This is a genomic window from Paenibacillus sp. ATY16 (assembly GCF_003399985.2).
Taxonomy (GTDB): domain Bacteria; phylum Bacillota; class Bacilli; order Paenibacillales; family Paenibacillaceae; genus Pristimantibacillus; species Pristimantibacillus glycanilyticus.
On sequence record NZ_NMOK02000041.1, the window covers coordinates 1 to 41,818 of the forward strand.

Here is a 41,818-nt window from a genome sequence, read left to right on the forward strand (position 1 = left end):
GCTCGTTGTTCAGTTTTCAAAGAACAATTTTTTCAACAACGCTGCATATCTTATCACGTTATCGAACTTAGTGTCAAGCTTTATTTTTCATCGAATTTCTCAATGATGTTTAGCTTTTCGTCCGAACCGCTTGTCTCTCTCGGCCGGAATTAGAATATACCATAGATCAAAAGCACTTGGCAAGCATTATTTCAAAAAAACTTTAAAACCTCTCGAATAACAAAACAGGGCTGCCCATAAGCCATATCATTATGACTTCGAGACAACCCCTGTGCGAATAGTTCTGATTACTTCGCTGCCGCGGCTGAAGTTCTCACTTGCTCGTTTGCCTTCAAAGCATCGAGAATGCTGATTTTTCCGAAACCACTGCCTTTAGTTGTTCCCTTTAGAGATTGGCCAACCGGTATCATCGTTACTCACCTCCTTTACTTAGTATCATCTGACCTCAAATAGCTCCGAAGCTCGTCGAATGCGGTTTCGAATACAAGCTCCGCTCTCCCCCGGCTCTCCGTTTCTCCAATCTCTCGAGCGAATTTAGAATACAAATTAATCAAGTAGGCATGATCGGCGCGTACATGGAATTTAACCCTCTGAATCTCGTCATGTTCCTCCATGACGTGATTCATCCATTTAGCGAAGCCCTTATAGAATTGCATGCCGCTTCGATAGGCGGGAGATAGACTCGCCGACTCTATAAATAACGTCTCGCCTTCTGCCTCCAACCGATATTGAATATAACCCTGCAGCTTGCCATGCTCGTCATCAAATAACAACAGCCGGCTCCCATTCAAGGAAAGCGTCAAATGCGCAATAGCATCATAAAACAATAAACGTTCATCAAATTCATAGCTATGCGCGAGAAAATATCGGGCAAATCTCGCAAAATCTCGACCCTGATGGCAAGCTGCCGGAAATAGACGGCCCACTACGATTTCCTCCTTCAGGCCCGCACTCCGAGTACCTTTACTTTACGCTAATGCTCTCGCTTGAATTTTGCTAAGTATTTATTTAATTGGCGCAAAGTGACCCGGTAACCAATGACCAACTCTCCGTCTCTAGTCCGTTCGGCGAACTTATTGAACAGCCTTATTGCGTATTTATCCATCCCCGTCCAAAAAACCAGCTCGTTCACTGCCCCGTTAAGCTCGTTTAAATGGCTGGCAAGCATCTGTAATCCTTCAAGAAAAACCCTTGTACACCTATAAGACTCGGACAGAAGAGCAACTTGCAGCTGCACGACATGCCGATCTTCGTAATTGCCTTCTCCCGTGCCATGAATATAGCCGAATGCGCCAATGACTTCCCCCTCACCGTTCAGGCAGAGAAAACATTCCTGCCCCATCAGAATAGGGCTGGCGATAAAATTGAAAGCCACGAGGAAAGGATACGGCAGTCGTAGATCCTCATAATTCGCTAAAAGAAAATCCATGTACTTTCGTTGACAAGCCTCGGTCGCGCATACGGAAAACGTTGTAAACATGCCAAAATACCCCTATTTCTTTTGCTTTATTATAGAAGAACTTAACAAATCGAAATACCAACTTTAGTTGATAATTTCTATTCGCACAGCAAGTTTTTCACCAGAAATTGGGTATCCCCATAACCTCCATTGGCTTGTTTCCTGCTTAAAAAGAATATCGGTTACGCCCATTCCCTTATCTCCGCTCCTACATACAATGTTTTAGCCCATCATATAAGGAGTGACAAGATCATGTCATTTTTCCCACCTTTTGGACCTCCCGGATTCCCTGGACAGCCAGGCCCACCGGGACCGCCTCCTGGACCTCCGGGACAACAGGGCCAGCCGATGGCACCTAGTTCACCTCCGCCGGGATTCATCCCTCAACAACCCACGGTTCAGCCGTTTGCGGTTGATCCTGGCGCGATTTCACGTTGCATGTTCAGGAATACGTACATTTGGCTAAGAAACGGGAATCAATTCTGGTTCTTCCCGGTTTTCTTAGGGCGTACTTCAGTCGCCGGGTTTCAATGGAACGGTAGATTCTGGATGTACACCGGCCTGAGCCTGCAATCCATTCAATCCTTTACTTGTGTCTAAATAAACACAAAAAAGCTCCGATCTACTAAGAACGGAGCTTTTTTCGTATCTAAAAAAAGCAAAAACCACATCCTCATGCGGATGTGGTTCATGATGGTGGAGGCGAGGGGATTTGAACCCCTGTCCGAAGACAACGCCACACAGGCTTCTACGGGTGTAGTCACAGTATTGATGTCACCCGAGCGTCGTCCCGTAACCGACTACGCGTTGGGTCAGCCTGATTATCTTCTTCCGTCGACCCCAGGCGGAGACCGAAGCGGCGTATCCCACTACTTGTTAGCCCCTAGTCTAGTCACATGGGCGATGCTAGGTAGGAGCACGCTCACAGGTTATTAAGCTGCGAAAGCGTAAGTTTGTTGTTGTTTGCCATTTAATAGGCTTTAGCGTTGATGAAGCAGACGACTCCCTGCTACCCGCAACCCGTGCTCGTACTATCCCCGTCGAATCCATAAACGCCCCCAATATCGCATAAACGGTGTATTTCGACCGATTAGCTGTAAGAACGCCCGGAATGAGGTGCAGCGCTTCTGCGCTACTCATTACAAGCAAGTATTCCTTCAATCATTTGTTGCAGCAGCGCGTCGTATCCCTTAGCGCTACTTTAGTATAACACGAACTTCATCGCTAATGCTTAGATTCTTAATGCCAATGATGGCGGAAAGCTGGAACCTGAACCAGCGAGTGAAGCAAATGCCAATTACCTTACGACTTTCTGCTTCTCGCGCAGCGCACGCTGGATATCCCGTTGCGCATCGCGCTTCGCGGCCGTATCGCGCTTATCGTATTGCTTCTTACCTTTACCAAGCCCGATCAAAAGCTTCGCGTAGCCGTTACGCACATAAATCTTTAGCGGCACGATCGAATAGCCCTCTTGCTTGGATTGGCCGAGCAGTTTGTGAATTTGCTGCTTGTGGAGCAGCAGCTTCCGAGCGCGGGTCGGATCAGTCGGATTATGGCGGTTGCCCTGTTCAAAAGGACTGATATGCATGTTATGAATAAACATCTCGCCATTCCTGATCGTTGCAAATGCATCGCTAATATTCGCTTTCCCCATGCGGAGAGCCTTGATCTCCGTGCCCATCAGCACGATTCCCGCTTCATACGTATCCTCAATGAAGTAATCATGGGAAGCTTTTTTGTTTTGAGCGAGCTGTTTGCCGTCATTTTTTTTAGCACCCACAGCGGTTCACCTCATTTTCGTTTACGCATTCCGATAGAGAAGCGTTATTAGAAATTCATTGTAACAACTTTATAAATCTAAAGCAAGACTCGAAAATACATCGCTTACATAAACAAAAAAACCGCCCCGTTAAGGGCGGTCTTCGTTCGTTAAATTAAGCTATTACAGCTTAACAACGTTCTCAGCTTGTGGTCCGCGGTTGCCTTGAACAACGTTGAACTCAACGCGTTGGCCTTCTTCAAGAGTTTTGAAGCCTTCGCCAACGATTGCGGAGAAGTGTACGAATACGTCATTGCCGCCTTCAACTTCGATGAAGCCGAAACCTTTCTCAGCGTTGAACCATTTAACTGTACCTTGTTGCATGTGTATTACCTCCAAAAATGTATTAATATGCGCCTATTTCGTATCGAAACAAAAAATTCACACATTGAAAAAGGTCCATGACTTAAATGACACCCTTTTCAATATGTGAATTCAGGTTCATATCATCAATTGCTTTGAGTGTACTATACCCAAAATCAAAAATCAAGCGACAAGCTTAAATATATTTTCCCATCTTATCCAAGGAAAACGGCGCTGCTTCTCCGCAGCCTGCGCCCCGTCTTGCAGCGCCGTTATTTAGAGTTATAGTACGTTTGTCATGTTAAATATTTATTTACGTTTCTTGCGAACGAACGCTGCGGTGGAATTGCCTCCGCCATTTCGTTTCTTGTTTTTATTTTTCCCTTCTTCGCCGGAATTATTCGCTCCGCGTGAAGAATTCGAGCCTTGTGATGATTTTGCGTCTCCGCGCTGGCCCCCGCCGCCTCCGCTGCGGTTGCCTCGGCCGCCGCGCCTGCCGCGGCCGCCATCAAAGACAGAGCCTTGATCCGGATCTTCGCCCGTATCGGCGTCTCTGCCGCGGCTGCCGCTAATCGGCAGCCCCCACATATCCGTGCGCGGCCTTGCCCCGCGCACTTGACGCCCTTGCTCGAGCGGCTTCGCCTGCTCTTGCCAAGGCGAGCGCTCCGCCGCGCCTTCGGCCGGGCGGCTCGCGCCCCCTGCCGCTCCGCGGTCAGCGCCTCCGCGCTTCCGCTTCGCGTTTCCTTGCGCGCCGCCATGCTCGGCGCGCTGAACATCTCCGCGGCCGCCCTTGCCAGGGCCGCGATTACCACGCTCGCCGCGCGCTTCGCCGCCGCGGCCGCCTTCCTTCCCGCGGCCGCCTTTTCCGCCGCCGCGTCCAACTATCGCGCCCGTGTCCCCGCCGCGGCTGAAACCTCCGCGCTTGCGGCCGCCTCCGTTGCGCGCGCCAAATCCTGCATCCGCTACGCCACGGAAATCGCTGCGCGGCTTCATGTCCACCATCTCGAAATCGATGGTGTAATCGTCCATGTTCACCTGCGCCACGCGGATTTTCACTTCATCGCCGATGCGGTATACCTTCGAGGTACGCTCGCCGATCAGCACCATATGAAGCTCGTGGAAGTGGTAATAATCATCCGTCAAACCGCTCAGTCGGATAAGGCCTTCCACCGTATTATCCAATTCGACAAACATGCCGAAGCTTGTCACGCTGCTGATAATGCCGTCGAATTCCTCTCCGACTTTGTCCAGCATAAATTCGCACTTTTTAAGCTTATCCGTATCCCGTTCCGCATCAACCGCCACGCGTTCGCGTTCGGAGGAATGCTGCGCGATGTCCGGCATGCGGGCCGCCAGCGCCTCGTTGCGTTTTTCCGGCAATGCCCCGCCGTTCTCGAGGACCTCGCGGATAACCCGGTGAATCACTAGATCCGGATAACGCCGGATCGGCGATGTGAAGTGGGAGTAGAACTCCGCCGCAAGCCCAAAGTGGCCGAGGCTTTCCGCATCGTATTTCGCCTGCTTCATGGAGCGCAGCATCACGGTCGAAATAACCGTCTCTTCCTTTGTGCCGTGGATCTCTTCTAGAAGCGTCTGCAAAGCGCGCGGATGAACCGAATTGCCCTTGCCTTTTACCACGTAACCGAAGTTCGAAGCGAATTGCATGAAGTGAAGCAGCTTCTCCTGATCGGGATCCTCGTGAATCCGGTACAGGAACGGCACGCGGAGCCAGTGGAAATGCTCGGCTACCGTTTCGTTCGCCGCAAGCATGAACTCTTCGATAATCATTTCCGCAATAGAACGCTCTCGCTTGATAATATCAACCGCTTTGCCTTCCTCGTCGACGATCACTTTTGATTCCTGGAAATCAAAGTCGATTGCGCCCCGCTTCATCCGTTTCTTCCGAAGCTTCATCGCAAGCTCTTCCATCAGCGTGAACATGTCCAGCAGATCGGCGTAACGTTCCTTCAGCTCCGTCTCCGGCTCTTCTTCGGTCGCCGTCAAGATCTTGCGCACATTCGTATAAGTCATGCGCTCTTTCGTCTTAATAACGCTCGTGAAAATATCGTGGCGAACGCGCTTCAGCTTGGAGTCAAACTCCATCTCGCAGGAGAGCGTCAGGCGGTCAACCTGAGGGTTCAGCGAGCAGATCCCGTTCGACAAGCGATGCGGCAGCATCGGAATAACCCGGTCTACCAGGTAAACGCTGCATCCCCGGCGGAAAGCTTCCTGGTCAAGCTCCGAACGTTCCTTCACGTAGTAGCCGACATCGGCGATATGAACGCCAAGCAGATAGTTGCCGTTCTCCAGCCGCTTCACATGAACCGCGTCATCAAGGTCCTTCGCGTCTTCGCCGTCAATCGTTACAATCACTTCTCCGCGAAGATCGCGACGGCCTTGTTCGACAATCTCTTCCTCGGTAATGGAGTCCGGAGCCGCCTCGGCTTCGGCCATCACTTCGTCCGAGAAGCCCTCGGGCAGCTGATGCTTGCGGATAATGGATAAAATGTCGATGCCCGGATCGTTCTTATGTCCGAGAATTTCGATAATTTCGCCTTGCGCCGCAGACCGTCCTTCCGGATAGGAAGTAATCTTTACGACCACCTTCTGACCGGTTACCGCCCCTTGAAATTCACCCTTCGGAATAAAAATATCCCGGTTAATCCGTTTATCATCCGGAACAACAAAGCCAAATGCCTCATGGCTTTCGAACGTGCCCACTACCTGCGTAACGGCACGCTGCACAATGCGGACGACCTCGCCTTCCATCCGGCCTCCGCCTTCGCTTTGCGAAGTAATGCGCACCAGCGCGATATCGCCGTTCATCGCGCTCTTCTGATCGTTTGCATGTATGTAAACATCAGGATGATCCTTCTCGTCAGGCAGCAAAAACGCGAAGCCCTTCGCGTGCGCCTGGATTTTCCCTCTTAGCAGGTTCATACGCTCCGGAACGCCATAGCGTTCATTGCGCGTCCGAATGACTTTGCCCTCTTCCTCGAGCTGATTAAGCAGCTTCAGAAATTCTTTAAACTCCGCCGCATCGTTAATGCCGAAATGTTGTTCCAGCTCCTGATAAGTCATCGGCTTGTAGGCCGTTTCCCGCATAAAATCAAGCAGTTCCTGCTCTTGCATCATAGTTTTCCTTGTCACCTCATACACCGGAGGCTTTCCCTACCGCCATCCAGCTACCGGTTGATAGATTATCATATACCGTTTAGTATACACGAAATCATTCCTTAGCATCCGTAAAAGACCGGAAAAAACAAAAAAACGGAGGTCTCCCTCCGTTTCTGAGTACGAATCGCAATGATTTACACTTTAACTACGTATGCTACAACCAGCGCCAGGATAAAGAACCCGCTCGCCAGCCCTACTGTCAAACGCTGAAGGAACAAGTCCAAACCGCGCGCCTTCTGCTTACCGAACAAGTGCTCAGCACCGCCAGTAATCGCCCCGGACAAACCAGCGCTTTTCCCTTTTTGCAGCAATACAACTGAGATCAAGCCGATTGCAAAAATAACGAGCAAAATCTTCCAAAAGATTTCCATTTGATCCACCTCCAGCATAGGAGCTCCGTTAAACACATAAATTGATTTTATCATAGGAGGACAAGTAATTCAATAGTTTCAAATTTCGGCGTGAATTCCATTAAACAGCAAAAAAGGCATCCCCTCACCGGGATGCCTTTTTACTATTGCCAAAAAACTTATTTGAAGTTTTTCAGGTTGTAGAATGCCGATTTGCCTGCATATTGAGCAACCGAACCGAGTTGGTCTTCAATGCGGAGCAATTGGTTATATTTCGCTACGCGGTCCGTACGGGACGGAGCGCCTGTTTTGATCTGGCCAGCGTTTGTAGCAACCGCGATGTCAGCGATTGTGCTGTCTTCGCTTTCGCCGGAACGGTGGGAGATAACCGCTGTGTAACCAGCGCGTTTCGCCATTTCGATCGCGTCGAATGTTTCAGTAAGCGAACCGATTTGGTTAACTTTAACGAGGATGGAGTTACCCACGCCTTTTTCGATACCGTCGGACAGACGCTCCGTGTTTGTAACGAACAGGTCGTCACCAACGAGTTGTACTTTGCCGCCGAGTTTGTCAGTGAGCAATTTCCAACCTTCCCAGTCGTCTTCCGAGCAGCCGTCTTCGATTGTGATGATTGGGTACTTCTCAACCCACGAAGCAAGCAGGTCAACGAATTCCGCGGAAGTGAAGGATTTGCCTTCGCCTTCGAGGTGGTATTTGCCGTCTTTGTAGAACTCAGTGGAAGCTACGTCCATACCGAGGAATACGTCAACGCCCGGTTTGTAACCAGCACGCTCGATAGCGGAAATGATTGTTGTGATCGCTTCTTCGTTGGAACCAAGGTTAGGAGCGAAGCCGCCTTCGTCGCCTACCGCAGTGTTCAGGCCTTTGTCTTTCAGAACCGATTTCAGGTTGTGGAAGATTTCAGCGCCGATGCGAAGAGCTTCTTTGAAGGTTGGAGCGCCAACCGGCAGAACCATGAACTCTTGAACGTCAACGTTGTTGTCCGCATGCTCGCCGCCGTTGATGATGTTCATCATTGGAACTGGCAGCGTTTTTGCGTTGAAGCCGCCGAGGTAAGTGTACAAGGACACGTTCAGCGCGTCAGCCGCGGCGCGTGCAACAGCCATCGATACAGCCAGGATTGCGTTAGCGCCAAGCTTAGCTTTGTTAGGCGTACCGTCAAGCTCGATCATTTTGCGGTCGATCGCTACTTGATCAAGAGCGTCCAGACCGATGATTTCAGGTGCGATAATCGCGTTTACGTTCTCAACCGCTTTTTCTACGCCTTTGCCCAGGTAACGGCCTTTGTCGCCGTCGCGGAGCTCAACAGCTTCGTAAGCGCCAGTGGATGCGCCGGATGGTACGATTGCGCGGCCTTTGCCGCCGGATTCCAGGGATACTTCTACTTCTACAGTTGGATTCCCGCGGGAATCCAGCACTTCGCGTGCGTAAACGTCAACGATGATAGACATTTGAGTAACACTCCTTCAGTTAAGTTATTTATAGGGTTGAAGCATGGAAAACAAGCTGTATTGATTCTACCTTGAAACTTACTTCTGAATCAATGTTGTACCTGTCATTTCGGCTGGTTTAGCCAGCTCGAGCAAATCAAGAACCGTTGGAGCCAGGTCAGCCAGAATGCCGCCTTCGCGAAGCTCTCCGCCAGCTACTGTAACGATACAAGGAACCGGGTTCGTCGTATGCGCGGTGAACGGACGTCCGTTCTCGTCGAATACCATATCCGCGTTGCCGTGGTCAGCCGTAATGATCGCCACGCCGCCTTTTGCAAGGACAGCTTCCACCACTTGACCCAGACATTCATCGGTTGCTTCAACCGCTTTGATTGTAGGCTCCAGCATGCCGGAGTGACCTACCATGTCAGGGTTGGCAAAGTTAAGTATGATCGCGTCATGCTTATCGGCTTCGATCTCTCTCACCGCTGCCGCCGCAACCTCGTACGCGCTCATTTCCGGCTGCAGGTCGTAAGTTGCAACCTTCGGCGAATTGATCAGTACGCGAGTCTCGCCCGGAAGCTCAACATCGCGGCCGCCGCTGAAGAAGAACGTTACATGCGGGTACTTCTCGGTTTCCGCAATACGAAGCTGTTTCTTGTTGTTTTGAACAAGTACTTCGCCAAGCGTGTTATCCAGGTTCTTAGGAGAGTATGCCACATACCCATCAATGGACTCACTGAACAGTGTCAGACAGACAAAGTACAGGTTTTTAGGGCATTTTTCGCCACGGTCGAAACCACGGAAATCAGCATTTGTGAATACTTGCCCAAGCTGAATCGCACGGTCGGGACGGAAGTTGAAGAAGACGATCGAATCCTCCGATTCAACCAGACCTACCGGCTCTTCGTTCTCGCCTACGATAACCGTTGGCATAACGAATTCATCATAAACGGATTTTTCGTAGGATTCAACTACAGCCTTGATTGGATCCGTGTATTTAGGACCTTCGCCGTAAACCATGGCGCGGTACGACTTCTCCGTACGCTCCCAACGCTTGTCGCGGTCCATTGCGTAGTAACGGCCTTGAACGGTAGCGATCTGGCCTACGCCCACTTCTTCAATTTTCGCTTGCAGCTGTTCCAGGTAACCCTTCGCGCTGTCCGGAGCAACGTCGCGGCCGTCGAGGAAGGCATGAATGAATACTTCGTTCAGCTCCTCTTTCTTAGCCAGTTCCAGCAGAGCAAACAGGTGAGCAATGTGGCTGTGTACGCCGCCGTCGGACAGCAGGCCGTACAGGTGAAGCTTCTTGCCGTTCGCTTTCGCGTGGCGAACCGCACCAAGAAGCGTCTCGTTATCGAAAAATTCGCCGTCGCGGATCGACTTCGAGATGCGAGTCAGATCCTGATATACGATACGGCCAGCGCCGATGTTCAAGTGACCAACCTCGGAGTTGCCCATTTGGCCATCCGGCAAACCTACTGCTTCGCCGGAAGCAGTAAGGGTTGTATGAGGATATGTCGACCAGTAGCGGTCGTAGTTTGGTTTTTTCGCTTGCGCTACGGCATTGCCGGTTACGTCGTCGCGAAGGCCAAAGCCGTCGAGAATAATCAGTGCAACTGGTTTCGGAGCCATCTTACTTGGCCCCCTCAACGAGTGCGATATAGGAAGCAGGTTCAAGCGATGCGCCGCCGACAAGAGCGCCGTCGATATCCGCTTGTCCCATGTATTCCGCAACGTTGTTAGGTTTTACGCTGCCGCCGTATTGGATACGAACCGCATCAGCCGTAGCCGCATCATACAGATCAGCAACTACGCTGCGGATGTAGCCGATAACGTCCTGCGCGTCTTCGGAAGTCGAAGATTTGCCTGTGCCGATCGCCCAGATTGGCTCATAAGCGATAACCACTTCAGCTGCTTGCGCAGCCGACAGGCCTTGGAATGCCGCTTCGGTCTGCACTTTGCAAACATCCTTCGTTTGGTTAGCTTCGCGCTCTTCGAGCTTTTCGCCCACGCAAACGATTGGCGTAATGCCGTGTTTGAATGCCGCATGCATTTTTTTGTTAACGATCTCGTCGGTTTCAGCGAAGTAAGCACGACGCTCGGAGTGACCGATAATGACATACTTCACGCCAAGATCCTTCAGCATAACGCCGCTGATTTCGCCCGTGAACGCACCGTTGTCTTCGAAGTGCAGGTTTTGCGCGCCGATTGCGATCGACGTGCCTTTTGCCGCTTCAACAAGCGCCGGAAGAGTAGTGTAAGGAGCGCAAATGACGCTCTCTACGCCAGCAACCTCAGCCTTGCCTTTCACTTCGGAGAAGAACGACACAGCTTCGGAAACGGTTTTGAACATTTTCCAGTTACCTGCAATGATAGGTGTTCTGCTCATCGTATATTCCCTCGTTTCTAAAATTATATATTTCTATCTTATTTATCGTTAAGAGCTACAACGCCCGGGAGTGCTTTGCCTTCCATGAATTCCAGGGAAGCGCCGCCGCCAGTGGAGATGTGGTCCATTTTGTCTGCCACGCCGAATTTCTCTGCAGCCGCAGCGGAGTCGCCGCCGCCGATCACCGTGTAACCAGCTGTTTCCGCGCATGCGTTAGCAACCGCACGAGTACCGTGGGAGAATGGTTCGATTTCGAATACGCCCATTGGCCCGTTCCAAACAACCAGCTTGGAGTTTTTGATAACGTCAGCGTAAATTTCGCGAGTTTTAGGACCGATGTCGATGCCTTCCCAGTCAGAAGGGATGCCGTCAACGTCAACGATCTTCGTGTTTGCGTCTTTGCTGAACTCGTCAGTAATAACGATATCAACAGGGATCAGGAAGTTTTTGCCCAGCGATTTTGCTTTCTCGATGAACTCAAGAGCCAGATCCAGCTTGGAGTTGTCAACGAGCGATTGGCCGATTTCATGGCCTTGCGCTTTGAAGAAGGTGTAAGACAAGCCGCCGCCGATGATGATGTTATCAGCGATCTCGATCATTTTGTTGATAACGTCGATTTTGTCTTTTACTTTCGAACCGCCAACGATTGCCGTGAAAGGACGCTCAGGGTTGTTCAGCGCTTTGCCGAGAACATCAAGCTCGCGCTCCATCAAGAGACCCGATACTGCAGGCAGGTAGTGCGCAATGCCTTCTGTCGAAGCGTGGGCACGGTGAGCGGCGCCAAACGCATCGTTTACGAACAGATCAGCCAGCTCGGCGAATTGCTTAGCCAGTTCCGGATCGTTCTTCTCTTCGCCCGCATGGAAACGAACGTTCTCAAGCAGGAGTACGTCGCCATTGTTCAGCGCGTTAACTTGTGCTTTCACTTCTTCACCAACGGAGTCGTTAGCTTTTACAACCGGTTTTCCAAGAAGCTCGGACAAACGTACGGCAGAAGCTGTGTGACGCAGTTCTTCAACCACTTCACCGTTTGGACGGCCAAGGTGGCTCGCGAGGATTACTTTAGCGCCTTTTTCGATCAGATAGTTGATCGTAGGAAGCGTTTCGCGGATACGCTTGTCGTCGGTAATTTTGCCATCTTCGAGTGGTACGTTGAAATCGACGCGTACAAATACGCGTTTGCCTGCTACTTCTACGTCACGAACACTTTTCTTATTCAATGGTGTTGCCTCCCTGATTATGAAGTTGAAAGCATATATGAGATAAAGCCTATAACAGCAGCAAAAAAGGCGTTCCTTCTCGCAAGAAGGAACGCCTTCGCCTAATATCCACTTAAGTGGAGCCGCAGACTAAGCGTATCCCGGAGCGTCAAGCTCCGGGACGAAAGCGTTCCATGCAATTGTGGAATAGCGTGTGTATCTTACAGACCTTTGCTTGCCACGAATGCAGCGAGGTCAACTACACGGTTCGAGTAGCCCCACTCGTTGTCGTACCAGGAGATAACTTTAACCATGTTGCCTTCTACTACCATAGTCGACAGAGCGTCGATTGTGGAGGAAGCTGGGTCGCTGTTGTAGTCGCTGGATACCAGTGGCAGTTCGTTGTAGTTCAGAATGCCTTTAAGAGCGCCTTCGGAAGCTTCTTTCAGAGCTGCGTTAACTTCTTCAACCGTAACGTTAACTTTCAGTTCAGCAACCAGGTCAGTTACGGAAACGTTAGGCGTAGGAACGCGCATAGCCATGCCGTTCAGTTTGCCTTTCAGTTCAGGCAGAACCAGGGATACTGCTTTTGCAGCGCCTGTCGACGAAGGAATGATGTTCTCAGCAGCTGCGCGAGCACGACGCAGGTCTTTGTGAGGAACGTCCAGTACGGCTTGGTCGTTTGTGTACGAGTGAATAGTAGTCATCATACCTTTAACGATACCGAATTTGTCGTTCAATACTTTTGCGAATGGTGCAAGACAGTTCGTTGTGCAAGAAGCGTTGGAGATTACAGTGTGCGATGCAGAATCGTACTTGTCTTCGTTAACGCCCATAACGATTGTGATGTCTTCGTTAGTTGCTGGAGCGGAGATGATAACTTTTTTAGCGCCGCCTTTAAGGTGAAGTTCGGCTTTTTCTTTCGCTGTGAAGATACCAGTGGACTCAACAACGATTTCAGCGCCTACGGAGCCCCATGCCAGGTTCTCAGGGTTACGTTCAGCAAATACTTTGATTTCTTTGCCGTTAACGAGAATTGCGCCTTCTTTTGCTTCAACCGTAGCATCAAGAGTGCCATGAGTTGTGTCATATTTCAGCAGGTGTGCAAGTGTTTTAGTGTCAGTCAGGTCATTTACCGCTACTACCTCAACATTAGGGTTGTTCAGCGATGCGCGGAACACGTTACGACCGATACGACCAAATCCGTTAATACCAATTTTAACCATTTTAAATTCCTCCTAAGCTTTTAAATGACTATGGTATATATTTCAAAACGTTCTGCAGCAGAGCCTGCCGCAAATCGTTAAGATAACGATTGCTGCTGTTCATCGATGATCGCGGACATCTCGAGAGCCGCCGCTTCATCGGTAACAAGTACATCATTGTGCCCAAATTTCATAATGGCTGCTATGGCTTCGCCTTTGCTATGGCCGCCAGCCACTCCTATAACAACTTCAGTCTTCACAATATCTTCGAGTCGTAATCCTACGGTCTGCATTTTGTGAACAACCTCGCCGTTACGGTCGAAATAAAAACCGAAAGCTTCAGCCAATGCGCCATCCGCGGCCATCGCCTTCACCAGTTCAGGATTCAGCTTTCTGCGCCGGGCCATCACCATAGCGTCCCCGATCCCGTGTACGACGATTCGGGCACTCCGGACAACCTCGACTATATCGCGGATATTCGGTTCCTGCATCATGGATGCGTAGGCTTCGTCACCAAGATGATCCGGCACATGGAGCATCCGGTAATTGGCGCCAGTACGCTTTGCCATTGTGGATGCAATGGTATTGGCTTGATAATCGAGACTTTCGCCAAGTCCGCCTCTCGCCGGTACAAACCAGTTGTTCTTGAGTGGTGTCGTAGAAGTTAATTGGTTAGCTACCTGAGCGATCGTCGTTCCGCCTGTTACGGCCACGACATCGTTTGGCTCCATCACTTTGCGAAGCACCTGGCAGGCTGCTCTTCCAAGTTCCCGCTTCGACTGCTCCGACTCCTCGGAATCGCCTGCTACAACAATGACCTGCGATAATCCGAAGTGACTCCTGATCTTCTCTTCCAGATCGGACAAGCCGAATAACGTCTTGTAGAAGGGCTCCAATTGCTCAAGCAATTGCTTGCCCGCTTCACTGATCCGCATTCCCGCCGTATGAATCTCCAGCAGTCCCTGCGATTTCAGGAAATCTGTTTCCGCCCTTAGCACCCGTTCCGTCATCCCTAAGGAATTGGCGAGCGTCCTCCGGCCGATCAGATCGGACAACATCACTTGGCGCAATATCGAGTATCGCTTCTTCATCACGTCAAGCAAATCTGGGAGAAGCTGCTGCTGCAGCTCAATAATGTGACGCATCCTCTACTTTTCACTCCACCCGTCAATAGGCGTAATGGGCTTTCAGGGGATGGACGTTAAACGTCCCGCATACTCACTTTAAGTCCCACCTCTATTTTAGCTAAAAACAATTCACATGGCAAGTAAGCAATCGCCGATGAAAGCGTTTGTATTCACGATTTGCTCAAATTTATTTTTCTCATCTATCTTGCTTTCTACAAATGAATCGCGTATACTAAGTTTTGCTGTTGCTTTCTTATGTAAATATGCGCCCGTGGTCCAATGGATATGACGTAGGCCTCCGGAGCCTGAGATCTAGGTTCGATTCCTAGCGGGCGCGCCATTCAACTTTACCTTAACGCTATACATAAACAGGAACCGTCCTCATCGAGGACGGTTTTTTTGTTTTTCTCAAAAATTGAGTTTGACTATCTTTGACTTTTGTTTGATCATCCGCTAGAATGGGAATCAGTAATACCATCTTTGCTATTTTGAGGAGGGGACTTGGTTGGATATGAATTTCGTTCCTATGGTTATTGAACAGAGCAATCGCGGAGAACGCGCTTACGACATTTACTCCCGCCTTCTGAAGGATCGCATCATCTTCCTCGGGTCGGGCGTAAACGATGTGGTAGCCAACTCCATTATTGCTCAGATGCTGTTCCTTGCAGCAGAAGATCCTGAGAAAGATATTTCTCTCTACATTAACAGCCCTGGCGGATCCATTACGGCAGGCATGGCTATCTATGATACGATGCAATACATTAAACCCGATGTTTCGACAATTTGCGTCGGCATGGCGGCATCGATGGGCGCTTTCCTGCTCACGGCCGGTGCCATTGGCAAGCGTTATGCGCTCCCGAACAGCGAAGTGATGATTCATCAACCGCTTGGCGGCGCTGAAGGTCAAGCAAGCGATATCGAAATCCGCGCCCGCCGCATTATCAAAATGCGCGATAAGCTGAACGGTATCCTAGCTGAGCGTTCCGGACAACCTCTCGATCGCATCGAGAAGGATACCGACCGCGATTACTTCATGAGCGCGGAAGAAGCTCGTCAATACGGTCTGGTCGATAAAGTCATCGAGCGTATTTAACGCATAAATACAAAAAGCGGCTGAACATGGATTTCCATGAGCAGCCGCTTTTTTTGTCGTTTTCTTAAAATATCAAAGAAAAAAGGACTATCCCATTGTCATTCAAAATGATGACTCGGGACACCCCTCTTTGTCGGTTCTTATTGGTTCTCCAGCTCTTCTTTGCTGACGAGCGCGACTAAAGCGTTTACAGCCTGTTCTGCATCCGAACCCTCTGCGCTGATATGAATCTCTGTGCCCGAGCTGATCGCAAGGCTCATGATACCCATAATGGATTTTGCGTTTACTTTCTTGTCGTCTTTCTCAACAAATACTTCGGAGGAAAATTTGTTCGCTTCTTGAACGAATAATGCGGCAGGTCTAGCGTGCAAACCTGTTTTAAGACGAACGACAACCGGTAGCCTTGTCATGGTAACCATACCCCCTATACTATAATAAGTCTGGCAATTTCGCTTCAGTGCTCAGCCTGACATGACTAATACCTTTAAAATGCAATGTTACACGCTTGCATAAGACTTTTTGTTCATATTATATCATTATACCATCTGATGCACTAGGTTAAAAGTTTAGCCGTTTCGGATTTTTTCCGCAAGTTCATCAATTTTCCGCAGCCGGTGGTTAACGCCGGACTTGCTTACGGTACCCTTCAGCATTTCGCCAACTTCCTTCAGGTTCATATCCGGATGCTGGAGCCTGATTTCGGCAACCTCTCTAAGCTTATCGGGAAGATTGTTTAATCCGATTTCCTTTTGCAGCAGCTTGATATTATCGATCTGTCTGACGGCCGCGCCAATCGTTTTGTTCAGGTTAGCCGTTTCGCAATTTACAATCCGGTTAACCGAGTTCCGCATGTCGCGCATAATGCGGACGTCCTCGAATTTGAACAATGCCTGATGGGCGCCAATAATGTTCAGCAGCTCGATAATTTTCTCGCCCTCTTTGATGTAGAACACAAAGCCTTTCTTCCGCTCGATACATCTTGCGTTTAGTCCAAATTTGTTGGCCAGCTCAACCAGCGCCTCGCAGTGCTCTTCGTACATCGACGAAATTTCAAGATGGTAGGAAGAGCCTTCCGGGTTGTTGACCGAGCCGCCGGCCAGGAACGCTCCGCGCAGATAAGATCGTTTGCAGCACGGCTTTTTGATGATTTCTTTATCAATACCCAAGTTAAACACAAAGCCTTCGGATACAATTCGCAGCTCACTTAGTATTTCCTGTACCTTCGTCGGAATTCTGACGATGTATACATTATTTTTTTTGAGGCGCATTTTCTTACGGACGAGCAGCTCCGTATGCACTTCAAAATGCTTTTTCACCAAGGAATAGATCCGGCGGGCAATTGCTGCGTTTTCGGTTGAGATGTCGAGGACGACTTTGCGGCTGGAGACGCTGACCGAGCCATTCATTCGAATGAGTGCGGACAATTCGGCACGTTCACAGCAGGTATCCGCCTCAACCATCGTCAGCTCTTTCTTCGTTTGGGCCGCAAATGACATCGCTTGTTCACCTCTTTCTTAACATCCAGTTTTCCACTAATTTATAAATATGATGACTTAGCCGCTCTGCGTCATGACGCAAAAACGTCCGGTACAGTACGAGACGATCGGATATAATCTCGTATCCCAACCGGTTTATTTCGTCTATATCCAGCTCTACCTGGGTAGAGCCCATTTCCGCATACTTTTCTGCCACCTCCGGAGAAATCTCCCCATCGTTGACCAGCACGTAATCGAAAAGCTTATGCCCGATATGCTCCTGCACCGCCTTGAGATGATCGCTGACCGAGTATCCATCCGTCTCGCCCGGCTGCGTCATCACGTTGCAGACAAACAGCTTTACAGCCGTTGATTCCACAATGGCCTTCGCTAGCTTAGGTACGAGCAGATTCGGAATAATACTCGTATACAAGCTGCCTGGACCAATCAGAATAGCATCGGCTTGTTCGATCGCTTCAATAGCCTCCGGAAGAGGCTCTACATTGTCGGGCTCTACGAATACCCGTTTAATCTTCTTTCCGGCTTTCGGAATCATGGATTCCCCGACCACAACGGTACCGTCGGCCATCTCGGCCTTCAGCACGATAGCCCGGCCCGCGGCAGGAAGCACTCGTCCCCGCACGGCCAATACCTTGCTAAGCTCCCGTACGCCCGTAACGAAATCGCCTGCAATATCCGTCATCGCAGCAAGCATCAGATTACCCAGGCTATGCCCGGCTAATCCGGTGCCGCTGGAGAAACGGTATTGAAGCACTTCCGTCAATAAAGGCTCCGCATCCGCAAGCGCCATAATAACGTTGCGGATATCGCCCGGAGGCGGGATCTGCAGTTCGTTGCGCAGTACTCCCGAGCTTCCCCCGTCATCGGCGACCGTCACGATTGCCGTAATATCGAGAGGCTTCTCCTTAAGCCCCCGCAGCATCACCGACAAGCCGGTTCCGCCGCCTACCACAACAATTTTCGGCCGCCTTATAATTTTATGCCTACTCTGCATCCAATCACCCCGTCAATGCTTATCACGGTCAGCATCGCGGTGGCTGACGCGTACCCGTTCCGTATCGCTGCTGCCGAGCATGCGACCCAAATATTCTGCAATCGCAACCGAGCGGTGTTTGCCGCCCGTACACCCGATGCCGATAACGACCTGGCTCTTGCCTTCTTTGTGGTAAAGAGGGAGAAGAAACTGGAGCATATCGAGCAGCTTGGTCAGGAAGGCTTGCGTCTCCGGCCATTTCATCACGTAATCGTATACTTCCGGGTTTTGCCCGGTATTCGGGCGCAAATGATCCACGTAATGCGGATTAGGCAAAAAGCGCACGTCATAAATCAAATCGGCGTCGATCGGAATGCCGTATTTGAACCCGAAGGAGGTCACGTTCACCGAAAGGCTGTTGTTCTCCAGGTTCGTAAACCGCGAAATAATACGCTCCTTGAGCTGTGCCGGCTTGATATTGCTTGTATCAATAACCTGCGAAGCCGAGCCCTTCAAATCCTCCAGCATTCTTCTCTCGTTGCGGATGCCTTCAAGCGGCATGCCCTCCGGAGCAAGCGGATGACGACGGCGGCTTTCCTTATAGCGCTGGACGAGCACCTCGTCCGTTGCGTCCAGGAACAAAATTTCGCAGCTGATCGTGAAATGCTCTTTGATAAAGCTTAAAGATTCCGATAAGGCGGTAAAAAATTCACGGCCCCTAAGGTCAATCACAAGGGCTACTTTGCCGATTTTGCCATTCGACTGCTCAATCAGCTCTGCGAATTTAGGGATGAGCACCGGCGGTAAATTATCAACGCAGAAAAAGCCCAAATCTTCAAGGCTCTGTACGGCAATCGTCTTGCCCGCGCCAGACATCCCTGTAATGATAACAAGCTTTGACATCGCTCCCGTTTCCATAGCTGTCCCCTCTCTCCCCATCGTAACGCTGTCCATACTCATTAGGAACGCAAGATAAGACCCGCCGCGCCTACAACGCCCGCGTTATTGCCAAGCGTAGCCGCAACGATCTTCACGCCTTCTTGTGCTTCCTTCTGGGTATATTTCTGGAATACCTCGCGAATTTGGTCGAACAGGAAGTCGCCTGCTTTCGACACGCCGCCGCCGATAATAAAGCACTCCGGATTCAATACGACAGCCATCAATGCCATCGATTTGCCAAGGTAGTACGCTGCGCGGCTAACGATACGCGAAGCAACCTCGTCGCCTGCTTTCGCGGCGTCGATAACGTCTTTCGCCATAATGTCTTCTACTGTCGACAAGACGGTGCGGTCTCCGCGCTCAACAGCGTCCTTCGCCATGCGGATAATACCTGTAGCGGAGGATACCGACTCGAGGCAGCCCATTTTGCCGCAGCCGCATTGAATCGCTTCCAGATCGGGAACAATCGCGATGTGGCCCAGCTCGCCTGCCATGCCCGCAAAGCCCTCTACGATTTTGCCGCCGATAATAATACCGCCGCCTACGCCGGTACCCAGTGTATAGCAGACGCAGTTATCGATGCCTTTGCCCGCTCCAGCCCATGCTTCGCCAAGCGCGGCAACGTTTGCGTCGTTATTAACGAGGACTTTAACTTGAAGCTCCTTCTCGAGATATTCCTTCAAATGAACATTCTCAATCTTCAAGTTGCCCGAAAATTTTACAATACCGTTCGGAATATCAAGGAAGCCGGCGATCCCTACGCCAACGCCTGCAACTTGCTCCCATTCAAACGGCGATTCGGTCACGATGTTCCGCGCATACTGCGCAATATTATGAAGGATGGTGTCCGTACCTTTACTCGTTTCCGTCGGCCCTTCGTAAGTGTGGAGCAATTCTCCCTCCACGTTACAAATCCCAACTTTAATAGCGGTGCCGCCGACATCGACTCCAACGTAAATCTTCTCAGACATTACTAGTCCACCTCATTAATATGTTATCTACTCTTTAACCAACTATAAGCCAATGCCCTATTCCGGTCAAGATAATCGCCGCCCCAGTGTTTCCCTTGAGCTATAAGAAGCTGGCAGGAAAAAGCCCTCTCCGGGAGAGGAAAGGGCCGACTTCATCTCGTTTATTAATGTGAGCCGATGTTCTCGAGGAACCGTTCGCAATCAAGCGCCGCCATGCAGCCGCTGCCTGCCGCCGTAATCGCTTGGCGGTATTTGTTGTCCTGTACGTCTCCGCAGGCGAATACGCCCGGCACGTTCGTCTCCGAGCTGCCTGGCTTCACTTTAATGTAGCCATGCTCGTCGGTGTCGATCTGGCCGTTCAGGAACTTCGTGTTAGGCGTATGGCCAATCGCGATAAAGACGCCGTCCGTCTGGATCGTTTCGTCTTCGCCCGTTGCATTGTTGCGGACTTTAAGGCCGGTAACGCCCATGCCGTTCGCTTCTACCTCCAGTGGCGTACGGTTCAGGCTCCAGCTGATTTTCTCGTTCTCGCGTGCGCGGTCCTGCATGATTTTTGAGGCGCGGAGCTCATCACGACGGTTTACGAGTTCAACATTCGTCGCAAAGCGGGTAAGGAAGTTCGCTTCCTCCATGGCCGAATCGCCGCCGCCGATCACCACGATCTTTTTATTGCGGAAAAAGAAGCCGTCACAGGTTGCGCATGTGCTTACGCCGCGGCCGATATTATCTTTCTCGCCCGGGATACCCAGCCATCTAGCCGAGGCTCCGGTAGAAATAATAATCGTATCGCCGACAAATTCGCCTTTGCCTTCTACCTGAAGCTTGAACGGACGCTCCGACATATCGACGCTGTTCACCCAACCGGTCATGAACTCGGCGCCGAAACGTTCCGCCTGCTTGCGCATATTCGCCATTAGGTCGGGCCCCATAATTCCTTCCGGAAAGCCCGGGAAATTCTCGACCTCCGTCGTCGTGGTCAACTGGCCGCCCGGCTCCGGTCCTTCGATGACAAGAGGCTTCATGTTTGCGCGCGCCAAATAAATCGCTGCCGTGAGGCCGGCTGGGCCGGTGCCTATAATAATGGATTTGTACATGGTTGTCCTCCTAAAAGTGGCGATGGTTGCTGGATTACTTCGGTACCGGCCGCCGATGTCGCTGCGCGAAAATAACGTCCTTCCGATCGCTGTTGTCCCTTAGTTTCTTGATTTGATCAACCCTCTAAAGGTTGAAACTAATGGACAAAGGCGAACACTCCGTTTCTCCAGTACGTTATTTTCGCTCCGCTTACGCTTGCTCAGACAACCAAACTAATACCAGCAACATCGCAGGTTTTTAAGTCGTCCAACCACAGGTGGTTGGAGAGGGGAAAGATAAGAACGCTGCAATATAACCTTATTATATATAAGTTTGCCCGGTAAAAACAAAACGCACTTAGGGAACCATATCCTAAGTGCGTTTATAATGGGCGGAATGCCCTATTCGAGATGGTCCAAGGAGAAGACCGAGCTGATCGATTTCATCTTTTCCTTGATCCCGCATACCTCGTCGATTTTTTTGGCGTTCTTGCTTACGGTTGCGATGGAGACGCCGTAACGCTCCGAGATTTCGGGATACGACGTTGTCCGACGGTGCATTTTTGCCGTTAAATACTCAAGCGCCGCCGCCCAGCCTTCCGGCTTGGTCAGCTTTGGCACTTCCGGATACAGTCTTGACAGGAACTCTACCCACAGCGTCATCAGATCGTACTGCTGCACAAGGTCGAAGCGTTTGTTCACGCGAGACATCGCCGCTTCCACGACCTCCTGCCACTTGTCTTCCCATACGGGCAGACGGGATGGAACCCGGTTCGGCTCAATGACCGTTGCTTTGCCTTCCAGTACGGCTTGAAGCGGTTCCTGTACGCCGATTGTGCGAAGCACAAACACGGCAATCCGCTTCAAATAATCATCTTCGTCCGCTTCGAGCAGGAACGCGCGAAGGACGTCCTTGACTTCATTGTCGGCAATCATGCCAAGCGCCTGAATGACCTGCAGCTTCGTATTCTGGTCTCCGTGACGGAGTGCCCAGAAGAATGAGGAGCGCACGAGCGGGTCGCGCTTTAAATGCTCGGGAAGTCCGTCCGAGGAATTTTCCCACAGCTTAAACTGCTCCTCGAACGGCAAATGATAGTGATAGCTTACCGATGCGTTCTGGTCGCCGGCTTTGATGAGAGCCAGCTGCTCCATGTAATAACGCGGAATATCCGATTCCGGATCCAGCTTCGCCGCCTGCTTCCACAGGCGCTCCGCCTCCGCGTAACGGCCGATATGGCATGCGGCTACAGCGGCGTAGTGATACAGGCAAGGGTCAAGGTTAAGCTCCGCATCCTTCAGTAGACGGGTAAAATGGCGGTACGCCGCTTCATGCTCTCCCAGAATGCCCATCGTAGTAGCCAGCTTGAAGACATGCTCCTGATGGAACGGCGCCGTTTTGCGCAGCAAATCAAGCAGAGGAGTAAGACTATCTTTATCTCCCGCATGCTGATAGAAGATCCCCAGATTGCAAAGGGCATGCAAATTCCCGGGCTCGAGCTCCAGCGCCTCCCGGATCGTAGCCATCGCTTTGTCGAACATGCCCATATAGTAATAGGCCAGCGCCAAATTATTGCGGGCTGCCAGAAACTCCGGCTGCTCCTCAATAATTTTCTCCAAGATACGGACCGCTTCCGTAAACTTGCCTTCTTCCAGAAGCTTGCGGGCCTGGTCGTGCTCGACCATTCCTTCGCGCGCTTTTATATTCGTCAACGGTGCAGGGCGCTCCAGCTCATAATGGAGAAGCTCCATCATTTCCTCGGCTTCGTCGAGGTATTGTCCGTCCGCGTCTTCCTCCAAATAATGAATAAGCGCGCCCTCCGCTGCTTCGTACATCTCCATGTTGGCATAGTTGTTGGCCATGTAGAAATGGCATTCCGTCATGGTCGGATCCAGCTCATCGACAATCCATTTCAGAATCCGGTTGGATTCCTCATAATTGCCCATCTCCGACATGATGCCTGCCATGTTGCAATGATTAACCGGATTTTCCGGTTCATACTCCACGGCACGCCGGAAATATTTGAGTGCCTTGTCATAGTGGTAACGATCCAACGAGCGCACGGCCCGCTCGAAAAAGAACGTGGCGTCCCATTGTATCGGTATGATCTTGGCTGTCTGTTCTATGGCTTCACGTTTCTTCTCTTTCACCTGGCAAGGCACCTCCCGGAACATGATTTTCTACGATTATACCATAGCAATGCCTATCCTAACACGAAAGAATATGTGGGAAAATCGCGAACGTAAGGAAAAACGCCCGCGATTTTCTTGTCATTGCCATATTCGATTAAACGCCGCCGTTTGTCTTGAAGAGGGTGCTGATCGAACCGCCTTCAATGATAATGCGGGTTGCTTCCGCAAGCAGCGGAGCGACCGACAATACCGTGAACTTATCCGGACGATTCTCTGGCAGAGAGATCGAATCCGTTACGATAATTTCTTTGATATGAGGATGATTCAAACGCTCAATGGCATTGCCCGAGAACAGCGGGTGAGTTGCGCATACATAGACTTCTTTGGCTCCGCGCTCCTTCAAGCTCTCTACAACGTTGACAATCGTGCTGCCCGTATCGATCAAGTCTTCGATAATGATAGCGGTTTGACCCTCTACGTCGCCGATTACGTGGGTAATCGAGGACTCATTATGCGCAGGGCGCTTCTTGATCATAATGGCAAACGATGTGTCCAGGTTATTCGCAAGCTTTTCAGCCGTGGATGCACGGCCAGCGTCCGGAGACACGACTACCGGATTTTCGATGTTCTTCGACTTCAGGTAATCGCTGAGCAGATCAAGAGCTGTCATGTGGTCTACCGGGATGTTGAAGAAGCCTTGGATAGCCGGCGCATGCAGGTCAATCGTGATGACACGGTTTGCACCAACCGTAGTAAGAACGTCTGCCACCATTTTCGCGGAGATCGGCTCCCGCGGTGCTGCTTTGCGCTCTTGGCGCGCATAGCCGTAGTACGGCATGATGATGTTGATCGTCTTCGCGGATGCCCGCTTCGCTGCGTCAATCATGACGAGCAGTTCGACAAAATGCTCGTTGATCGGATGCGAGAACGATTGAACGAGGAATACGTCGCAGTTACGAATCGTCTCTTCGTAGTGGACGTAGATCTCCCCGCTCTTGAAACGGGACATTTTGATGGCGCCGAGTGTCAATCCCAGATCACCGGCGATCTTTTGAGCCAACGCGGGATTGGACGAACCCGAAAAAATACGCAACTTGTCGCTAAACATGATACCCTCCTGAGCGTTTTAAACCAAATAATTTGACATGAAGTCCTAAACTTCGCCATAAGGCAAAGCCTTCGTCAATTGCAGGACGCTTTCATACCGCGCCATGCTTGTTCCATATCATTATACATCTAATTTACCATAATTCAAAAATTGACTAATACCAATTTTCGCCGTTCAAAGGTCGCCAGCTGAGAAAAACCGACATCTTTCAACACCGCACGCGCTTGATCTAAATATTGTCCCAGTCTTTCTGGCTGATGCGCATCCGACCCAATCGTGATTGGAATGCTCAATTGTTTGGCGTATTCGAGCATTCTGCGGCTCGGAAACATCTCTTCTACCGGCATCCGGAGACCCGATGCGTTAAGCTCGATTGCCATGCCGTGACGCTTCACCGCTTCAAGCGCGGCATTCTCCAGATGCGTAACGTCTTCCTCGGGCTTAAAGCCGAAGCGTTTGATGACATCGATATGTCCGATGTAGTCGTAAAAGCCCGTCGCTGCCGCTTTCGCCACCGCATCGTAATACTGCTCGTACACCTTCATCCGGTTCTTGCCTTCCCAGCCATGGGTCTGACGGAAATCGGTGATGTCCCATTCTCCCAAGAAATGCACCGACCCAATCACATAATCAAACGGATAAGCATGGATGATCGTTTCAATTTTTTCTTCCTGGCCTTCGATATAGTCGCCTTCAAGGCCGACGCGGACGTCAATCTGGCCCTTATACTTCTCCTTCAGGGCTAGACACTCTTCCACGTACCGAGGCAGCTCCTCCATCGGCATCGCCATTTCCGGGTAATACGTCGCCGGGTCCACATGGAGCAGCGGCATATGGTCAGAAAGACCGATCTGCGCAAGACCGATCTCTATCCCCTTCCGTACGTATTCCTCCAGCGAGCCGACAGCATGGCCGCAGCGGGCGTGATGGGTATGATAATCGATAAACATGGCATACCGGCCTTTCTCTTCAAAAATTATTTACCCGCTTGTTCTCTTCTCATCGCATTATTAGACGCAGGCTTGCCGTGGCGGCTTTGCAGCTCCGCCATAACGTCGTCAAGCGGCAGGCCGCGTTCCCGCAGCAGCACGAGCAGATGGAACAACAGGTCGCTTGCTTCGGAGCGAAGCTCGTCGTTATCGCCGTTTTTGGCAGCAATAATCGCTTCGGTTGCTTCTTCCCCGACTTTTTTCAAAATTTTATCGAGACCCTTCTCGAACAAATACGTCGTGTAAGCACCTTCCGGACGCTCCGCGTAACGCTGCGCGATGACGCCCTCAAGCTCGCCAAGAATGCCGAAGCGGTCATTGGAGGACGCCTTCGCAGCGTCGGCAGCCTTCTCGGCCCCGGCTACTTCAATCTCGTTGAAGAAGCAGGAGTATGAGCCGGTGTGGCAAGCTGGGCCCTTCTGATCGACGCGTACAAGCAGCGTATCCGCATCGCAGTCATACGACATCGAACGGATCTGCTGAGTGTGGCCGCTGGTTGCGCCCTTGTTCCACAGCTCATTGCGGGAACGGCTCCAGAACCAGGTTACTCCCGATTCCGCCGACAGCTTCAGGGACTCCTTGTTCATATAGGCCAGCATCAGGACTTCCTTGCTCTGCGCGTCCTGCACGATAGCCGGAACAAGCCCGTCCTCGCTCCACTTGATAAGCTCTGCCAATTGATCCGTCATCGCACTTCCACGCCTTTCTGCCTGAGATCATCCTTCACTTCGCGGATCGTCATTTCTTTGTAGTGGAAAATCGTCGCGGCAAGGCCCGCATCCGCGTGGCCTTCCTCGAACACATCGGAGAAATGCTCGATCCGTCCCGCTCCGCCGGATGCAATGACCGGAATACCGACCGAATCCGAAACCGCACGGGTCAGCTTCAGATCGAATCCGTCCTTCGTGCCGTCCGCATCCATGCTGGTCAGCAGAATCTCTCCGGCTCCTAGGCGTTCGATTTCACTCGCCCACTCCAGCACTTTAATGCCCGTTTCCTTGCGGCCGCCATGCGTGAATACTTCCCACTCGCCCCAAGCTTCGTTGTACTTCGCGTCAATGGCTACGACAATGCATTGCGAGCCGAATTTGCGGGCACCGTCGCTGACCAGGGAAGGATTCAGAACCGCCGCCGTGTTGATCGCGATTTTGTCCGCGCCTGCGCGCAGGATCCGCTTCATATCGTCAACATGGGAGATCCCTCCGCCAACGGTAAACGGAATCGTAATTTCTCCAGCCGTCCGCTTTACGACCTCAATCATTGTGGCACGGCCTTCGACCGAAGCCGAAATATCGAGGAAAACCAGCTCGTCGGCGCCCTCCCGATCGTAAGTGGACGCAAGCTCAACCGGATCCCCCGCATCGCGCAGGTTCACGAAGTTGACTCCTTTGACAACCCTTCCGTCCTTCACGTCCAGACATGGAATAATACGTTTCGCCAGCATCTCGTGCACGCTCCCCTCTCGTTCTTGCTTTAAAAAACCGATCTATTTTATCGCTGCGTTACCGGGCTTCCCGTTAAAGCAAGGAAGTTGCCTAGCAGCTTGATGCCAAGGTCACTGCTTTTCTCCGGATGGAATTGCATGCCGTGCACGTTGTCGCGGCCGACAATAGCCGTTACCTGCTGATAGTAATCCGTTGTTGCGAGAAGGTCGCTGGCGACCTCCGGTTTCGCGTGGAAGGAGTGTACGAAGTACACATGGCCCTCCTCGAGCCCTTTGAACAGCGGGCTGTCCGACTGAAGGAAGCTCAGCTTGTTCCAGCCCATATGAGGCACCTTGTAATCGCCTTGGAAGCGAATGACCTTGCCCGGGAGCAGGTTCAAGCCCTCGTTTACGCCATGCTCCTCGCTCTGGCTGAACAAGAGCTGCATGCCGAGGCAGATGCCAAGCAGCGGCTTGCCGGAAGCGGCATAAGCCTTGGTCACTTCGTCCAGCTTCGTCTCGCGAAGATTTTCCATCGCGTCTCCAAACGCGCCAACGCCCGGGAGGATCGCTCCGTCCGCAGCGGCGATAACGGCTGGATCAGCCGTTACAACCGCTTCGTACCCAAGGCGCTCCACAGCTTTGCTTACGCTGTGCAGATTGCCCATGCCGTAATCAATGATCGCGATCATGCTACAGCACTCCTTTCGTTGAAGGCACTCCTTGTACACGAGGATCGATGGTAGTTGCTTCGTCGATCGCGCGTCCCAGGGCTTTGAACACCGCTTCGATCATATGATGCGTGTTCTTGCCGTAGTGAACGATGACGTGCAGCGTGATACGCGCTTCCAGCGCAAGCTTCCACAGGAACTCGTGAACCAGCTCGGTCTCGAAGCTGCCCACTTGCGCCGAAGGATATTCCGCCCGGTATTCAAAGTGCGGACGGTTGCTGACGTCGATAATGACTTGTGCCAGCGCCTCATCCATCGGTACAAATACGCTCGCGTAACGCTTGATGCCGCGTTTGTCGCCCAGCGCTTCGCGCAGGGTTTGGCCGAGACAGATGCCAATATCCTCTACCGTGTGGTGATCGTCGATATCGATGTCGCCGCGCGCTTCCACGGTAAGGTCGAATTGGCCGTGCTTTGTAAACAGGTCAAGCATATGGTCCAGGAACGGAACGTCCGTCTCGAGCTGAGCTTCGCCGCTGCCGTCAACCGCAAAGCTCAGCTTAATGTCCGTTTCATTGGTTTTGCGTGCAACTTCCGCTTTCCGTACTGTATCCGCCACTTGCAATTCCTTCTTTCTATTATGAATGGTTATGACTGCTTCTATTGATTGCTTTCCTGCTCCAAACGGATTTGAATGGCGCGGGCATGCGCCTCCAGTCCTTCATGACGCGCTAGCGTCATAATGCTGTTGCCGTTCTTCAGCAGCGCTTCCTTGCTGTAGTAGATAAGGCTCGACTTCTTCAGGAAATCGTCCACGTTCACCGGCGAGGAGAACCGCGCGGTTCCGTTCGTCGGGATGATATGGTTAGGCCCGGCAAAATAATCGCCAACCGGTTCCGAGCTGTAAGGTCCGAGGAAAATCGCGCCGGCATTCTCGATCAAGCCTAGGAGGCTCATCGGATCGGCCGTCAGCACTTCCAAGTGCTCCGGCGCCAGCTTGTTTACGACGTCGATGCCTGCTTGGATCGATTCCACGAGCAGAACAGCGCCATAGCTGTCGATAGATGCCCGTGCGATCGCTTCGCGCGGCAGGGTGGCAAGCTGACGTTCCACCTCGGCGGCTACCGCTTCCGCGAGCGTCTCCGAAGGCGTTACGAGGATCGCCGACGCCATCTCGTCATGCTCCGCCTGCGACAGCAGGTCGGCCGCGATATACGAGGCGTTGGCGCCTTCGTCGGCCAGCACGACAATCTCGCTTGGGCCTGCAATGCTGTCGATGTCAACGGCGCCGAATACCGTCCGCTTCGCCAGCGCGACATAGATATTGCCCGGTCCGCAAATCTTATCGACCGGAGCAATCGTTGCCGTGCCGTAAGCAAGTGCGGCAATCGCTTGCGCGCCGCCGACCCGGTACATTTCCTTCACGCCCGCTTCCGCGGCGGCTACGAGAATATACGGGTCGATTCCTTCCTTGCCGCCTGTTGCAGGCGGCGTCACCATTACAATTTCCGGCACGCCGGCTACTTGCGCCGGAATCACGTTCATCAGCACGGACGACGGGTACGCCGCCTTGCCGCCGGGCACGTATACGCCGACCCGCTTCAGCGGCCGGAGAATTTGCCCGAGCATCGTACCGTCCGGCTGCAGGTCCATCCACGAGTTACGCATCTGCTTCTCGTGGAATACGCGAATGTTCACGGCTGCCTCGCGGATCGCCGTGAGGAACGCGGCGTCCACTTTCCCGTACGCCGCGTTGATCTCTTCCTGCGTCACGCGAAGCGACGACGCGTCAATCCGGACGCGGTCCAGCTGCTCCGTATAACGCAGCAGCGCCGCGTCCCCCTCCGCCTTGATCGCTTCGACGATCTGACGGACCGTTTCATTTTGCTCCGGCGTTCCGTACTCCACCTCCCGCTGCAGCCCAAACTGCTCCGCCTTCATTATCCGCATAAGCTATCGTCCCCTTTCTCACCTTTATCCCTTATGTCCAGCGTGTCAGACCTTAGCCGCAATCGTATCCTGCAGGCGGTCGCACAAGCTTTGAATCGCTTCGTTCTTCATCCGGTAGCTGACGCGGTTCGCGATCAGACGGCTTGTAATCGGGAAGATCGGCTCCATCTCGACCAGTCCGTTCTCGCGCAGCGTCTGGCCCGTTTCCACCATATCGACGATACGGTCAGCCAGACCGATAAGCGGCGCCAGCTCGATCGAGCCGTTCAGCTTAATGACCTCCACTTGTTGACCCAGCTCGCGGAAATATTGCGACGCTACGTTTGGATACTTCGTTGCAACCCGCGGGTTAATAACCGGCTTCCAATCCGCTAATCCGATAACGGACATGCGGCATTTCGCGATTCCCAGATCCAGAAGCTCGTAGACATCCTTATTTTCTTCCATAAGTACGTCCTTGCCTACAATCCCGATATCGGCCACGCCGTACTCCACGTAAGTCGGTACGTCAACCGGCTTTGCCATAATAAATTCCATGCCCACTTCGGGAAGCTCGATAATCAGCTTGCGCGTATCGTCGAAGTCGCTTGGGATCGGCAGACCCGCTTCGCGGAACAGCTTCGAAGCCTGCTTATAGATGCGGCCCTTCGGCATCGCAACCTTTAAAATGTCTTTTTTCGCCTCGCTCATCGCTTGCTGCCTCCTGTCGCCTTTTCCACGCCGCCGATGAACGGCAGTCCCTTCGTATAGGCTACGCCTTTATAAGTAAACGAGCCTTCGCCAAGCTCTTTCCAATCGTCTTCCGTCATTCGCTCCGTAATAACGGCTGTACCTTGCTCGCGAAGCTGCTGTGCCGATGCCAGAGCAGCCGCACGGCCTTCGCCGTCATAACCGATCAGGACGCGCGTAGTGCCCGCTGTGTCCTCTTCCGCGCCTACCAGCTCCAGAATACGCGTAGTCTTCAGCGCGAAGCCCGTAGCCGGTGCCGGACGTCCGAATTGGCTGAGAAGATTGTCGTAGCGTCCGCCGCTTGCTACCGGGAAGCCAAGATCCGCCGCATAACCCTCAAACGTCATGCCGGTATAATAGGAGAAATCGCCAATCATCGTCAGGTCGATCAGTACATGCTCGCATACGCCGTATGCCTTGAGCACATCCCAAATCTCGCACAGATGGCGGATTGACTCCTGGGCAGTCGCATCAGCGCTTAGCTGCAGCGCTTGCTCGCAGATCTCCTGGCCGCCGCGCAGACGAAGAATTCCTTCCAGCTCGCGTTGAACCGGCTCTTCCAGCTTAAGACCGCGAAGGCTTTCTCTGTAACCGACATAATCGCGGTTCAAGAGACAAGATTTCAGCTGCTCTTGCGCTTCCACTCGTCCCGCCAGCGTCTCCTCGAACAAGCCGTTCAGGAAGCCGACATGACCAATCGCGATTTTGAACCGGTCAACACCTGCCGCCTTAAGCGAAGCGATCGCCAGTGCCACCACTTCCGCATCGGCTTCCGCGGACGCATCGCCAACGAGCTCTACCCCCGTCTGGAAGAACTCCGCCTCGCGCCCCGACTCCTCCTCAATCGAGCGGAATACGTTGCCGTGATAGGACAAACGAAGGGGGAACTGCGATTCCTTCAACAGCGAGGATACAACGCGCGCAATCGGAGCTGTCATATCCGAACGCAGCACGAGCGTCGTACCCCGGTTATTGAGCAGCTTGAACAGCTTCTGGTCCGATGTCGAGCTCGCGACGCCTACTGTGTCGTAGTATTCCATTGTTGGAGTAATAATTTGTTCGTAGCCCCAGCCTTTCATGCAGGCCAGCACATCGCGTTCAATATGGCGGAGCTTCGCTACCGCGCCGGGGAGATAATCTTTTACGCCAATCGGCTTCTCGAAAACTTTAGGTTTGGACATCTCTACTCACCTTCAAATACTTTAGTATATTAAAGCGCTACCATGTTACCATGCTACCAAAATAAAATGTTAATCGTAATATTAGCATGAACATTGCCTTCCGTCAAGGTGAAACGGCTCCGCCACCCTAAGGCGGAAGAGCGCGTTTCAATCCGGAGAATTCTAAGCCGTGTTTATATGAAAACTTATAAACGCTTCGGTGAACCGGATACGTCCTCCAAACGAAATATCCAGCAAGAAAGCCCCGCTATCCGCTCTCTCAAGAGATGCGAATAGTGAGGCTTTTCCCCTGTAGCCGCTGCCGGCCGCTATGATCTCAGCAAGACCCGCTTATCTTCATCCTTGCGCTCTCCGGCGTCCGTCCGACTGATCTCCCGTATCGGATTGCCGCCTACAAACGTATTCGCGGGCACATCCTTATGAACGACCGAACCGGCCGCAACAACGGCATTATCCCCAATCGTCACACCGGGCAAGATGGTGGAGTTGGCGCCAATCATCACATTCGAGCCAATCTTCACGGCGCCGAGCCGGTATTCCTTGATTAAATATTCGTGGGTCAAAATCGTTGTATTGTAGCCGATTATCGTATTATCCCCAACTTCGATCCGTTCCGGAAAGAAAACATCCACCATCACCATCAGGGCAAAAGCCGTCTGCTTCCCGACCTTCATGCCGAGGATATTGCGGTAGATCCAATTCTTCACCGTCAGTTCCGGGCAGTACCGAGCCGCCTGGATAGCGATAAAATTACGAACCGCCTTAAACCGGCTAACCGTCCGGTACATCTGCCATAGGGCATTAGGACCCTCTACCGGATAACGCTCCACGTTCCGCACAAGGCTATCGCTCCATTCCCGCGAATGCGTACAACTCGCGCATATCATCGATGATATACTGCGCTCCGTTCTCCTTCAGCAGCTCCCCGCCCTTAAGGGACCAGGCTACGCCAACGGGAATTACGCCCGCTTCCTTGGCGGAGATCATGTCGACGGCACTGTCGCCGATCATGATCGTTGTGGCCGGGTCCGCGCTCAACATCTCCAGTGCCATAAGAACGGGCTCCGGATGCGGCTTGGGATTAACGACATCATCCACCGTAACAAACGCGTCTACATAATCGTAGAGCCCGCAAAACTTCATTCCCCGCTCCGTCGACATCCGGATCTTGGTTGTAACAACGCCAATCTGAATGCCCTGCTCATGCAAATCCTTCATGACTTCGTTCGTATAAGGGAATGGCCGCAGCAGCTCGTCATGAAGCTTTGTATTTACGGTACGGTAAGCCTTTATTAGATGCCCGACATCCGTAAGACCCGTAAAATTTTGAAATTGCGTCTCAAGCGTAAGACCCATGCTCGGAATAATATGCTCTCTCCCGAAGTCTTCGGGTACCAAGCCTTTCAGCGACTCCATAAAGGAACGGATAATCAGCTCATTCGTATCCATAATCGTGCCATCCAGATCGAATAGCATCGTTTTGATATTGCTCGTCATGCTTGCTTCACTCCTACTGCTGTTAAGACTTACAGGTTGTCCGTTTTTGCGTCGGATACAGGCGCCGATGTTTCCTTCGTGGATACGATCGGATCGTTGTAACGCACAGTTGCCCATCCGTTTACGCGGCGGACAACGATAAAGATAACTGCCGCAATAACGAGCAGTACCGCAAGCAATTGCGAGATCCGTACATCGCCATAAGCCGGATCGAGGAAGCCTTGTTCGAAACCGAACCAAGTCATTGGCGTCCACAGAGCATCCATGAGGGAACCTAATGCTCCCGGACCTTGGAAGGCCAAGCTGTCCGTACGGATGCCTTCAATGAAGAACCGTCCAATCGAATACCAGATGAAGTAGATCGCTACAAGCTCACCGGCACGAAGGAATTTCTGACGGCGGATGACAAGCAGAATTATAATGCCTACCAAGCTCCACAGCGATTCGTACAAAAAGGCCGGGTGGTGATAGACGCCTTCACTGGCGACATACATTTGCTTCACGATAAAATCTGGCAAATGCAGCGTATTCCGCAGGAAGCTCTCGTCTACCGGACCGCCGTAAGCCTCCTGGTTCATGAAATTGCCCCAACGGCCAATCATTTGGCCGGCCAGCAGTCCGGGCGCGCATATATCCACCATCCGCCAGAACGAATATCCTTTATAACGGAAGTAGAAATATCCGCATAGAAAAGCTCCGATCAAGGCGCCGTAGATGGCTATCCCGCCGTTCCAGATTTTAAATACGTCCACGAAATTGTTCTTGTACTCGTCCCAAGTGAACGCCACATAATAAATTCTCGCGCAGATGACGGCCGACGGCACGCCAAGCAGCAGCAGGTCCATGAAAAATTCCGGCTTGATGCCGAATCTTTTCCCTTCCTGTACGGCAAGAAGCAAGCCAACCAGAGCCGCCGTACCGAGAATGATCCCGTACCAACGCACATGAATGTCCCCGATGGAAAATGCCGTTGGATCAATTAACAGATTCATTGTTCCGTGCTCCTTCTATAAGAGGTCTATTCTGCTTTGCCTTCCCTATAACGATCAATCGAAGTCATCCGTATCTTCGGCAATCGTCTCGGTCAGCTTATTCGTAAATTGCAGAGCGGCGTTATAGCCCATTCGCTTCAGACGGAAGTTCATGGCCGCAACCTCGATAATGACAGCCAGATTTCGGCCAGGGCGAACCGGTACCGTTACAAGCGGTACATCCGTATCAATGATTCTTGTTTTCTCTTCATCCAGGCCAAGACGGTCATACTGTTTGTCCTGCTGCCAGTTCTCGAGCTTGATAACAAGCGTAATCCGCTTACTTGTCCGTACCGCTCCGGCACCGAACAGCGTCATCACGTTGATGATACCTAAGCCCCGAATCTCGAGCAGATGGCGAATCAGCTCCGGCGCGCTGCCGAACAGCTGCCCGTCGGATGTCTGGCGAATCTCTACCGCATCGTCGGCAACAAGACGATGGCCGCGTTTAACCAGCTCAAGCGCCGTTTCGCTTTTACCGATGCCGCTGCCGCCCGTAATAAGCATTCCGACACCGTATACGTCTACCAGAACCCCATGGATTGTTGCGGTTGGGGCAAGCTTTTTCTCCAGGAAGTCCGTAATCCGGCTCTGCAGGATCGTTGTTGCCACATTACTGCGGAGCACTGCGATTTGCGTCATGTTGGAGTACTCGACCAGCTCATCCGGCGCCTCGAATCCCCGGGTTAAAATAATACATGGCGTATTCTCGTGACACAGCTGTTCAAAGCGGCTTCTGCGCTCTTCGCTTGTCAGCGTGCTGAGGAACGTAAGCTCCGTCTTGCCGAGCAGCTGCACCCGCTCATGCGGATGATAATCGAAATACCCTGCCATCTCCAGACCCGGGCGATACAGATCATCAACCAGAATAGAACGCTTCAAGCCGTCTTCGCCGGATACGATCTCCATCGAGAAATGTTGTACTAGCTCCGATACTTTTACTTTCTTAGCCATCGAACGGCCTCCTCACTTGCGTTCCCAATTAAGTTATATGAAGGGTGTAATCCATTACCAATAGCTTCATCGTAAAGGAAAAAAGCGCCGAACGCAACGTTTCTCCGTCGCTCAGCGCTTTTCGTCATTTTATAGCCACGTTCACGGGTTGTTCGACATATCCCGGGTATTGATACAGTTCAAAAGTTAACGGCTGTTTATACGGTCTGTCGGGAATGGTGTAGTAGGCTTCGTACGTTCCTCCGGAACCGTCTGCATTTCCTCTCGAGCTGCTTTGCACGCCATCCCCTTCCTTTAACCTAAATTCCGCACCCGTTGCGTCATGAAATGTCGCTTTGTAATCAAGCAGCCAATAACCATACTCTTGCTCCGGTTCACTTAGACGCTTTGCTTCAATTGATAATTTGATCCCTGAAGTGGTTGCCTTTACGCTCGTTAATTGGATTCGGTCATCCGGCGTCTCCAATGTTTCTCCGGTTTCCGTATTAATGACAAACTTACGTCCTTTTGGTGATAGAAGCAGACCGTCCGCCACCAAGCTTAAATGCTTCGGTCTTTCAAAATAATTGCTCTGGAATGTGAGCGTTGTTGTACCATCGTCCAGCATCCCGAAGCCGCCTTTTGTCTCCCAACGGCGCCCCTTCTCATCAACGAGAGCTAATTGAACAAAATGATTGGCGCGCATCCGTGGATCCGGTACTTTCCGGATCGTTACAGATGCTTGTAATGGCGTAACAAGTGCTTTCTCAATGATGAATTTTTGCCCGCCTATATCAATGGTCTTATTTAAAGCGATATCTTCCCTTAATTCCTCAAAACGGCTACGATCCACCGCAATATCTACCTCATGCCATTCACCGCCGAGCTTCAGGCTAAACTGGATTTCGCTCGGGACAGGAACGCCGTCACCCAACATAATATCCACCATGTCATGGATACGATTTGCAGTATCCTGTTCCGTCTCCGTCTTTCCGATACTATAATAATTGCTTCCTATCATGGCTTCTAATGAATCCCCATTACCATCCGCAATTTTGTATTCCGTTTTAGATGCATCTTTACTAATCTCCGGCCCCTCGGCTGTATAAAAAATGACAATCCTCTGCTGATCGGCCATAATCCCATCCACCTTCAGCGTATAACCATTCTTACTGACCGACTTGTTGACCGGCTGGATAAACTCATGGTTTATCGCGCTTGTCAGCGTGGAATCCCCTTGGATTAACTCAACTACCCCATTCAAACCCGGTATCTCGCTCATCAGCTCCGCAAAAGCAGGGGATACCCGGATGCAAGCAGTAAGTAGAACTAGTATGCAGGCTGCCGCTGCCGCCATCTGCAAAGTCAGTCTGCTTCTTTTCCTTCTCTTGAGCTGCTGTCTTCCCTTCTGCACGCCTATTCGAACCGCTGCAGCAAAGGATTCGTCCGAAGCTTGGTTTAATATCCGTTCTACCGCCGCCTTATCCTCCTGTAAAAGCTGATCCAATCCCTGTTCAAGCTCCGGCTTATTCCCACTCAACCTTCATCCCCTCCTTTCCGTATGCGCTATTCGCCCTTAATCGCTTTAGGGCTTGATGAAGCCATGTCCGAATCGTTCCGTCCGGCTTCTCTAGCAGTTCGGCAATCTCCGTAATTGTCATATCCCGGTAGTACTTAAGCACAATGACCATTCGGTATTTGGAAGGCAGCTTTTTCAACTGAACCGCCATATCCAAGCGGTCAATGCCATGCTCATCAGCCGTTTGAGCATCTCGTTCCAAAAATTCGTTGCGTAGTGGACGTTCACGGAGCCGTTTTTTACGCTCATCAAGACACACGCGGATAAGAATCCTCGTAACCCAAGTCGTAAAAACCTTCGGGTCCCGTAGGGAACGGCGTTTACTCCATACCCGGAAGGTTGTTTCCTGGACGGCTTCAAGCGCATCGGTCTCATTACGCATATAAGAATAAGCAATGCCGTAGAGGCGGCTCTGATCCATTTGAATACGCGCAATAAGCGCATCGTCGTCCCCTTTTATTGCTGCCGCCGCATATTCATCTCTGTCCATAGTCCCTCCCTTTCCAATCCTCCTGTTTCGTTATGTATTAGACGCCTGAATGGCAATTTCGGTTTTTTTATTTTTGAACCATGCAAAAAACCTCTATTGGACTGTCCAATAATGAACAACCCCAATAGAGGTAAAAAAGGCCGCCCCCCCAAAGGGAGACGACCTTGTTGTAAGAGTAAGAATTAGTTCTCGAAAATGTTCAGCTCGGACTCTTTGTCGAACATATGAACTTTGTTCATGTCCAGAGCAAGCTTAACAGTGGAACCGTCACGCAAAGTCGAACGACCGTCAACGCGTGCGATTACTGTGTCGGAGCCGATACCGTTCAAGTACAGGTACATTTCGTGACCCAGGTTTTCAGCTACCTCAACGTTAGCATTAACGATTGTGTTAGCGGAAGCTTCCAGGAACACTGGCTCTTCGTGAAGATCTTCCGGACGAATGCCCAGGATTACTTCTTTGCCGATATAACCTTTGGAACGAAGAGTAGCTGCTTTGCCTTCAGGCACAACAACGTCAACGCCAGTTGTTTTGAATTTCAGTGTACCGCCTTGATCAGCAAGCGTACCTGTGATGAAGTTCATCGAAGGAGCGCCGATGAAGCCAGCTACGAAGATGTTTACCGGGTGGTTGTACAGTTCTTCAGGAGAAGCTGTTTGTTGAATGAAACCGTCTTTCATAACAACGATACGGTCACCCATTGTCATTGCTTCGATCTGGTCATGCGTTACATAGATAGTAGTTGTTTCAAGACGTTTAGTCAGCTTGCTGATCTCAGCACGCATTTGACCGCGAAGTTTAGCGTCCAAGTTGGAGAGTGGTTCGTCCATCAAGAATACTTGTGGTTCACGAACGATAGCGCGTCCCAAAGCTACACGTTGACGTTGACCGCCGGAGAGAGCTTTTGGTTTACGATCCAGCAAATGCTCGATATCAAGAATTTTAGCAGCTTCACGAACGCGTTTGTCGATGTCTGCTTTTTTGAATTTACGAAGTTTAAGACCAAAAGCCATGTTTTGATAAACGTTCATGTGCGGGTACAACGCGTAGGATTGGAATACCATCGCGATGTCGCGGTCTTTCGGTGCTACGTCGTTTACGACGCGGTCGCCGATGTACAGCTTACCCTCGGAGATTTCTTCAAGACCTGCGATCATACGAAGAGTTGTCGATTTACCACAGCCGGAAGGTCCTACCAGTACCAAAAACTCTTTGTCCTTAATGTCAAGGTTAACATCAGTTACCGAAGCTTTGTCGGAACCCGGGTATTTTTTGTAAATGCCTTCTAAACGTACGCCTGCCATTTGAATGTCCCCCTAAAAGAAAATTTCTTATGGGTATATCTTATCTCACAGGCCCGTTTGTGACTATGCACATACTTTACAAAAAAACTAATTCCTTTTCGTAACTTTGTACAATAGTAAAATTATTTTGACTAAAACAGCATCCCGGAACTGGCGGACATCCAATCCGGTTTCCTGTTTCAGCTTATCTAAACGATATAATAACGTATTCCGGTGAATATAAAGTTTCTTTGCGGTTTCGCTCACATTGCAGTCAAGCGAGAAAAAGGTCTCCAGGGTTGCAAGCATCTCCGCCTCGACAAAAAGCTCCGTGCGTTTAAGCGCGTGCTCCAGGTATCTAGAGCGCTGAACCTCCGGAATAGCGTTAAGCAGTCTTTCCAGCTGCAGCATCCACGGAAGATGAATGCTTGTCCCTACGTGGAACTTGCGGCCTAGGTTAATCGTCTCTCGCAACAGTACGGTTGTCTCCACGATTCCTTTGGCCGGACTTACCGGATGCGCAACGGCCAGATGGCATTCGCCGATCCATTCGCTCGCCAGCATCTCATGCAAGCCATGACAGATGGAAGTCAGGCTGTCCTCAACCGTTTCTTCGTCCTCGTCTTCCATAAATTCGCTGTCGGCTTCTTTCAACAGGGAGACAGGTCCCCAAATCAGCCATTCTTGATTCTTCAACGGAATAAGCAGAATATCCTCGGCAAGAAAAGAGCGCAAAAGCTTCTCAAGCTCCGGGTAGGATGCCTGCTTGCCGTTGGTGTATTCCGTTACCAATAAGAAAGGGATCATCTCCGCGAACAGCTTGCCGCCGGCCGTCAGATGATCGGGAATCGAATACGAAGGCTCCTCCGATTCAAGCTGCTGCTGTATCCACTCGCTAAGCTTTAAGGCGAATGACTCGCTCTCGGAAAGTGTACTCGGCTTGGGGGCCAGCTGCTGCTGAGCCTGATTCCATTGCAGGGTCCAAGTAATCAACTCCGCCTCTGCCTGCTTCAGCTCTCCGTCGATCTCCAGTGTTTCCACCGCATTGCCCGACACTTTAACAACAATCCATGTCCTTCCGTTATTCGCTGCGCGATTGCCTTCCGATATCTTATCGCGGTTATCGTCGTAAGCCCAGCTTGTATCCGCTTGCTGCACAAGGCCTTTCCAGTCCGATAATGAGAACGTAATGAACCGAACCTGACAGTTCAAAATGTGCTGCAGCGGGGTTAACCAATCTGTCGTGCTCATTTTACATTACTCCAATCTCCAGCTCCAAGAATGACGCTTTATTTTTCGTCATTGTAACACAAAACCGCTGCTTGGTTCAGCCTTTCATGACGAGCAGCAGGATTGAGAGCAAAGAGAAGAGCGCCGCAATCAAATACATGAAGGAGACGGTCTGCACCTGCGTCAGCCCCCAGCGCATTAAGGCATGGTGGGTATGCAGCTTATCCGCCTGATGCAGGCCCTTCCCGGTAGCAAGCCTGCGGAGCATAACAATTACCGTATCCAGAATAGGCAGACCTAGAGCAAGCAACGGAACGAGTATCGTGATGAAGGTTGCTTTCTTGAATGCGCCATCGATGGCGATAACGGCAAGCGTGTAGCCCAGGAACGTTGCTCCGGCATCTCCCATAAAAATCCGGGCGGGATGGAAATTATAGATCAGGAAGCCGATACAGGCGCCGCCGATAATGATTGCTGTAACTCCAATATCCCCTTGTCCTTTAATGAATGCCGTAACGAACAAAGTCATGGAGGACAGCGTGCATACTCCGGAAGCAAGTCCGTCTACCCCGTCAATGAAGTTGATCATATTAATAAGGGCAAACACCCAAATGATCGTGCCAAGCGCATCAAACCACACCGGGAAGCCAACAAAATGGCCATTAGCCGGATTCATGATGCCGTCCATATGTATGCCGAAGAACAGCGGAATCATCGATACGCCCAAATAAATAATGACCCTAGGCCAGATCGGAAAATCCTTTCCCTTCGATTTGGAGGCATCGTCCATGAGCCCGATACATACAAGCAAAGCCCCGCCAACCGTAATGCTTAAACTCAGTGGCGTTATACCTTGAAAAGCGATAATCGTAGCCACGCATGCCACATACAATGCCGCTCCGCCCATTAAAGGAATGGGCCGATTATGAATTTTGCGCCAGTTCGGACGATCTACGATTCCGTATTTAAGCGCTATCTTTTGCATAACGGGTACAAAAACAATCGTCAGAACAGCGCTCATACCTACAGCCAGCCAGTACGTCATTCGAATGTTCCCCTTCGTCTGTCACATCAATTGTTATAGCTTTCAACATTGTTCCCTACCCTGAGGAAAAAAATGATTAAAATCTTTCCCGTCGGCGTTATAATGTGTTTGACGACTGGAAATTCTCATGTTAGGATTAATCCATAGTTTACATATCGGAATTTATATAATTAAGGAGTGGATAAGATGTCTCAAGTTGTTATTTTGTCCGGAAGCCCTAATCCCGGATCCCGTTTAGCAGGTATTACGCAATATGTGGAATCGCATCTGTCGGATAAAGGTATCTCCTTCAATCATATTACGGTGGCCTCTCTTCCAGCTGAGGACCTTATCCATGCGCGTTTCGATAGCCCAGCCATCGTTGAGGCTGCTGCCATTGTTGAAGCTGCGGATATTGTTATCATTGCAAGCCCGGTTTACAAAGCATCCTTCACCGGCGTACTCAAGACCTTCCTGGACCTGCTCCCGCAAAAAGGCCTTACCGATAAATTCGTTACCCCTCTGTTCATCGGCGGAACCATTGCCCACTTGCTCTCGATCGACTATGCACTTAAGCCTGTTCTTTCTTCGCTTAATGCCAAGCATTTCGGCAGCGGCGTTTATGCCATTGACTCGCAGATCGCCCGTATCGATGCCGGCGTTGGCGAATCGCAGTTTGAACTGAATGAAGACCTTAAACAACGCCTGGATGCTTCGGTGGCTGAGATTGTTGAAGAACTGCGTATTCGTAAAATTAAATAATCAATAAAAAATAAGCCTGAAGGATATCAATCCCTCAGGCTTTCTTTATTTGCTGCATAAAGCATTAAAAAACCCGCAGACCGAAGTCTACGGGTTGAACGTTTGAATAGATGGTGAGCCATGAAGGACTCGAACCTTCGACACCCTGATTAAAAGTCAGGTGCTCTACCAACTGAGCTAATGGCTCTCAATAATGAGAAGTGGTGGAGGGTGATGGATTCGAACCACCGAACCGTTAGGAAGAGATTTACAGTCTCCCGCGTTTGGCCACTTCGCTAACCCTCCAAAAGCAAATGGTGGCTCGGGACGGAATCGAACCGCCGACACGAGGATTTTCAGTCCTCTGCTCTACCAACTGAGCTACCGAGCCTTGCATATGGGCAAAAAAAATGGCGGAGCTGACGGGATTCGAACCCGCGGTCTCCTGCGTGACAGGCAGGCATGTTAGGCCTCTACACCACAGCTCCATGGATTATTGCAAAAACATATATGGTGGAGGCTGAGGGGATCGAACCCCCGACCCTCTGCTTGTAAGGCAGATGCTCTCCCAGCTGAGCTAAGCCTCCTGATATATGGTAGCGGCGAAGGGGATCGAACCCCCGACCTCACGGGTATGAACCGTACGCTCTAGCCAGCTGAGCTACACCGCCACGCTTGTCCTACTAGTGTCGCTTACAGTCCGTAGGAGTACTGTAAGATCAGAGCATTGCGCCCTGAAAACTGGATGCGAAAGTGTAACTCTTTAAGTCTTTAGGATAAGCCCTCGACCGATTAGTATTCG

General features: G+C 51.2%; 41 protein-coding genes, 7 tRNA genes and 1 other RNA gene. 4 read left to right on the forward strand and 45 right to left on the reverse strand.

Going from position 1 to position 41,818, the window contains the following annotated elements:
• Positions 1-287: 287 nt before the first annotated feature.
• Genes CFI03_RS31180 through CFI03_RS23665 form a run of 3 tightly spaced genes read right to left on the reverse strand, consistent with a single transcriptional unit; the run spans position 288 to position 1,480 of the window.
• Entirely contained in the window at positions 288-410 is a 123-nt protein-coding gene (locus tag CFI03_RS31180; RefSeq protein WP_280525725.1) for a hypothetical protein, read from the reverse strand.
• 15 nt (positions 411-425) lie between these two features.
• Entirely contained in the window at positions 426-926 is a 501-nt protein-coding gene (locus tag CFI03_RS23660) for a hypothetical protein (protein ID WP_116394241.1), read from the reverse strand.
• Positions 927-973: 47 nt separating this feature from the next.
• On the reverse strand, positions 974-1,480 hold the full coding sequence (locus tag CFI03_RS23665; RefSeq protein ID WP_116394242.1) for a hypothetical protein: 507 nt from the start codon (positions 1,478-1,480) through the stop codon (positions 974-976).
• 231 nt (positions 1,481-1,711) lie between these two features.
• On the opposite strand from CFI03_RS23665, the gene CFI03_RS23670 reads away from it, so the two are divergent.
• Positions 1,712-2,059, forward strand: a complete 348-nt coding sequence (locus tag CFI03_RS23670; protein WP_116394243.1) for a collagen-like protein — start codon at positions 1,712-1,714, stop codon at positions 2,057-2,059.
• Between the two features lie 94 nt (positions 2,060-2,153).
• On the opposite strand, the gene ssrA is transcribed toward CFI03_RS23670, so the two are convergent.
• From ssrA to CFI03_RS23725, 11 genes are all read right to left on the reverse strand, one after another.
• Positions 2,154-2,519, reverse strand: a transfer-messenger RNA (tmRNA) gene (gene ssrA, locus CFI03_RS23675).
• A gap of 237 nt (positions 2,520-2,756) precedes the next feature.
• Positions 2,757-3,239 (reverse strand): SsrA-binding protein SmpB, encoded by a 483-nt coding sequence (gene smpB / locus CFI03_RS23680; RefSeq protein ID WP_116394244.1) that lies wholly within the window; start codon positions 3,237-3,239, stop codon positions 2,757-2,759.
• Between the two features lie 162 nt (positions 3,240-3,401).
• Positions 3,402-3,602 (reverse strand): cold-shock protein, encoded by a 201-nt coding sequence (locus tag CFI03_RS23685; RefSeq protein ID WP_012772186.1) that lies wholly within the window; start codon positions 3,600-3,602, stop codon positions 3,402-3,404.
• A 288-nt stretch (positions 3,603-3,890) separates the two neighbouring features.
• Positions 3,891-6,716, reverse strand: coding sequence for a ribonuclease R (gene rnr, locus CFI03_RS23690; RefSeq protein ID WP_116394245.1), 2,826 nt, complete (start codon positions 6,714-6,716; stop codon positions 3,891-3,893).
• 176 nt (positions 6,717-6,892) lie between these two features.
• On the reverse strand, positions 6,893-7,129 hold the full coding sequence (gene secG, locus CFI03_RS23695) for a preprotein translocase subunit SecG (RefSeq protein ID WP_116394246.1): 237 nt from the start codon (positions 7,127-7,129) through the stop codon (positions 6,893-6,895).
• A gap of 158 nt (positions 7,130-7,287) precedes the next feature.
• Positions 7,288-8,580 (reverse strand): phosphopyruvate hydratase, encoded by a 1,293-nt coding sequence (gene eno / locus CFI03_RS23700; RefSeq protein ID WP_116394247.1) that lies wholly within the window; start codon positions 8,578-8,580, stop codon positions 7,288-7,290.
• Positions 8,581-8,658: 78 nt separating this feature from the next.
• Entirely contained in the window at positions 8,659-10,194 is a 1,536-nt protein-coding gene (gene gpmI / locus CFI03_RS23705; protein WP_116394248.1) for a 2,3-bisphosphoglycerate-independent phosphoglycerate mutase, read from the reverse strand.
• 1 nt (position 10,195) lies between these two features.
• Entirely contained in the window at positions 10,196-10,951 is a 756-nt protein-coding gene (tpiA, locus tag CFI03_RS23710) for a triose-phosphate isomerase (protein WP_116394249.1), read from the reverse strand.
• 38 nt (positions 10,952-10,989) lie between these two features.
• Positions 10,990-12,171 (reverse strand): phosphoglycerate kinase, encoded by a 1,182-nt coding sequence (locus CFI03_RS23715; protein ID WP_116394250.1) that lies wholly within the window; start codon positions 12,169-12,171, stop codon positions 10,990-10,992.
• Positions 12,172-12,371: 200 nt separating this feature from the next.
• Positions 12,372-13,376 (reverse strand): type I glyceraldehyde-3-phosphate dehydrogenase, encoded by a 1,005-nt coding sequence (gene gap / locus CFI03_RS23720; RefSeq protein ID WP_116394251.1) that lies wholly within the window; start codon positions 13,374-13,376, stop codon positions 12,372-12,374.
• 77 nt (positions 13,377-13,453) lie between these two features.
• Complete coding sequence (locus CFI03_RS23725; RefSeq protein WP_116394252.1) at positions 13,454-14,500, reverse strand: sugar-binding transcriptional regulator; 1,047 nt, start codon at positions 14,498-14,500, stop codon at positions 13,454-13,456.
• 247 nt (positions 14,501-14,747) lie between these two features.
• On the opposite strand from CFI03_RS23725, the gene CFI03_RS23730 reads away from it, so the two are divergent.
• Positions 14,748-14,822, forward strand: a tRNA-Arg gene (locus tag CFI03_RS23730).
• 171 nt (positions 14,823-14,993) lie between these two features.
• Positions 14,994-15,575: an ATP-dependent Clp endopeptidase proteolytic subunit ClpP gene (clpP, locus tag CFI03_RS23735; protein WP_174806616.1), complete on the forward strand. Its 582-nt coding sequence runs from the start codon at positions 14,994-14,996 to the stop codon at positions 15,573-15,575.
• A 140-nt stretch (positions 15,576-15,715) separates the two neighbouring features.
• On the opposite strand, the gene CFI03_RS23740 is transcribed toward clpP, so the two are convergent.
• The 25 genes from CFI03_RS23740 to CFI03_RS23860 all read right to left on the reverse strand — a co-directional run bounded on the left by CFI03_RS23740 (position 15,716) and on the right by CFI03_RS23860 (position 40,296).
• Positions 15,716-15,985, reverse strand: a complete 270-nt coding sequence (locus tag CFI03_RS23740) for an HPr family phosphocarrier protein (RefSeq protein WP_012772176.1) — start codon at positions 15,983-15,985, stop codon at positions 15,716-15,718.
• Between the two features lie 156 nt (positions 15,986-16,141).
• Positions 16,142-17,071 carry a DNA-binding protein WhiA gene (gene whiA, locus CFI03_RS23745; protein WP_116394254.1) on the reverse strand — a complete coding sequence of 310 codons (930 nt, stop codon included), beginning with the start codon at positions 17,069-17,071 and terminating at the stop codon, positions 16,142-16,144.
• Positions 17,072-17,078: 7 nt separating this feature from the next.
• Positions 17,079-18,065, reverse strand: a complete 987-nt coding sequence (locus CFI03_RS23750) for a gluconeogenesis factor YvcK family protein (RefSeq protein ID WP_116394255.1) — start codon at positions 18,063-18,065, stop codon at positions 17,079-17,081.
• A gap of 12 nt (positions 18,066-18,077) precedes the next feature.
• Complete coding sequence (rapZ, locus tag CFI03_RS23755) at positions 18,078-18,962, reverse strand: RNase adapter RapZ (RefSeq protein WP_085982376.1); 885 nt, start codon at positions 18,960-18,962, stop codon at positions 18,078-18,080.
• Between the two features lie 41 nt (positions 18,963-19,003).
• On the reverse strand, positions 19,004-19,954 hold the full coding sequence (locus tag CFI03_RS23760; protein WP_116394256.1) for an ROK family glucokinase: 951 nt from the start codon (positions 19,952-19,954) through the stop codon (positions 19,004-19,006).
• Positions 19,955-20,118: 164 nt separating this feature from the next.
• Positions 20,119-21,048: a thioredoxin-disulfide reductase gene (gene trxB / locus CFI03_RS23765; protein WP_116394257.1), complete on the reverse strand. Its 930-nt coding sequence runs from the start codon at positions 21,046-21,048 to the stop codon at positions 20,119-20,121.
• Between the two features lie 381 nt (positions 21,049-21,429).
• Positions 21,430-23,175, reverse strand: coding sequence for a tetratricopeptide repeat protein (locus tag CFI03_RS23770; protein WP_205411932.1), 1,746 nt, complete (start codon positions 23,173-23,175; stop codon positions 21,430-21,432).
• Positions 23,176-23,311: 136 nt separating this feature from the next.
• A complete protein-coding gene (locus CFI03_RS23775; protein ID WP_116394259.1) occupies positions 23,312-24,265 on the reverse strand; it encodes a ribose-phosphate diphosphokinase in 954 nt (317 codons plus the stop codon).
• A gap of 143 nt (positions 24,266-24,408) precedes the next feature.
• Positions 24,409-25,215 (reverse strand): histidinol-phosphatase HisJ, encoded by an 807-nt coding sequence (hisJ, locus tag CFI03_RS23780; RefSeq protein ID WP_116394260.1) that lies wholly within the window; start codon positions 25,213-25,215, stop codon positions 24,409-24,411.
• A 26-nt stretch (positions 25,216-25,241) separates the two neighbouring features.
• Complete coding sequence (hisIE, locus tag CFI03_RS23785; RefSeq protein ID WP_116394261.1) at positions 25,242-25,943, reverse strand: bifunctional phosphoribosyl-AMP cyclohydrolase/phosphoribosyl-ATP diphosphatase HisIE; 702 nt, start codon at positions 25,941-25,943, stop codon at positions 25,242-25,244.
• Positions 25,940-26,698, reverse strand: coding sequence for an imidazole glycerol phosphate synthase subunit HisF (gene hisF / locus CFI03_RS23790; RefSeq protein ID WP_116394262.1), 759 nt, complete (start codon positions 26,696-26,698; stop codon positions 25,940-25,942). Before hisF ends, hisIE begins: the two co-directional genes overlap by 4 nt.
• Before the next feature lie 47 nt (positions 26,699-26,745).
• A complete protein-coding gene (hisH, locus tag CFI03_RS23795; RefSeq protein WP_116394263.1) occupies positions 26,746-27,369 on the reverse strand; it encodes an imidazole glycerol phosphate synthase subunit HisH in 624 nt (207 codons plus the stop codon).
• A gap of 1 nt (position 27,370) precedes the next feature.
• A complete protein-coding gene (hisB, locus tag CFI03_RS23800; protein ID WP_205411933.1) occupies positions 27,371-27,967 on the reverse strand; it encodes an imidazoleglycerol-phosphate dehydratase HisB in 597 nt (198 codons plus the stop codon).
• Between the two features lie 41 nt (positions 27,968-28,008).
• Positions 28,009-29,298 carry a histidinol dehydrogenase gene (gene hisD, locus CFI03_RS23805; RefSeq protein WP_116394265.1) on the reverse strand — a complete coding sequence of 430 codons (1,290 nt, stop codon included), beginning with the start codon at positions 29,296-29,298 and terminating at the stop codon, positions 28,009-28,011.
• Between the two features lie 45 nt (positions 29,299-29,343).
• Entirely contained in the window at positions 29,344-29,988 is a 645-nt protein-coding gene (gene hisG, locus CFI03_RS23810; RefSeq protein ID WP_012772162.1) for an ATP phosphoribosyltransferase, read from the reverse strand.
• On the reverse strand, positions 29,985-31,208 hold the full coding sequence (locus CFI03_RS23815) for an ATP phosphoribosyltransferase regulatory subunit (RefSeq protein ID WP_116394266.1): 1,224 nt from the start codon (positions 31,206-31,208) through the stop codon (positions 29,985-29,987). Before CFI03_RS23815 ends, hisG begins: the two co-directional genes overlap by 4 nt.
• A gap of 308 nt (positions 31,209-31,516) precedes the next feature.
• Positions 31,517-32,047: an acyltransferase gene (locus CFI03_RS23820; RefSeq protein ID WP_162862778.1), complete on the reverse strand. Its 531-nt coding sequence runs from the start codon at positions 32,045-32,047 to the stop codon at positions 31,517-31,519.
• A 4-nt stretch (positions 32,048-32,051) separates the two neighbouring features.
• Positions 32,052-32,705 carry an HAD-IA family hydrolase gene (locus CFI03_RS23825; protein WP_116394268.1) on the reverse strand — a complete coding sequence of 218 codons (654 nt, stop codon included), beginning with the start codon at positions 32,703-32,705 and terminating at the stop codon, positions 32,052-32,054.
• 29 nt (positions 32,706-32,734) lie between these two features.
• On the reverse strand, positions 32,735-33,697 hold the full coding sequence (gene lgt, locus CFI03_RS23830; RefSeq protein WP_116394269.1) for a prolipoprotein diacylglyceryl transferase: 963 nt from the start codon (positions 33,695-33,697) through the stop codon (positions 32,735-32,737).
• A 54-nt stretch (positions 33,698-33,751) separates the two neighbouring features.
• A complete protein-coding gene (hprK, locus tag CFI03_RS23835) occupies positions 33,752-34,690 on the reverse strand; it encodes an HPr(Ser) kinase/phosphatase (RefSeq protein WP_116394270.1) in 939 nt (312 codons plus the stop codon).
• Between the two features lie 124 nt (positions 34,691-34,814).
• Positions 34,815-36,083, reverse strand: a complete 1,269-nt coding sequence (locus tag CFI03_RS23840) for a DUF4179 domain-containing protein (RefSeq protein ID WP_349292495.1) — start codon at positions 36,081-36,083, stop codon at positions 34,815-34,817.
• 112 nt (positions 36,084-36,195) lie between these two features.
• Complete coding sequence (locus CFI03_RS23845) at positions 36,196-36,738, reverse strand: sigma-70 family RNA polymerase sigma factor (protein ID WP_116394272.1); 543 nt, start codon at positions 36,736-36,738, stop codon at positions 36,196-36,198.
• A 182-nt stretch (positions 36,739-36,920) separates the two neighbouring features.
• Complete coding sequence (locus tag CFI03_RS23850) at positions 36,921-38,042, reverse strand: ABC transporter ATP-binding protein (RefSeq protein WP_116394273.1); 1,122 nt, start codon at positions 38,040-38,042, stop codon at positions 36,921-36,923.
• Positions 38,043-38,129: 87 nt separating this feature from the next.
• Positions 38,130-39,272 carry a PucR family transcriptional regulator gene (locus CFI03_RS23855; protein WP_116394274.1) on the reverse strand — a complete coding sequence of 381 codons (1,143 nt, stop codon included), beginning with the start codon at positions 39,270-39,272 and terminating at the stop codon, positions 38,130-38,132.
• Between the two features lie 76 nt (positions 39,273-39,348).
• On the reverse strand, positions 39,349-40,296 hold the full coding sequence (locus tag CFI03_RS23860; RefSeq protein WP_116394275.1) for an MraY family glycosyltransferase: 948 nt from the start codon (positions 40,294-40,296) through the stop codon (positions 39,349-39,351).
• A 186-nt stretch (positions 40,297-40,482) separates the two neighbouring features.
• Between CFI03_RS23860 and ssuE the strand changes: the two genes are divergently transcribed.
• Positions 40,483-41,037 (forward strand): NADPH-dependent FMN reductase, encoded by a 555-nt coding sequence (ssuE, locus tag CFI03_RS23865; RefSeq protein ID WP_116394276.1) that lies wholly within the window; start codon positions 40,483-40,485, stop codon positions 41,035-41,037.
• 111 nt (positions 41,038-41,148) lie between these two features.
• Here the strand turns inward: ssuE and CFI03_RS23870 are convergent.
• From CFI03_RS23870 to CFI03_RS23895, 6 genes are all read right to left on the reverse strand, one after another.
• Positions 41,149-41,224: transfer RNA gene (locus tag CFI03_RS23870), tRNA-Lys, on the reverse strand.
• Positions 41,225-41,238: 14 nt separating this feature from the next.
• Positions 41,239-41,322, reverse strand: a tRNA-Tyr gene (locus CFI03_RS23875).
• Positions 41,323-41,331: 9 nt separating this feature from the next.
• Positions 41,332-41,407: transfer RNA gene (locus CFI03_RS23880), tRNA-Phe, on the reverse strand.
• Positions 41,408-41,427: 20 nt separating this feature from the next.
• Positions 41,428-41,504, reverse strand: a tRNA-Asp gene (locus tag CFI03_RS23885).
• Between the two features lie 23 nt (positions 41,505-41,527).
• A tRNA-Val gene (locus tag CFI03_RS23890) sits at positions 41,528-41,603 on the reverse strand.
• A gap of 7 nt (positions 41,604-41,610) precedes the next feature.
• Positions 41,611-41,687: transfer RNA gene (locus CFI03_RS23895), tRNA-Met, on the reverse strand.
• Positions 41,688-41,818: the final 131 nt, after the last annotated feature.

Excerpts from the sequence above, each read along its gene's own strand:
- CFI03_RS31180 (WP_280525725.1), bottom strand. The coding sequence starts at position 410 with ATGATACCGGTTGGCCAATCTCTAAAGGGAACAACTAAAGGCAGTGGT.
- CFI03_RS23665 (WP_116394242.1), bottom strand. The coding sequence starts at position 1,480 with ATGTTTACAACGTTTTCCGTATGCGCGACCGAGGCTTGTCAACGAAAG.
- CFI03_RS23670 (WP_116394243.1), top strand. The coding sequence starts at position 1,712 with ATGTCATTTTTCCCACCTTTTGGACCTCCCGGATTCCCTGGACAGCCA.
- CFI03_RS23685 (WP_012772186.1), bottom strand. The coding sequence starts at position 3,602 with ATGCAACAAGGTACAGTTAAATGGTTCAACGCTGAGAAAGGTTTCGGC.
- rnr (WP_116394245.1), bottom strand. The coding sequence starts at position 6,716 with ATGATGCAAGAGCAGGAACTGCTTGATTTTATGCGGGAAACGGCCTAC.
- secG (WP_116394246.1), bottom strand. The coding sequence starts at position 7,129 with ATGGAAATCTTTTGGAAGATTTTGCTCGTTATTTTTGCAATCGGCTTG.
- eno (WP_116394247.1), bottom strand. The coding sequence starts at position 8,580 with ATGTCTATCATCGTTGACGTTTACGCACGCGAAGTGCTGGATTCCCGC.
- gpmI (WP_116394248.1), bottom strand. The coding sequence starts at position 10,194 with ATGGCTCCGAAACCAGTTGCACTGATTATTCTCGACGGCTTTGGCCTT.
- tpiA (WP_116394249.1), bottom strand. The coding sequence starts at position 10,951 with ATGAGCAGAACACCTATCATTGCAGGTAACTGGAAAATGTTCAAAACC.
- gap (WP_116394251.1), bottom strand. The coding sequence starts at position 13,376 with ATGGTTAAAATTGGTATTAACGGATTTGGTCGTATCGGTCGTAACGTG.
- CFI03_RS23725 (WP_116394252.1), bottom strand. The coding sequence starts at position 14,500 with ATGCGTCACATTATTGAGCTGCAGCAGCAGCTTCTCCCAGATTTGCTT.
- clpP (WP_174806616.1), top strand. The coding sequence starts at position 14,994 with ATGAATTTCGTTCCTATGGTTATTGAACAGAGCAATCGCGGAGAACGC.
- CFI03_RS23740 (WP_012772176.1), bottom strand. The coding sequence starts at position 15,985 with ATGACAAGGCTACCGGTTGTCGTTCGTCTTAAAACAGGTTTGCACGCT.
- whiA (WP_116394254.1), bottom strand. The coding sequence starts at position 17,071 with ATGTCATTTGCGGCCCAAACGAAGAAAGAGCTGACGATGGTTGAGGCG.
- CFI03_RS23750 (WP_116394255.1), bottom strand. The coding sequence starts at position 18,065 with ATGCAGAGTAGGCATAAAATTATAAGGCGGCCGAAAATTGTTGTGGTA.
- rapZ (WP_085982376.1), bottom strand. The coding sequence starts at position 18,962 with ATGGAAACGGGAGCGATGTCAAAGCTTGTTATCATTACAGGGATGTCT.
- CFI03_RS23760 (WP_116394256.1), bottom strand. The coding sequence starts at position 19,954 with ATGTCTGAGAAGATTTACGTTGGAGTCGATGTCGGCGGCACCGCTATT.
- trxB (WP_116394257.1), bottom strand. The coding sequence starts at position 21,048 with ATGTACAAATCCATTATTATAGGCACCGGCCCAGCCGGCCTCACGGCA.
- CFI03_RS23775 (WP_116394259.1), bottom strand. The coding sequence starts at position 24,265 with ATGTTTAGCGACAAGTTGCGTATTTTTTCGGGTTCGTCCAATCCCGCG.
- hisJ (WP_116394260.1), bottom strand. The coding sequence starts at position 25,215 with ATGTTTATCGATTATCATACCCATCACGCCCGCTGCGGCCATGCTGTC.
- hisIE (WP_116394261.1), bottom strand. The coding sequence starts at position 25,943 with ATGACGGATCAATTGGCAGAGCTTATCAAGTGGAGCGAGGACGGGCTT.
- hisF (WP_116394262.1), bottom strand. The coding sequence starts at position 26,698 with ATGCTGGCGAAACGTATTATTCCATGTCTGGACGTGAAGGACGGAAGG.
- hisH (WP_116394263.1), bottom strand. The coding sequence starts at position 27,369 with ATGATCGCGATCATTGATTACGGCATGGGCAATCTGCACAGCGTAAGC.
- hisD (WP_116394265.1), bottom strand. The coding sequence starts at position 29,298 with ATGCGGATAATGAAGGCGGAGCAGTTTGGGCTGCAGCGGGAGGTGGAG.
- hisG (WP_012772162.1), bottom strand. The coding sequence starts at position 29,988 with ATGAGCGAGGCGAAAAAAGACATTTTAAAGGTTGCGATGCCGAAGGGC.
- CFI03_RS23815 (WP_116394266.1), bottom strand. The coding sequence starts at position 31,208 with ATGTCCAAACCTAAAGTTTTCGAGAAGCCGATTGGCGTAAAAGATTAT.
- CFI03_RS23825 (WP_116394268.1), bottom strand. The coding sequence starts at position 32,705 with ATGACGAGCAATATCAAAACGATGCTATTCGATCTGGATGGCACGATT.
- lgt (WP_116394269.1), bottom strand. The coding sequence starts at position 33,697 with ATGAATCTGTTAATTGATCCAACGGCATTTTCCATCGGGGACATTCAT.
- hprK (WP_116394270.1), bottom strand. The coding sequence starts at position 34,690 with ATGGCTAAGAAAGTAAAAGTATCGGAGCTAGTACAACATTTCTCGATG.
- CFI03_RS23845 (WP_116394272.1), bottom strand. The coding sequence starts at position 36,738 with ATGGACAGAGATGAATATGCGGCGGCAGCAATAAAAGGGGACGACGAT.
- CFI03_RS23850 (WP_116394273.1), bottom strand. The coding sequence starts at position 38,042 with ATGGCAGGCGTACGTTTAGAAGGCATTTACAAAAAATACCCGGGTTCC.
- CFI03_RS23855 (WP_116394274.1), bottom strand. The coding sequence starts at position 39,272 with ATGAGCACGACAGATTGGTTAACCCCGCTGCAGCACATTTTGAACTGT.
- CFI03_RS23860 (WP_116394275.1), bottom strand. The coding sequence starts at position 40,296 with ATGACGTACTGGCTGGCTGTAGGTATGAGCGCTGTTCTGACGATTGTT.
- ssuE (WP_116394276.1), top strand. The coding sequence starts at position 40,483 with ATGTCTCAAGTTGTTATTTTGTCCGGAAGCCCTAATCCCGGATCCCGT.